Annotated in this window: 52 protein-coding genes (2 of these 52 running past the window's edge); 7 read left to right on the forward strand and 45 right to left on the reverse strand. The window is 54.5% G+C overall.

Going from position 1 to position 57671, the window contains the following annotated elements; all coding sequences use genetic code 11:
- The 10 genes from C173_RS30130 to C173_RS30170 form a co-directional block, all read right to left on the reverse strand.
- Nucleotides 1-165: the 5' end (the start) of a HelD family protein gene (locus C173_RS30130; protein WP_036732334.1), read on the reverse strand. Its footprint begins 2046 nt before the window's first position; only the first 165 of its 2211 coding nucleotides appear in the window; it begins with the start codon at nt 163-165; the stop codon falls past the left edge of the window.
- A 138-nt stretch (nt 166-303) separates the two neighbouring features.
- On the reverse strand, nt 304-1605 hold the full coding sequence (locus C173_RS30135; RefSeq protein ID WP_036732336.1) for an NCS2 family permease: 1302 nt from the start codon (nt 1603-1605) through the stop codon (nt 304-306).
- Nucleotides 1606-1799: 194 nt separating this feature from the next.
- Entirely contained in the window at nt 1800-2558 is a 759-nt protein-coding gene (locus C173_RS30140) for a tRNA threonylcarbamoyladenosine dehydratase (RefSeq protein ID WP_036732338.1), read from the reverse strand.
- 76 nt (nt 2559-2634) lie between these two features.
- Nucleotides 2635-4413, reverse strand: coding sequence for an aspartate--tRNA ligase (gene aspS, locus C173_RS30145; RefSeq protein ID WP_036732340.1), 1779 nt, complete (start codon nt 4411-4413; stop codon nt 2635-2637).
- 50 nt (nt 4414-4463) lie between these two features.
- Nucleotides 4464-5723 carry a histidine--tRNA ligase gene (hisS, locus tag C173_RS30150; protein ID WP_036732342.1) on the reverse strand — a complete coding sequence of 420 codons (1260 nt, stop codon included), beginning with the start codon at nt 5721-5723 and terminating at the stop codon, nt 4464-4466.
- Between the two features lie 1029 nt (nt 5724-6752).
- A complete protein-coding gene (locus C173_RS30155; RefSeq protein ID WP_036732344.1) occupies nt 6753-7214 on the reverse strand; it encodes a hypothetical protein in 462 nt (153 codons plus the stop codon).
- A 59-nt stretch (nt 7215-7273) separates the two neighbouring features.
- Complete coding sequence (locus C173_RS30160; protein WP_036732345.1) at nt 7274-7780, reverse strand: type 1 glutamine amidotransferase domain-containing protein; 507 nt, start codon at nt 7778-7780, stop codon at nt 7274-7276.
- Nucleotides 7781-7939: 159 nt separating this feature from the next.
- Nucleotides 7940-8104: a hypothetical protein gene (locus tag C173_RS34405; protein ID WP_155991691.1), complete on the reverse strand. Its 165-nt coding sequence runs from the start codon at nt 8102-8104 to the stop codon at nt 7940-7942.
- 307 nt (nt 8105-8411) lie between these two features.
- Nucleotides 8412-8855, reverse strand: coding sequence for a D-aminoacyl-tRNA deacylase (gene dtd / locus C173_RS30165; protein ID WP_036732346.1), 444 nt, complete (start codon nt 8853-8855; stop codon nt 8412-8414).
- A 28-nt stretch (nt 8856-8883) separates the two neighbouring features.
- Nucleotides 8884-11067 carry a RelA/SpoT family protein gene (locus tag C173_RS30170; protein WP_036732347.1) on the reverse strand — a complete coding sequence of 728 codons (2184 nt, stop codon included), beginning with the start codon at nt 11065-11067 and terminating at the stop codon, nt 8884-8886.
- Nucleotides 11068-11379: 312 nt separating this feature from the next.
- On the opposite strand from C173_RS30170, the gene uraA reads away from it, so the two are divergent.
- On the forward strand, nt 11380-12690 hold the full coding sequence (gene uraA / locus C173_RS30175) for a uracil permease (RefSeq protein WP_036732348.1): 1311 nt from the start codon (nt 11380-11382) through the stop codon (nt 12688-12690).
- Between the two features lie 112 nt (nt 12691-12802).
- Here uraA and C173_RS30180 read toward each other — a convergent pair whose 3' ends face one another.
- The 6 genes from C173_RS30180 to C173_RS30205 form a co-directional block, all read right to left on the reverse strand.
- On the reverse strand, nt 12803-13321 hold the full coding sequence (locus C173_RS30180; RefSeq protein WP_036732465.1) for an adenine phosphoribosyltransferase: 519 nt from the start codon (nt 13319-13321) through the stop codon (nt 12803-12805).
- 82 nt (nt 13322-13403) lie between these two features.
- Complete coding sequence (gene recJ / locus C173_RS30185; RefSeq protein ID WP_036732350.1) at nt 13404-15806, reverse strand: single-stranded-DNA-specific exonuclease RecJ; 2403 nt, start codon at nt 15804-15806, stop codon at nt 13404-13406.
- Between the two features lie 29 nt (nt 15807-15835).
- The gene (locus tag C173_RS30190; protein WP_036732352.1) at nt 15836-16801 is read right to left on the reverse strand and encodes a cation diffusion facilitator family transporter; all 966 of its coding nucleotides are present in this window, start codon (nt 16799-16801) and stop codon (nt 15836-15838) included.
- A gap of 121 nt (nt 16802-16922) precedes the next feature.
- On the reverse strand, nt 16923-17822 hold the full coding sequence (gene secF, locus C173_RS33990) for a protein translocase subunit SecF (protein ID WP_036732355.1): 900 nt from the start codon (nt 17820-17822) through the stop codon (nt 16923-16925).
- Nucleotides 17812-19065, reverse strand: a complete 1254-nt coding sequence (gene secD / locus C173_RS33995; protein WP_036732357.1) for a protein translocase subunit SecD — start codon at nt 19063-19065, stop codon at nt 17812-17814. The genes secF and secD overlap by 11 nt, the downstream gene beginning before the upstream one ends.
- A 233-nt stretch (nt 19066-19298) precedes the next feature.
- Nucleotides 19299-19550, reverse strand: coding sequence for a post-transcriptional regulator (locus tag C173_RS30205; RefSeq protein ID WP_036690543.1), 252 nt, complete (start codon nt 19548-19550; stop codon nt 19299-19301).
- A 214-nt stretch (nt 19551-19764) separates the two neighbouring features.
- On the opposite strand from C173_RS30205, the gene spoVB reads away from it, so the two are divergent.
- A complete protein-coding gene (spoVB, locus tag C173_RS30210) occupies nt 19765-21366 on the forward strand; it encodes a stage V sporulation protein B (RefSeq protein WP_036732359.1) in 1602 nt (533 codons plus the stop codon).
- Here spoVB and C173_RS30215 read toward each other — a convergent pair.
- A complete protein-coding gene (locus C173_RS30215; protein ID WP_036732361.1) occupies nt 21363-22172 on the reverse strand; it encodes a DUF421 domain-containing protein in 810 nt (269 codons plus the stop codon). The two genes, spoVB and C173_RS30215, sit on opposite strands and share 4 nt — an antisense overlap.
- Nucleotides 22173-22372: 200 nt before the next feature.
- On the opposite strand from C173_RS30215, the gene C173_RS30220 reads away from it, so the two are divergent.
- Entirely contained in the window at nt 22373-22765 is a 393-nt protein-coding gene (locus C173_RS30220; RefSeq protein ID WP_036732363.1) for a TIGR04086 family membrane protein, read from the forward strand.
- 114 nt (nt 22766-22879) lie between these two features.
- Nucleotides 22880-23704 (forward strand): phosphatase PAP2 family protein, encoded by an 825-nt coding sequence (locus C173_RS30225; RefSeq protein WP_051478684.1) that lies wholly within the window; start codon nt 22880-22882, stop codon nt 23702-23704.
- Between the two features lie 89 nt (nt 23705-23793).
- Here C173_RS30225 and yajC read toward each other — a convergent pair whose 3' ends face one another.
- The 9 genes from yajC to C173_RS30270 all read right to left on the reverse strand — a co-directional run bounded on the left by yajC (nt 23794) and on the right by C173_RS30270 (nt 32995).
- Nucleotides 23794-24108 carry a preprotein translocase subunit YajC gene (gene yajC / locus C173_RS30230; RefSeq protein ID WP_036732365.1) on the reverse strand — a complete coding sequence of 105 codons (315 nt, stop codon included), beginning with the start codon at nt 24106-24108 and terminating at the stop codon, nt 23794-23796.
- Between the two features lie 45 nt (nt 24109-24153).
- Nucleotides 24154-25290, reverse strand: coding sequence for a tRNA guanosine(34) transglycosylase Tgt (gene tgt, locus C173_RS30235; protein ID WP_036690552.1), 1137 nt, complete (start codon nt 25288-25290; stop codon nt 24154-24156).
- Nucleotides 25291-25311: 21 nt separating this feature from the next.
- A complete protein-coding gene (gene queA, locus C173_RS30240; RefSeq protein WP_036732367.1) occupies nt 25312-26340 on the reverse strand; it encodes a tRNA preQ1(34) S-adenosylmethionine ribosyltransferase-isomerase QueA in 1029 nt (342 codons plus the stop codon).
- A 17-nt stretch (nt 26341-26357) separates the two neighbouring features.
- Entirely contained in the window at nt 26358-28460 is a 2103-nt protein-coding gene (locus C173_RS30245; RefSeq protein ID WP_051478659.1) for a SpoIID/LytB domain-containing protein, read from the reverse strand.
- Between the two features lie 95 nt (nt 28461-28555).
- Nucleotides 28556-29563, reverse strand: a complete 1008-nt coding sequence (gene ruvB, locus C173_RS30250) for a Holliday junction branch migration DNA helicase RuvB (RefSeq protein ID WP_036732369.1) — start codon at nt 29561-29563, stop codon at nt 28556-28558.
- A gap of 26 nt (nt 29564-29589) precedes the next feature.
- Nucleotides 29590-30213, reverse strand: coding sequence for a Holliday junction branch migration protein RuvA (ruvA, locus tag C173_RS30255; protein WP_036732371.1), 624 nt, complete (start codon nt 30211-30213; stop codon nt 29590-29592).
- Nucleotides 30210-30713, reverse strand: a complete 504-nt coding sequence (gene ruvC / locus C173_RS30260; protein ID WP_036690559.1) for a crossover junction endodeoxyribonuclease RuvC — start codon at nt 30711-30713, stop codon at nt 30210-30212. Before ruvC ends, ruvA begins: the two co-directional genes overlap by 4 nt.
- Before the next feature lie 205 nt (nt 30714-30918).
- Nucleotides 30919-31665, reverse strand: coding sequence for a BofC C-terminal domain-containing protein (locus tag C173_RS30265; protein WP_036732373.1), 747 nt, complete (start codon nt 31663-31665; stop codon nt 30919-30921).
- 88 nt (nt 31666-31753) lie between these two features.
- Nucleotides 31754-32995 carry a serpin family protein gene (locus tag C173_RS30270; protein ID WP_036732376.1) on the reverse strand — a complete coding sequence of 414 codons (1242 nt, stop codon included), beginning with the start codon at nt 32993-32995 and terminating at the stop codon, nt 31754-31756.
- Nucleotides 32996-33189: 194 nt separating this feature from the next.
- Between C173_RS30270 and fabV the strand changes: the two genes are divergently transcribed.
- A complete protein-coding gene (fabV, locus tag C173_RS30275) occupies nt 33190-34380 on the forward strand; it encodes an enoyl-ACP reductase FabV (protein ID WP_036732378.1) in 1191 nt (396 codons plus the stop codon).
- 119 nt (nt 34381-34499) lie between these two features.
- Here fabV and C173_RS30280 read toward each other — a convergent pair whose 3' ends face one another.
- The 3 genes from C173_RS30280 to C173_RS30290 all read right to left on the reverse strand — a co-directional run bounded on the left by C173_RS30280 (nt 34500) and on the right by C173_RS30290 (nt 37093).
- Nucleotides 34500-35210: an ABC transporter permease gene (locus C173_RS30280; protein WP_036732380.1), complete on the reverse strand. Its 711-nt coding sequence runs from the start codon at nt 35208-35210 to the stop codon at nt 34500-34502.
- Nucleotides 35207-36052, reverse strand: coding sequence for an ABC transporter ATP-binding protein (locus C173_RS30285; RefSeq protein WP_036732382.1), 846 nt, complete (start codon nt 36050-36052; stop codon nt 35207-35209). The genes C173_RS30280 and C173_RS30285 overlap by 4 nt, the downstream gene beginning before the upstream one ends.
- Before the next feature lie 105 nt (nt 36053-36157).
- Nucleotides 36158-37093, reverse strand: coding sequence for a LytTR family transcriptional regulator DNA-binding domain-containing protein (locus tag C173_RS30290; RefSeq protein ID WP_051478662.1), 936 nt, complete (start codon nt 37091-37093; stop codon nt 36158-36160).
- 109 nt (nt 37094-37202) lie between these two features.
- Between C173_RS30290 and C173_RS30295 the strand changes: the two genes are divergently transcribed.
- A complete protein-coding gene (locus tag C173_RS30295) occupies nt 37203-37664 on the forward strand; it encodes a hypothetical protein (protein ID WP_051478664.1) in 462 nt (153 codons plus the stop codon).
- Between the two features lie 104 nt (nt 37665-37768).
- Entirely contained in the window at nt 37769-38911 is a 1143-nt protein-coding gene (locus tag C173_RS30300) for a glycoside hydrolase family 88 protein (RefSeq protein ID WP_036732386.1), read from the forward strand.
- Nucleotides 38912-38955: 44 nt separating this feature from the next.
- Here the strand turns inward: C173_RS30300 and C173_RS30305 are convergent, their stop codons facing one another.
- The 16 genes from C173_RS30305 to C173_RS30380 all read right to left on the reverse strand — a co-directional run.
- Complete coding sequence (locus C173_RS30305) at nt 38956-39615, reverse strand: response regulator (protein ID WP_036732388.1); 660 nt, start codon at nt 39613-39615, stop codon at nt 38956-38958.
- On the reverse strand, nt 39593-41974 hold the full coding sequence (locus C173_RS30310; RefSeq protein ID WP_036732390.1) for an ATP-binding protein: 2382 nt from the start codon (nt 41972-41974) through the stop codon (nt 39593-39595). Before C173_RS30310 ends, C173_RS30305 begins: the two co-directional genes overlap by 23 nt.
- A 33-nt stretch (nt 41975-42007) precedes the next feature.
- Nucleotides 42008-42187, reverse strand: a complete 180-nt coding sequence (gene comX, locus C173_RS30315) for a competence pheromone ComX (protein ID WP_036732392.1) — start codon at nt 42185-42187, stop codon at nt 42008-42010.
- 145 nt (nt 42188-42332) lie between these two features.
- Nucleotides 42333-43250: a polyprenyl synthetase family protein gene (locus C173_RS30320; protein ID WP_051478665.1), complete on the reverse strand. Its 918-nt coding sequence runs from the start codon at nt 43248-43250 to the stop codon at nt 42333-42335.
- A gap of 109 nt (nt 43251-43359) precedes the next feature.
- Nucleotides 43360-44142, reverse strand: a complete 783-nt coding sequence (locus tag C173_RS30325; RefSeq protein WP_036732394.1) for a hypothetical protein — start codon at nt 44140-44142, stop codon at nt 43360-43362.
- Between the two features lie 18 nt (nt 44143-44160).
- Nucleotides 44161-44988: a SagB family peptide dehydrogenase gene (locus C173_RS30330; RefSeq protein WP_051478667.1), complete on the reverse strand. Its 828-nt coding sequence runs from the start codon at nt 44986-44988 to the stop codon at nt 44161-44163.
- A complete protein-coding gene (locus C173_RS30335) occupies nt 44972-45886 on the reverse strand; it encodes a thiopeptide-type bacteriocin biosynthesis protein (protein WP_036732396.1) in 915 nt (304 codons plus the stop codon). The genes C173_RS30330 and C173_RS30335 overlap by 17 nt, the downstream gene beginning before the upstream one ends.
- Before the next feature lie 12 nt (nt 45887-45898).
- Nucleotides 45899-47839, reverse strand: a complete 1941-nt coding sequence (locus C173_RS30340) for a TOMM precursor leader peptide-binding protein (RefSeq protein ID WP_036732398.1) — start codon at nt 47837-47839, stop codon at nt 45899-45901.
- Nucleotides 47781-49148, reverse strand: coding sequence for a hypothetical protein (locus tag C173_RS30345; RefSeq protein WP_036732399.1), 1368 nt, complete (start codon nt 49146-49148; stop codon nt 47781-47783). The genes C173_RS30340 and C173_RS30345 overlap by 59 nt, the downstream gene beginning before the upstream one ends.
- Nucleotides 49129-50229, reverse strand: coding sequence for a hypothetical protein (locus C173_RS30350; protein ID WP_036732400.1), 1101 nt, complete (start codon nt 50227-50229; stop codon nt 49129-49131). Before C173_RS30350 ends, C173_RS30345 begins: the two co-directional genes overlap by 20 nt.
- The gene (locus tag C173_RS30355; protein ID WP_235192074.1) at nt 50210-52768 is read right to left on the reverse strand and encodes a lantibiotic dehydratase; all 2559 of its coding nucleotides are present in this window, start codon (nt 52766-52768) and stop codon (nt 50210-50212) included. Before C173_RS30355 ends, C173_RS30350 begins: the two co-directional genes overlap by 20 nt.
- A gap of 40 nt (nt 52769-52808) precedes the next feature.
- Nucleotides 52809-53972, reverse strand: coding sequence for a M20 metallopeptidase family protein (locus tag C173_RS30360; RefSeq protein WP_036732402.1), 1164 nt, complete (start codon nt 53970-53972; stop codon nt 52809-52811).
- The gene (locus C173_RS30365; protein ID WP_036732404.1) at nt 53956-54681 is read right to left on the reverse strand and encodes an ABC transporter permease; all 726 of its coding nucleotides are present in this window, start codon (nt 54679-54681) and stop codon (nt 53956-53958) included. The genes C173_RS30360 and C173_RS30365 overlap by 17 nt, the downstream gene beginning before the upstream one ends.
- Nucleotides 54678-55538 carry an ABC transporter ATP-binding protein gene (locus C173_RS30370; protein ID WP_051478669.1) on the reverse strand — a complete coding sequence of 287 codons (861 nt, stop codon included), beginning with the start codon at nt 55536-55538 and terminating at the stop codon, nt 54678-54680. Before C173_RS30370 ends, C173_RS30365 begins: the two co-directional genes overlap by 4 nt.
- Before the next feature lie 41 nt (nt 55539-55579).
- Nucleotides 55580-57418, reverse strand: a complete 1839-nt coding sequence (locus C173_RS30375) for a YcaO-like family protein (protein ID WP_036732406.1) — start codon at nt 57416-57418, stop codon at nt 55580-55582.
- On the reverse strand, nt 57415-57671 hold the end of the coding sequence (locus C173_RS30380) for a hypothetical protein (protein WP_036732408.1). Its footprint extends 802 nt past the window's final position; 257 of the gene's 1059 nt are visible here — the last part of the coding sequence; the start codon falls outside the window, past its right edge; its stop codon occupies nt 57415-57417. The genes C173_RS30375 and C173_RS30380 overlap by 4 nt, the downstream gene beginning before the upstream one ends.

The following is a 57671-nucleotide window of genomic DNA, read 5'->3' on the forward strand; positions in this document are numbered from 1 at the left end:
TTTGCGCTTCTGTTCCCTTGAATCCTCCAGCACCTGTTCGGTATAATCGTGTCCTGTGTACACCGGTGTTGAAAGCAATCGCTCAAGGGTGGAGTCAATCTCTGTCAGCACGTGGTTCAGCCTGTCTTCTTCCTCTTGATAGGCACTTTGAAAGTTGTCTTCCAATTTCAGTTACCTCCTAAAAGTTGTGTGAGCTGTCCATCATAACACAGCAGAGCGGGGAAAGCCATATTTTTCAAACTGCTGTCCACGCGGAGGACAAGCGGATGAGAGAAGGGGTGCTTCCCCCTTCCGCCTTTGCTGTTAGCCCATCAGCGCATGCAGCACGAAGTTCGCGATGAACAGTCCGGCAATACCATACAAGGCAGGAGGAACCTCCTTGCCTTTGCCGGTAGCCAGCTTCACCAGCGGATAGGTGATGAAGCCAAACGCCATGCCGTCCACGATGCTATAGGTGAAGGGAATCATCACCATGACCAGGAACGCCGGAAACAGCTCCGTCATGTCGCCGAGATCCATCTCGCGCACACTCTGCACCATCAGCCCGCCGATCACGATCAGAATCGGCGCAATCGCGCTGTCCGGCACATAAGCCAGCAGCGGGATGAACAGGAAGGTCGCGCCGAACAGCAGGCCGGTGACGAGTGAAGTTAAGCCGGAGCGTCCCCCTGCCGCAATCCCGGCGGTGGATTCGGCAGCGGCGACCACCGGGCTGCTGCCGAACAGACCTGCCGCGATGTTGGCGAGCGAGAGCGCCCGCAGACTGCTTTTGAAGCGTTCCGGGCGTCCTGCCATCAGTGTCTGGGAAGCGATCAGGCCGATATTCTCAAACACCACAATCAGCAGCAGCAGGAAGACGGCAATCCAGAAGACGAGGCTGACGAATCCGCTCCAGTCCATACTGGCGAACACGCTGCCATAACCGCTGAACACATGTCCCGGCTCGGTATTCTTCGGCGCATGAGCGGCTCCCAGCAGATAGGCAAGCCCTGTGCCCACGAGCATACTGATCAGCAGACCGCCGCGTGTGCCGCGGATGAACAGCACCAGCGCCAGCAACAGCGTCACCACCGAGGTAATGACCGCAGGATCACTGAAATGCCCGATCGCGACGAAGGTGGTGGCGTGGGCAATGACAATCCCGCTTTTTTGCAGGCCGATGAAGGTCAGGAACAGTCCGATGCCAACTGTGATCGCATGCTGCAGATTATGGGGAATCGCATCGCTGAGAATGCGGTAGAGCGAGGTGAAGGCCACAATGGCAAACAGCACCCCGGTCACCACTACCACGGCCAGCGCCTCACGCCAGTCCAGCTTCATGGAATGCACCAGCGTATAGGTGAAAAAGGCATTGATCCCCATGCCCGGGACCACGATAATCGGCGTTTTGCCGCCAAACGCCATGAGCAGGCAGCCTGTGATGGCTGTCAGCAGCGTAGCAACCATCCCGGCCCGCAGCGGCATGCCTGCATCTGCCAGGATCGCCGCGTTAACCATTACAATATATACCGAAGCGAAATACGACAGGATGCCGGCCGCCCATTCCTGCTTCCAGTTGTCGCCCGGCTCCATTCCCACACTATTCCGCCAAATATTCGACTTCATGTAACAACCTCCACTTAAGTTCTTCTCATAGGATGTCAAGTATCTCTCCACAAAACATACCGTAAAAATATCCCCGCAAAGTGAGGGTTCGCTTCGATGTTTACTCAGGTACTTTGCGGGGGGGCCCCAAAACATACCGTAATAAAAGGGCATATAGCCGGAAGCCGGCTACACACCCTTTTACCTGATAGAATTCATTCAAATGTAATGCCGCCCGTTTCGAGCAAATCCCGTACCGTTACACTGACCATAATCAGACCGACTACAGGGGGGACAAAAGAAGTACTGGCCGGAGGCTGCTTCGCCTTGCGCCGATCCGGCGCATTCGCGGGCACAATCTGCTCCGTCACATCTTCGCGCGGCTTCACAGGCTTCTCGGTGGAGAAGACCACCTTCACGCCCTTCTTGATGCCTTCCTTACGCAGTCTGGTGCGGATCACCCGGGCAATCGGGTCCATGGTAGTCTTGGAGATGTCGGCGACCTGGAAGCGGGTCGGGTCCATCTTGTTGGCCGCTCCCATGCTGGAGATCAGCGGGATCTTCCGGGCCAGACATTCCTTGATCAGGTGAATCTTATAGATAATCGTATCCGAAGCGTCAATCACATAGTCCAGCTTGTATTTGAACAGCTCCTCATACGTCTCTTCGGTGTAGAACATATTCAGCGCAATCGCTTCGCAGTCCGGATTAATCAGCTTGATGCGGTCCACCATCAGATCGGTTTTGTTCTGGCCGATGGTCGTGGTCAGCGCATGGAGCTGGCGGTTGATGTTGGTAATATCGACCGAATCCTTATCAATCAGGATAATGCGGCCGATTCCGGTCCGGGCCAACGCTTCCGCTGCCATAGCGCCAACTCCGCCGATCCCCAGCACAGCTACTGTGCTGTTCTTCATGATCGCCAGGCCTTCCGGCCCGATCGCCAGCTCCGTACGCGAGAACTGATTCAGCATGATGTCAGCCTCCTTGGGCAAGGCTTCCGGGACGTCCCTCTGCTCTCCTGGAGCGCCCCGTCAGTCCATAGTTAATTTATTTCTTTTCTTTCTCCGGTTTCGGTGCCAGCTTGATGTGCAGCTGCTCCAGTTGTCCGGCATCCACCGGGGATGGGGCATCCATCAGCAGGTCCGTTGCACTTGCTGTCTTAGGGAAGGCAATGGTCTCACGCAGGTTCGTGCGGCCCGCCAGCAGCATAATCAGACGGTCGAAGCCAAACGCGATGCCGCCATGCGGAGGCGTGCCGTATTCAAAGGCATCCATCAGATAGCCGAATTTCTCATAGGCCAGCTCCTGCGAGAAGCCGAGTGCATTGAACATTTTCTCCTGAACTTCACGCTTGTAGATACGCTGGGAACCGCCGCCCACCTCGTAGCCGTTAAGCACCAGGTCATACGCCTGTGCGCGGATGGCGCCAGGATCGGTATCGAAGAGATGCAGGTCTTCGTCCATCGGACGTGTGAACGGGTGATGCTCAGCCACATAACGCTTCTGGTCCTCATCGTAGCCGAGAAGCGGGAATTCCGTTACCCAGGCGAATTTGAACACACTGTCGTCGATCAGACCAAGCTGGCGGCCGATCTTCAGACGCAAGGCGCCAAGTACATCTGCTACCACCTTCTTGGTATCCGCGGAGAAGAGCAGCAGGTCGCCTTCTTCGGCACCTGTGCGCTCCTTCACGGCAGCGATTTCTTCCTCGGAGAAGAACTTCACAATCGGTCCCTTGAACTCGCCGTCTTTGACCTGAATCCAGGCCAGACCCTTGGCGCCGTAGCGTGCAGCGTATGGTCCAAGATCGTCAATCTCCTTACGTGTCCAGGTGCCACAGCCCTTGGCGTTCAGACATTTCACTTCTCCGCCCTTCTCGATCACGGAAGCGAATACCTTCACGCCGCTCTCAGCAACGATATCATTCATCTCTACCAGCTCCAGGCCAAACCGCAGGTCCGGCTTGTCCGAGCCGTATTTGCCGATCGCTTCGGCATAGGTCAGCCGCTGGAACGGTGCGGATACCTCAACCCCAACCGTCTCCTTCAGCAGACGCTGCATGAGCTTCTCCATCATCGACAGCAGCTCATCCTGCGGCATGAACGAGGTCTCAATATCGAACTGCGTGAATTCCGGCTGGCGGTCAGCACGCAGATCCTCATCGCGGAAGCAGCGGGCCATCTGGTAATAACGCTCGATGCCGCCGACCATCAGCAGCTGCTTGTAGATCTGCGGTGACTGTGGAAGCGCGAAGAATTCCCCTTCATGCACACGGCTTGGCACGAGATAGTCACGTGCGCCTTCCGGCGAGCTTTTGGTCAGGATCGGCGTTTCCACATCGATAAAGCCTTCGTTGTCGAGGAAATCGCGGAAGATCTTCGCTGCCTTGGAACGGAGCAGCAGCGTCTTGTGCATCTCCGGACGGCGCAGATCCAGGTAACGGTATTTCATACGCAGGGATTCGTCTACTTCCACTCCGTCTTCGATGAAGAATGGAGGCGTCTTGGCTGCATTCAGCACTTCGATGTCTGTAATCTGCACTTCGATCTCACCGGTCGGCAGGTTGCGGTTAACGGTCTCCTCATCGCGCTTAACCACCGTACCTGTCACGGACAGCACGTATTCACTGCGGACCTTATCGGCAATCTGCAGCGCTTCTCCGGAATAGTCAGGGTTGAATACAATTTGTACAATCCCTGTCCGGTCGCGCAGATCAATGAACAGCACCCCTCCAAGGTCACGGCGGGTCTGCACCCAACCGTTCAATGTTACTGTCTCACCGATGCTCGCTGTCGTTAATTGTCCACAGTTATGGCTTCTGGTCATCTTTTATCCTACCCCTTCATGATTAAAATTACATATACTCGCCTTTTCGCCTAATTCTGAATCAGCGCCTCTGCCAGTTCGTCCAGCTTCACAGTCCGCTGCTCGCCGGTCTCCATCGACTTCAGTGCGATGACGCCGCTATTCAGCTCGTCTTCACCAAGAATCGCCGTATACCGGGCTGACATACGGTCCGCCGACTTCATCTGCGCCTTCATCTTGCGTCCCAGGTAATCGCGCTCCGCAGAGAATCCAAGACTGCGCAGACGGAACAGCTGCTTCGTGATCTCCAGATCTGCCGCTTCACCTAATGCGACGAAGTACACATCCAGCGGCTTCGCCGCTTCCAGCGCCACACCCTGATTCTCCAGAATCAGCAGAATCCGCTCCAGGCCAATCCCGAACCCGATGCCCGGTTGATCCGGCCCGCCGATCTCCTCGACCAGACCGTTGTACCGGCCGCCGCCGCCCACCGTGTCGATAGAGCCAATGCCTGCCGCTTTATACTCAAACGCTGTATGCGTGTAATAATCAAGGCCGCGCACCAGGCGGGGGTTGATGCTGTACTCCACACCCATCACATCCAGATGCCCCTTCACCTTCGTAAAATGCTCTGTACACTCTTCATCCAGGCTGTCCAGAATAGAAGGTGCACCGCCGAACTTGTCCTGATCAACCTTGCAGTCCAGCACGCGCAGCGGGTTGCGTTCCATCCGCCGCTGGCAGTCGCTGCACAGGCTCTCTCTCATCGGTCTCAGGAAATCCAGCAGCTTCTCGCGGTAAGCCGCACGGCTCGGCGCATTGCCGACCGAGTTCAGCTCTACCCGCACATCCCTCAGCCCCAGATCAATGTAGAACTGGTATCCCAGCGAGATGACTTCAGCATCAATCGCCGGGTCCACTGCGCCGAAGGCTTCGATGCCGAACTGATGGAACTGGCGGTATCTGCCGGCCTGCGGACGCTCATAACGGAACATCGGTCCGATATAATACAGCTTGCTGACATCCGGCTCCCCGTACAGCTTGTTCTGGACATACGCGCGTACCACGCCTGCTGTCCCTTCGGGACGAAGCGCCAGATCGCGGTCGCCCTTATCCTTGAAGGTATACATCTCACCTTCTACAATATCCGTTGTTTCGCCGACTCCGCGCTCGAACAGCCCGGTGTGCTCGAACAGCGGGGTGCGGATCTCCCGGTAATTGAAGCGGCGGCACAGCTCTCTGGCCTTAGCCTCCACAACCTGCCATTTCTCTACTGCACCCGGCAGCACATCCTGTGTACCTGTTGGTTTCTCAAATCTTTCTTTAGCCACAGTCTATCCCTCCTGAAAATAACCCCTTAAAACAGCAAAAAACCCCTCATCCCTGTTCAATTACAAACAGGGACGAGGGATTATCATAACCAATAATTCACCCGTGGTACCACCCACATTCCGGGCTTAGCAACTTGCTCTGCGTAAGCTCCGCTCTAAGCGGTTAACGCCCGCCTACGCGCAATCGGCTACTGACTGTAGGCAATCCTGCTGCCTGCGTTCGCCGTGCGTTCTCGGGGAGGTCATTCGTCCGTTCATCAACAGAATCCTTACAGCCTTGCGGATCAGCGTGCGGTCCTCCTTACCTGGACGACAGCCATGATCTGCGGGATTCCTCTCTGGGGTTGTGGGTTACGGATTACTTGGTCCCGTCATCAAAACAATATAAACTTACCTATACTGTTAGATTCTACTGAACCACTGCGCTAAAGTCAAGGATTGAATAAAATAAGCTGCCACGAGCCAGCGTTCCTTCAGCCAAGTGGAATGAAATACCGCTATTGGGGCAAAAACTCCTCATTCTCAGCTTAAGCGGACTCAGATTCCGCTATGCACCTACATATGCCTCGTTATCCGCTCAAATCAGCCTAATAACGGAATGTCAGTCCGCGTCTGCCGCAAAAAAACAGTTTGTGGACAAATAGGCGCTTCTCAGTCCGCTTCATTACTTCACTCTAATGACACTCCATGTTGCTTGAAATCTCCCCAAAAATAAAAAAGTGACCTGCAGCCGATTGCTGCAGGTCCATCATCATATATTATAAAAAAGGGGGTCATGCTTCTATTATAAACACGCTATATTAAGGAATCATGAATGTAGTGTTACAGTTGCATTACAGAAAAGAAAGCGTTTCACCAAGCCGTCCAAATTCCCGCTGTCATGCTAATCCATAGGTTACACCATCCCCCAGCTCCTGTCTATATCTATGACGCTGTCCTCGCCTTTTATTCTCCATATAAAACAGCTCCAGCCTCTCCATAACGGAGGGCTGGAGCTGAAATGTATACCGGCGGGAACCGCGGTCCCTTTTAATCAAAAATCTCCACATAGGCCTGCTTGCCGCGCAGAACCTCTACAACCTCGTTGTAATGATTCTCGGCTACCTTGAGATCCATCACATAATGCAAGTGCTCCAGGTCACTGCTTGTCAGCTCTTCCCCTCTATGCACTTCGCCCTCCGTGCGTACTTCATCGGCGCGTACTTCATCCGTACGTTTCAGATCATCCTCTGCCGCAACTGCCGGAACAATGGCCGCCCCGGACCCCATACCTGTTGCACCTCCGGCAGCGTAAACACCTCCGGCACCTGTTGAAGCGGTATTGGTGGAGCCCAGCGGTATCAGAATGTTGCGCCGGTTATTTACTCCATTATCCAAAGGGTCCGTTAAAGCCGATACCTCAATCCCCTCTACACCGTAAGGAATCAAAGAAGTCTTAGCACCTTCCGCTGCATCTTCTGTACTGAAATAGGCTTGGATTCTTCTAGTCATTGTAAATCCCTCCCATAAAGTTGTATTATGCCAAACGGGTTATGCATGTATTTCTTGTATTACAACACCTTTAGCAGCTCACGCACAAAAGCGGGCTCATCCTTGGGTGTGCGTGAAGTAATGTAATTGCCGTCTACGACGACCTCTTCATCCTTGAACTCCGCACCGGCATTGATCAGATCATCCTTCAGCGGCGGATAGGAGGTAAGTGTGCGGCCTTGCAGCAATTCAGCGCTGATCAGAATCTGCGGGCCGTGGCAGATCGCGGCAATCGGCTTGCCTGCACGGTCAGCATCCTTCACGAATTGCAGAATATCCGGGTCAAGACGAAGATTCTCCGGCGAAGATCCGCCTGGAATGACTATCGCATCATACTCTGCCGCTGTGACCTCGCTGATCGCTTTATCGGCGGCATAGGATACGCTTCCTTTTTTGCCGAGCAGGGTCTCATTTTTCTTCAGACCGATGATTTCTGCCTGATGTCCTGCCTGCAGAACTTCTTCGTAAGGAACCTTCATTTCAGAATCTTCAAAGTCATTGGCGAGTAGAAAAGCTACTTTACTCATGAGATCCATATCTCCTCTCTAGGGCTGCTGTCGTCTCGTCAATCTATTACCCTCATTCCCCCGCTTTATAACGAAGCCTGGCAGGTTCGATGCAAATTCTTATTTCACAACTACAATCTCTATGCGTCGAAAAAAGCAGTCCGCTGCCCTTCGCTTCTTCTAGGTCCGGGGCAGAAGACCGCGGCGCATTCCACGCATTCCCTGCATCTCCTGCATCTCCCGCAGCCCGCCGGCTTCCTTCGCTTCCGCTGAAGCTTCAGCCGCAGACCCCGCCTTATGACCTTGTATCGTGTTCCACATCCATGCTTTCGGTGCTTGTCTCATCGCTTCGGACTCCCCGCAACTTGTGAATAGTCATTCATCCCTAGTCTATCCACCTGCGAGGATGGCTATCCGGCAGGGATTAAATAGAACATATTGACCTTCGTAGCATCAGCACAGTGTGTCCGCTTTTCCGCTTACATCCCTCCCGATCGCCTCTGCTCCAGCACACAGTATGCGCTTTCCCGCTTAGATTATGCCCGATTACCTCCACAGCAAAAAGACCCCACCTTGTGGAGTCCCGTGATGTATCTTATCAAGTGGAAACGGCTTTGCCGTCCTTTAAAGCGGCGTCTGCCCGGCTCTAATACTAACCCTTGCTGTCCAGCAGCAGCGTAACCGGTCCCCAGTTGGTCAGGGCGACATCCATCATCGCTCCGAACACGCCGGTCTCAACCTGTAGCCCTCCGGCACGCAGCATCTGGTTGAAGTAGTCGTAGAGCCGCTCTGCCTCAGCCGGAGCCGCTGCCGCCATGAAGTTGGGGCGTCTGCCCTTGCGGCAGTCCCCGTACAGCGTGAACTGGGAGACGGACAGAATGGCCCCGCCGGCCTCCGTCACACTATGGTTCATTTTACCGGCCGCATCCTCAAAAATCCGCAGTCCGGCAACCTTGTCAGCCAAATACTTGGCATCCTTCTCTGTATCCTCATGGGTTACGCCGACCAGCAGCATCAGGCCCTCTCCAATCGCTCCGGTCACTGCACCGTCCACCGTCACACTGGAGTTCTTGCAGCGCTGCACAACGACTCTCATCTATCCTTCAGCTCCTTGCCTTAGTACCTTATTGCATGATGCGGTTAACGGTATATACATCCTTGACCCGCTTCACTTTGTCGACCACAGACTGCAGGTGATCAGTATTGCGGATCAAAATTGTCATATGGATCATCGCCATCTTGTTCTTGTCGGAGCGCCCCGTGACCGCTGAAATATTGGTCTTGCTCTCCGATACCGCCTGCAGCACCTCATTCAGCAGCCCGTTGCGGTCGTGGCCGGTAATCTCAATATCGACGCTGTAATTAGCCTCCATACTGCCTTCCCACTCCACTTCAATCACGCGGGCTGCTTCCTCCCCGTCCATCTCGTTCGGAATGTTCGGACAATCCTCACGGTGCACCGATACGCCCCGTCCACGGGTCACATATCCGATGATATCGTCGCCCGGCACAGGATTACAACATCGTGCGAAGCGTACCAGCAGATTGTCGATCCCCTTGACACGGACCCCGTTGGTCGGCTGGTTGCGCTTCTCTCCGCTGGATTTGATCGCCTTCATCTCGGAGGTAAGCTCCAGATGGCCTGCGGCCTCCTCCTGGTCTTTACGCAGCTTCTCAGTCAGCTTGGAAGCGATCTGCGCTGCGGTAATCCCGCCGAAGCCGACCGCTGACAGCATATCCTCCACATCATTGAAGGCGAACTTCTTCGCAGCCTCGGACAATTTGTCCTCCGTCAGCCAGTCAGAGACCTCCACGTTCAGGCGCTTCAGCTCGCGTTCGATGGCCTCCCGGCCCTTCTCCACGTTCTCCTCGCGCTTCTCCTTCTTGAACCACTGCTTGATCTTGCTCCGCGCATGTGAGGACTGAGCAATCTTCAGCCAATCGCGGCTCGGGCCGTAAGAATTCTTCGAGGTCAGAATCTCCACGATATCCCCGGTCTTCAGCTTATGGTCAAGCGGAACAATACGCCCGTTCACCTTGGAGCCGATTGTCCGGTTCCCGACCTCGGTATGAATGCGGAACGCGAAATCGAGCGGCACCGAGCCGGCAGGCAGCTCCACTACCTCACCCTTAGGCGTGAATACGAAGACCAAATCAGAGAAAAAGTCCATCTTCAGCGATTCTACAAATTCTTCGGCATCCTTGGCTTCGTGCTGAAGCTCCAGAATCTCGCGGAAGAACGGCATCCGGTTCTCGGGATTGACGTTGTTGTTGCTGCTGCCTTCCTTATACGCCCAGTGGGCGGCGATCCCGAATTCGGCCGTGCGGTGCATCTCCCAGGTGCGGATCTGAACCTCCGTCGGCTCTCCTCCCGGACCTACTACGGTTGTATGCAAAGACTGATACATGTTCGCCTTGGGCATAGCAATATAGTCCTTGAAACGGCCAGGCATCGGCTTCCAAAGCGTATGAATAATGCCCAAAGTGGCATAACAATCCTTAATATTGTCGACGATAATGCGGATAGCCAGCAGATCATAGATCTCGTTAAACTGCTTGTTCTTCGTGTTCATCTTGTTATAGACACTGTAGATATGCTTCGGGCGTCCCGAGAGATCGCCTTCGATGCCCATTTCATCGAGCTTGGCGCGGATGCGGCCGATGACACTGTCAATGAACTGCTCGCGTTCTGCCCGCTTCTTGTGTACAAGATTCGCAATCCGGTAGTACTGCTGCGGGTTCAGGTAACGGAGTGCAATATCCTCCATCTCCCACTTGATCGCAGAGATCCCCAGCCGGTCCGCAATGGGACAAAAGATCTCCAGCGTCTCATAAGAAATCCGGCGCTGACTCTCTTCAGACTGGTATTTGAGCGTACGCATATTATGCAGACGGTCCGCCAGCTTAATCACGATCACCCGGATATCCTGGGCCATAGCGATGAACATCTTGCGGTAGTTCTCGTTCTGCTGCTCTTCCTTGGAGCGGAAGCGGATGCGTTCCAGCTTGGTCAGGCCGTCCACCAGCATGGCGCAGGTATCGCCAAATTTCGTGCGGATCTGCTCCAGGGACACCGTCGTATCTTCCACAACATCATGCAGCAGCGCAGCAATAATGGATATGACATCCATTTGCATATTGACGACAATATCTGCGACCGCCAGCGGATGCAGAATGTATGGCTCCCCCGACTTCCGTACCTGCCCGTGATGAGCCTGATCGGCGAATTCATAAGCTTCACGGATGCGGAGAAGATCTTTTTCTTTTATATAGGCGCCAGCCTTTTCGGTTAGTTGCTCTATGCCCATTCTCGTCGTATCCGTTTCCCTTCTATAATAAAATGAACCTGCAAGCATGCAGAATTTGCAGGTTCCATACGTTCCCGGCTGCATTGCGCTCAGGTTAAAGTTGTCTATAATTATGACGCTTACGAGGGATTCCGTCAACACTTGCCATAGCGTGGTATTCCTGTCAGGGAAAGGGTCAAGAAAAGACAATTTTGTGGCACGGATAAAAATGTTGTTGTAAAAACCCGCTGTTCTATTTAATCTAGTAAAGGCGGTTTTTTAAAAGATAAGAATTGTCAAATCAAATTAGATCAGAAAGAGAAGTGAACTCCATTGCAACGCGAAATTCAAGTTAACGAAAGACTCCCTTGGGGCCCGGGCTTCCTCCTGAGTCTTCAGCATCTGTTCGCCATGTTCGGCAGCACCGTGCTTGTTCCCAACCTGTTCGGGGTAGATCCCGGCATGATCCTGCTGATGAACGGTATCGGCACCTTGCTCTACTCTCTGATCTGCCGCGGCAAAATCCCCGCCTATTTGGGTTCAAGCTTTGCCTTCATCTCTCCGGTGCTGCTTGTGCTGAAAGAGCATGCCGGCGATCATGAGCGCGGATATTCGCTTGCACTGGGCGCTTTTATCGTGACTGGTGTTATCTTCATTCTTGTGGCCTTAATTGTACGTTATGCCGGTACCGGCTGGATTGATATTGTATTCCCTCCGGCAGTTATGGGAGCGATTGTGGCCACGATTGGACTGGAGCTTGTGCCTGTAGCCGCACGCATGGCCGGACTGATTGCTCCAGATGGTGTGGCCACCGCCGACTGGACGCCTGACGGCAAAGCGATTACCCTGTCGCTCGTCACGCTTGGTGTTACCGTGCTCGGCTCCGTGCTGTTCCGCGGCTTCCCCAAAATCATTCATATCCTCATCGGTATTGTTACCGGTTATGTACTCGCTTATATCTTGGGTGAAGTGAATACTGGTGCCATCTCTCAAGCAAGCTTCCTCTCGCATCCCACAATCATTACCCCATCCTTCAACTGGCAGGTCATTCTGACTATTATTCCTGTATCGCTTGTGGTCATTGTGGAGCATATCGGCCATTTGCTGGTCACCAGCAATATCGTCGGCAAGGATCTGACCAAGGACCCGGGACTGGACCGCTCACTGATGGGTAACGGGATTTCAACAGTACTCTCCGGATTCCTGGGGTCTACGCCTAATACAACCTATGGTGAGAATATCGGCGTTATGGCTCTGACCAAGGTGTACTCGGTATATGTTATCGCGGGGGCTGCTGTAATCGCCATCGTGCTGTCGTTCTCCGGAACGTTCTCCTCGGTCATTGCCAACATTCCGCTGCCGGTTATGGGCGGTGTATCCCTGCTGCTGTTCGGTGTCATTGCGGCGTCGGGTCTGCGTATCTTCGTTGAACAGAAAGTCGATTTCTCCAAAGCCACCAACATGATTCTGGCTACGCTCGTCCTGGTGGTCGGCATCAGCGGCATTTCGCTGAAGCTTGGCGGTGTAGAGCTGAAAGGCATGGCACTGGCGACTATCGTCGGTATGGTGCTCGCCCTGCTCTTCAAGCTGATCGAGGTTCTGGGCCTGTCCAATGAACAGGAAGCTGACAAATCGGCACATTAAATAACCCACATCTGTTATTATCCACCCAGCACATCAACAAAAAGCGGACTGCTGTCTTCATTCGACAGCAGTCCGCTTTATATTTCCCGGGAAAAGTTGCCGGGCACGACGATTAATCCTCGTAAGTCAACAAGGTAACCACTTCAATATCCGACAGCTTGTCCCGTCCGGCCAGAGCCGTCAGCTCGATCAGGAATGCAGCGCCGACCACTTGTCCGCCAAGCTGTTCCACCAGGTTTACTGACGTAGCAATCGTCCCTCCGGTAGCCAGCAGATCATCCGCAATCAGCACCTTCTGGCCGGGCTTGATCGCATCGGTATGCACAGCGAGGGTATCCTTGCCGTATTCCAGATCATAGCCCACTTCGATTGTCTCATAAGGAAGCTTGCCGCTTTTGCGGATCGGCACGAAGCCTACACCCAGCGCGTAAGCCAGCGGTGCGCCCACTACAAAGCCACGCGCCTCTGGTCCGGCAATGACATCGATCTCCAGGTGGGCCACGAGAGCTTTAAGCTCATCGATGGCTGCACGGTACGCAGCGCCGTCCTTCAGCAGTGTAGTAATATCTTTGAAGCTGATTCCAGCCTGGGGGAAATCCGGAATTACGCGAATATTGTTTTTGAAATCCAACATCATCATCTCCTAAAAGTAAGCGGGGATCACCCCCGCTGAAGTTACTCAAACCAAATGACCGTGACAGCATGTGTAGCTGTTATGAGGCCCCTAAACGCCGTAACAGCATGAATTCCTGCAATTCACTGCGGCTGCCTTCCATGAAATACTGCTCCATCTCCGCCGTCTTGCCCAGTCTGACGAAATGCTCTGATGTGCTCAGACTCTTGGCGGCAGGCTGCGGGACAAAGGTGATCTTGCCGCCGCTGCGCTCAATGAAGTCAAGCTCATCGAACACATCCAGCATTCTGCTCACCATACGCACACCAAGCGCCGACTGGCGGCTGAGCCGCAGCAGCACTTCTTGCTCAGGAGTTGGAGATGCAGCGATTGCGGCAATCCATTGATATAACGATTTGAAATGATCACGGGTGGGAACCTGCAGCCGGTCACGCCCGTCACGGATTGAATGCAGCAGGGCAATGTTCTCCGCCCCCGGAAAAGCAGTGAACAGTGCTTCCAGCTGCTCCGGAGACTCCGGCATATCAAGCACACAGAGCAGTGACAGTCCCTCTTCGTCACGCGTGCCCTCCGGCTGATGTACAGCCGAGATCCCGGCAGACTCATCGTATACCCAGAGGGACATGTCCTTCAGATCACGCAGCGGCGTTGTCCGGCTGTTCTGGAAGACCGCTGCACTCCGGCCGGGACTGCTGCCGCTATAGGTGCGGAGCAGCTCCTGAATATGCGCCGCTTGCTTGACGGCATCGGCCGCGCCGCGCAGATCGAACAGCTGCGCCTTCGGCACCGCAAGATCCTGCAGCATTAGCTGAGGCTTGCGCGAGCCGTTCCATTCATTGACGGACAGCTCTGCCAGAACATCCACGACTGTACCATCCGGAAGCAGATCAGCCAGCGGCCCCTTGCCGAAGGCTACAGCTTCAATCGTCAGCTTGTCCTGCTGGAGCACAAGCTTCAGGTGCTTGCCCTCCTGACCCATCTTCCGTGTCTCCTTCACAACTGCTCCGCGCAGAATGAATCTCGGCAGCGGATTGGCCATGCCGAACGGCGCAAGCCGCTCCAGCTCAAGCGCAGCCTGGAGGGTCAGATCGGCAATGGATACCTCCCCGTCCGCAGCCGTAACAGCTACGAAGTCCTCCGGTGTCAGAACAGACGCAGCATAGCTATTCAGCGCCGCATCGAAGGCTTCCAGCTTGCCCTGCGGCAGACTCATCCCGGCAGCGGCCGGATGTCCTCCGAAGTGGTCCATCAATTCGGCGCATGAGGATAAGGCTGCATAGATATCCAGACCCGGGATGGAACGGGCAGAGCCCTTGCACATCCCGGTCTCCGGATGAATGTCCAGAATAATAACCGGACGGTAATACCGCTCGAGCAGCTTGGAGGCCACAATGCCGACTACGCCGACATTCCAGCCCTGGTCCGCCAGCACTATAATATCCGGCAGTCCGCTCCGGCTAATTCTCTCCTCCAGCTTGGCTGTGGCTTCGGTGACAATTCGCTCGACAACCAGTTGGCGTTCCTTGTTCAGCAGATCCAGCTCTCCGGCAAATTGCTCAGCTTCTGCCGCATCTTCCGTGGTCAGCAGTGTAACCGCCCGGCCAGCATGATCCAGTCTTCCGCTGGCATTAATACGCGGCGCCATCCCGAAGGCGATATTCACCGCACTGACGGTATTCATCGCAATACCGCCCACCGAGAGCAGCGCACGGATGCCCGGGAACGACGAATTCCGCATGCTGCTGAGGCCTCTGCGCACCAGACTGCGGTTCTCGCCCAGCAGCGGCATCAGATCAGCAACGGTTCCTATAGCGGCAATCTCACACCATTCCTCTGGCACTTCACTGCCAAGGAGCGCCTCAGCCAGCTTGTAAGCCACCCCCACTCCAGCCAGACCCTTGAAGGGATACGGGCAGTCCGGCAGCTTCGGGTTAATCAGGGCATACGCCTCGGGCAGCAGCTCCGGCGGCTCATGATGATCCGTGACAATAACATCAATGCCCAGCTCCGAGGCATAGGCAATCTGATGATAGGCACTGATACCAGTATCAACCGTAATGACGAGAGATACACCCTGCTGGACCGCCCAGTCCAGCGCATGATTATGCAGTCCATAGCCTTCATTGGAGCGATGGGGAATATAAATATCAAAAGAGGCCCCAAGATGACGCAGAAGGTAGATCATCAGCGCAGTGCTGGAAACCCCGTCCGCATCATAATCACCATACACCAGAATATGTTCTTCCTCTTGCAGTGCCTTCTGTATCCGCGGCACCGCTTCAGCCATTCCTTTGAGCAGGAATGGATCATGTCTATCTTCCGCTCCTGAATCCATGAATACCCGTGCCTTGTCGGCGGTATCCATCCCTCTTTGCACCAGCAGTGAAGAAAGGAGCGGAGAAATAGAAAGGCTCCGGGCCAGTTCCGAAATACGCTCGGAATTGGCTGCCGGAGATTGCCAGCTTGTTTTAGAATGAAGCAATACAGTTCACCTTTCTCTCACCTTGCAGACTACTGAAGCAGCGTGGGAATATCGTTGTCCACAAGCTCGTGATTGCTTTTATAAGGATAACCCGGATCATACGGCACAACATCCATATGAACCTCCCCTACATGAACGAACCGGTGCTGCAGCAGCTTGCGGGCACATTCTGAAATATCCTGGGCCTCCATCACGCTGATCCGCGGATTCACACTAATCTTCACATGCAGATTCACATAACTGCCTTCCTCCAGTGCCCGGAGCTGCTCCACCCGGATGACTCCATGCACCCGCTGAACCGTCTCAATGAAGCTGGCTGCTTCCTCGGAAGGAAGCTCCTGAATCTTCTTGCTGTATACAGAGGAAGCAATTAACGAATAGCCTTTGCGGAGAATCAGACATCCGGTCAGCAGAGCTGCAATGGGGTCCATGTAGAGCAGAGGATGCCAGTTCAAGTATCCTCCAGTTATGGCCAGGGCAATTCCGATAAATACAGTTATAGATGTATACAGGCTGAACCGGTGGCTATCGGCATAAGCAGCATGACTGCCGTCACCCTTTTTTTTGAAATAACGGTACTGGTATTGAAATACAGCCTCTTTGAACACAATGCACAGCAGGACAGCAACAAGCGCTGACTCCTCCGGTGCCGACAGATGTCCCCTTGTCAAATCACGGATAGCCGAGAAAGCAACCTGCAGCCCGCCCATAATAATCAGCACAGAGAACAGAATAGCCGCCATCGGCTCCTTGCTTCCTTGCGCAGCCCGGCCGTGTTTCGCTGAGCCTTTTGCCTTGTGACTCTGCTTCAGGTTCCACGGAATTACCTCCGCCAGTCTGGCAGCGGCATCTGCTCCGGAATAGATTGCATCCCCCAACAATGCCTTACTGCCTGACAGATAACCGATACTTCCCTTGGCTAGAGCGAGTAGAACATCACTAAGGATTCCGGTCCAGGCAACAGTTTGTTTCCGGGGTAATGGTTTGTCATTCATAACGAGGCCCTCCTTACCACTAGCAGGTAAACTCATGATGATGAAATCAAGCAAGACGCCCTGACCCGAAGATTCCGAAAAGCCGCGTCGCTACAGACGCGGCTTACAGAATAACCGGGTGTTAGGCTTTGGCCGGGGTCTTCGCCGCCGGCTTCTGACGCTTCTTCAGAAGCAGCCAGAGCGGACTTGCGATGAAGATCGATGAATAGGCTCCGAAGAGCAGGCCAATAACCATGGCCAGCGAGAACATGCGGATCGACTCCCCGCCCATAATCAGCAGGAAGAATGCGGCAATAAATACGGTGAAGGCTGTATACAGCGAGCGCATAAGGGTCTGCGCCACACTTTTGTTAACCAGCTCCTTAAGATCCTCATACGACTTCTGTTTGCCGAAGCGCAGATTCTCGCGGATCCGGTCAAAGATAACGATAGTATCGTTAATCGAGTAACCGATAATGGTCAGCACCGCGACAATGAAGGTTATGTCCACCTCCAGACGGAAGATGGAGAAAATCGCTACAACCATAAAGGCATCATGGAGCAACGCTACAATAGATGCCAGCGCAAAACGCCATTCAAAACGGATACTAACATAAATAATAATCCCGATACTGGCGAGCAGCACCGAATAGATCGCATTGCGGGCCAGCTCCTTAGCCATCTCAGTATCTACGGTGTTAATTTCAAAAGACGCCTTGTCATCAATCTTGTTGATTGACTTCTTGAGGGTCTCACTTTGTGCATCACTCAGCTCTTGATCATAGCGGATGTTGACCCGCTTGTCGCCGATGGTAACGGTTGGTTCATGCTCGATGCCCGCATCCTTCAGAGCCGGCTGCAGCTCAGCCAGCGTGACACTCTTAGAGAGCGCTACGTCCACATTGGACCCGGCCTTGAAGTCAACGCTGTAGTTCAGGCCGAAGGTTGCCAGAAAGACGAGCCCCGCCACAGTAAGGGCAATCGAGAAGATATAGAAGAATTTACTTAAATGTACGAAATCAAGCTCTTTCTTAAAGCGCACTGATGTCACTCTCCTTTACCCCAAATTGCTTCGGCTTTTTGAGTGCGCCGGCTTTAACCAGCACAGTCAGCAGCCAGTGGGCAAAATAAAGGTTTGTTACAATACTAAGTACAATTTCCACGATCAGAATCAGTGCGAAGCCTTTAACCGCACCCGTACCGAAGGCGAACATGACAGCCGCTACGATAATAGTAGTTACATTCGCATCCATAACTGTACGGAAGGAGGTCTTGTTCCCTGCTTTGACGGAAGACATAATGCCCTTCCCGCTGCGCATTTCTTCCCTGATCCGTTCATTGGTAATGATATTGGCATCGACGGCCATCCCTATACCGAGGATGAACGCGGCGATTCCGGGAAGGGTCAGTGTAAAGTCTGCCAGGACAAATACCAGAATCAGCAGCCAGGTGTGCAGGATCAGCGCAAAGCTGGCCAGTACGCCCGGAAGACGGTACATAATCAGCATGAAGATCAAAATAATCACAGAACCGACAATCCCGGCTCTGACGGTCTCATCCAAGGATTGCTTACCCAGTGTAGCCCCTACGCTCTGGGAATATTTCTCTGTCAGCTTCAGCGGCAAAGCACCGAGGTTGATTGTATCGGCAATCTCACGGGCTTCATCCAGTGTATATCCCCCGGAGATCGAAGCCTTACCATCGGTCAGGACAGCTCGTACCGTTGGGGGAGCAGATAACAGGTTCTCATCCAGATAGATGGCGAGTTCCTTACCCAGCAGGCGCTCGGTAATCTCTGCGAATTTCTTCTTGTCTTTGATGGAGATGCTGATTTCGGGCCGGTTCAGTTGATCGCGTTGAACCTCTGCCGCACCTTCAACAAAGTCACTGCCTACAAGCTCAATCTTGCTGTACACCCCGGGAGCATCCCCTTCATTGGCACTGCGGAAGGTCAGAACTGCGGGTTCTTTCATTTTCTTGCGGACCTCTGCTTCGTCGGTTACACCTGCGATCTTCAGACGGATGCGGTCCGTACCTTCGGTGGTCACCTCAGGCTCACTGGTTCCGAGTGCATTCGCCCGCTTCTCGAGGCTCTCTGCAGTCTTCTGCAGCGAAGCGCGGGTCAGAGTTCCTCCCGTATCCATTGGCTCGGCGTGGTACAGAATTTCGAATCCGCCCTTGAGGTCAAGACCCAGACGGACTCTGTCCAGCAGCCCGGGAGTAGTAAATACCATGACGCCCGTTAGAACGACCACGGTAATGATAAAGCTCAACATTCTCTTCATGCTCTAGCTAGTTCCCCTTTCATTACTTCAATATTCCTATTATAGCTACGTGCGAAATGACCGTCAATTCAGAAGGAATGACGGTGTCTTGATTCACACAAAGAAACGGCAGGTTCTGCTGCAAAGCGTGGATACCTCCGTTTGATAGGACAAGTCTGAACACTCTTTACTTACTTTACTGCTTCCTGTACCCGTTTGCAAAAGAAAATCGTTCCTTTTGGCAAATCCCCCCGTTAATTCAATCCCCGGTAGGCCGCCAAGGTCAGATAAGTCATATAACTGCCTGACTTGAGTGAATAAATGTCATTGACCAGCCTGTGCAGGGGAGGTCTTCCCTCTTTGGCATAATTGCGGCTGATGCAATCCCAAATATCCTTACCGGTCACATATTCATAGCCGAGGAGCCGGAATTCCTCCGCTTTGCTGATGCACATGGCTTCGATATCTTCACTAAGCTCGTCATATCTCCATTGTTCCGATTCCACGTGCAGGCACCTCCAAAGATTCCTCAATTACGTATGCTCAGTGGTACGTATTCGACCCTGCGCTCACACTTTCCTGCTTAAGACCAAAAAACTTGTCTACAGAATGCTTGTCATGCAGCGCACCTGTACCGGCATATCCTTATACAAGCCTGGCTTGGTTATGGCGGTAATTCACCTGCAGTTTCATCTCATATGTAGGAAGAAGGAGTGCCCTGTGAGGAAACAGACCTTTATACAAGGAACGATCATCCTGCTGCTCGCCGGTATCATTAACCGGATGCTTGGCTTCATTCCCCGGATTGCCCTGCCCCGGATCATCGGCGCTGAGGGGGTGGGTCTGTATCAGCTCGGATACCCGTTTTTCATTGTGCTCATTACGGTAATTACAGGGGGAATCCCGCTGGCGATTGCCAAGCTGGTTGCCGAAGCCGAAGGAGAGAACCGCCCGGAGCAGTCGCGCAAAATCCTGCAAACCGGCCTCGCTCTCAGCCTGTCGCTCGGCATTGTGTTCACCTTCGTCGCCCTATTCAGCGCCTCCTGGGTATCCAGCGTTCTTCTGACGGACCAGCGTGTCTATTATACCTTCGTCAGCATGACCCCCATGATCGCCATCGTCGCCGTTTCATCCATCTACCGGGGATACTTTCAAGGCAGGCAGAACATGATTCCCTCGGCCTTCTCCTCCGTGCTGGAATCGGTCATCCGGATCTTCTTCATGCTGTGGTTCTCCTGGATGCTGCTGCCGAAGGGCATCGCCTTTGCGGCTGCGGGTGCCATGCTTGGCGTGACTGTGGGGGAGATCGCCGGAATGCTGGCCCTGCTGGGGCAATATTATTTTAACGACAAAAAAGACAGGTCTGAACTCCCGCCTAACGTGGAACCTATGGTTCAGGATACGCAAGGCAGTGCCGGACGCGAACCCGCGCAGACGACTACACCTGTCTTTAAGCGTCTCATCGGCATTTCAATACCGGTAACTGCTGGACGACTGATCGGCTCATTCTCTTACCTTCTGGAATCGATTATTACCGTGCGCAGCCTAGCGCTTGCCGGAATCGCAGCCGCCGCCGCAACCGCACAATATGGTTCCTTGCAGGGAATGGTGATTCCGCTGCTGCTGCTGCCGGGTGTGCTCAGCTCCTCGCTGGCCGTCTCCCTTGTCCCTTCCTTATCCGAGGCCGCAGCCCGCAACGATTTGCCCACGATTCACAAAAGAATGCACCAGGCCCTGCGGCTCGCCATGGTGACCGGTGCCCCGTTTGCTGCTGTTATGTATATTCTTGCCGTACCGCTCTGTACACTAATGTACGGCAATGCTGCGGATACGGCCCCCATGCTTAGGATGATGGCCCCGTTCGCTGTGTTTCTCTACGTCCAGGCCCCGCTGCAGGCTGCCCTTCAGGCCATGGACCGCCCAGGCAAGGCACTGATCAATACGCTGATAGGAGCCGTTGTCAAAATCCTGCTGATTCTCCTGCTGGCCTCCCGGCCTGAGTACGGCATTCTGGGCGCCATCATCGCCATTATGGTCAACAGCTTACTTGTCACGCTTCTGCACGGCTACAGTGTCATCAAGCTCACCGCCATGTCCTTACGTTGGTCGGACCCGCTCAAAATCCTGGCCGCTACGGTCATCATGGCCGCCGGGATGTCGTATGTGTATACGTCCGTTCCGATCTCCCCGTCGCATTGGATACAATTCTTAGCCGCTGCCTTCTGCGGCATGGCCATCTATCTGAGCATCTGCCTGTTATCCGGGCTGATCTCCAGGCGTGACCTGGAACGGGTGCCCTTTTTCAGACGCTGGCGCAGTTAGGTTGGCTTCCCCTTATCCGGGCTGATCGGGGCAATATAGAGTTCTCCCTTATGATCCACGGAGCACAGGAAAACATCCCGGAAATCAGAGACACCCTTCTGCCGGATCTGGGTTCTAAGCCAGAACCGGTTCTTGCCGATCATCTCAAGATTGCCGTCCTGCACCTTCCCGTCCATAATCAGCGGAATTGGCAAGCCTTCATAACGGATCTTATGCTTCGGCAGCTTCACCGAAGCAGAGTCACCGCCGGATGATTCAGCATCGCCGGAGTCCTTCTGGCTATCGCCGTTCTTCTCCTTCCGCTCTGCGCCGGAGCTGCTGTTGCCCGACTGATTGGATGAGGTGACGTTGGCATTCTTCTCAATCACCGTTAACTGCCCGCTTGTCTCCAGGATAGCGAACTCCACATCTGCCGGACTGACAATATTCTGCCCGCGGAGCTGCAGCAGCAGATCATCAATATTATACCGCTGCCTGCGCATTTCGCCCCGGTGAATCTTCCCGTCCGAGATCAGAATGCTGGGCCTGCCATCCACCATTAAGCGCAGCTTCCGGCTCTTCAAGCTGAGCTGTGCGACCAGCACTTGAATCAGCACCAGAGTCGCCATAGGAACAACACCATCATAGATGGGGCGCTCGATATCCTCAATTACAAAGACAGCAATCTCGGCAATCATGATGGAAATGGTCAGGTCAAATACAGACAGCTTGCCGATTTCACGTTTGCCCATGATGCGCATGCTCAGGAAAATGAAGATATACATCAGCACGGTCAGAAAGATATGGGTCGTAATATGCTGGAACATATTCTCTTCGCTCCCCTTCCGCTACTCCCCCATACTGGCGGATTAATGTACCCCTATTCTGACCTGACCGTAAAGGGAACATTCGGAAAGCTGCTGATTAATTACTGGTAAAAGTCATACCGCCTATTCTTGTACTATTGGGGCAAGCCTCCCCATACAATAATTAGTATCCGGTTAACAAACTTTTAGGGGGTTTTACCATGTCTCTGATCAGGCGTCTATTCTCATGGAAAATATCTAGTCCGGTATTATCGGGTTTAATCCGCTCGTTCCTGTGGATGATGCTGGGTGCGTTCATCCTCTCCCTCCTGCTCTGGGGCAGCGGACTTCAGGAACAGGATCTCACCATGTACACCTACATTGTGCACGGCGTCGCTGCCGCATTCGGAGGCTTGACCGCAGGCAGCAGGGCCGTCCGCAGAGGCTGGTACCAAGGAGCACTCACAGGCATGTTATACGGACTGGCTGTACTGCTGATCGGATTTTTGGCGCTTGACAGTTCACCGGGAGGAATGGACTTCCTGTGGGTTCTGGCGGCTGCAGGCATTAGCGCACTTGGAGGAATATTTGGAGTTAATTTACAAAAATCCTAATTAATATAATTTTCAAAAATTGAAACCTTCCCTTGAAAATATGGTACACTACCTATGTCTGACTTCATATGAGCGATTATCAAGGAGGCTTCGAATGCTTTGCTGTATCAGTCCATGAATCTTGTAGTTGTATATACCGTTGCCATTGTTGTGATCTTAATCTGGATCGGCGCACGGCGCAATCCGCTGATGGCCTTAGTTGAAATCGGGAGAGAGCTGCTGAGATCCTATAAATTCACACTCATTATTATAGGCATGTTCAGCATTCTTGCCCTGAATAAATATGAGCTGCAGATCGAAGAAAAGATGCGGCTGACCGCAGATTACACAGGTTTTATCTTCGGCCTGGAGGGGCATTTCGTCCGGATGGTTCAAGAGCTGTTCTACGCTCCCTGGCTGACACCGGTGATTGTCTTCTTCTATATCTTCATGCTGCAGGCCGTGCTGGCAGCCTCACTGGGGATCTATCTGCTGGACAAAAACCGTGTGATCCTCTATGCGACCTGCTACACCATTATTTTAACCTATGCTATCGCTATTCCGTTCTATCTGTACTTTCCGGTCAATGAGGTGTGGTCCTATGCGCCTGCCGGGGTTCGGTTCATCATGCTGGATGTTTTCCCGAAGTTTGAACAGGAATACCGGCCGCTATCCGGCCTCAATAACTGCTTCCCGAGCCTACATACCGCTATCTCCGTATCCATGGCTCTGCTCGCTTACCGCTCAGGCAACCGCCGCTGGATGGTGATCAGTACAATCTCAGCCGTTATTATCGTGTTTGGAATCTTCTATCTCGGCATTCACTGGCTGACCGACATGATTGGCGGCACCCTGCTGGCTGTACTGTCCACGGCTATCGCCGTACCGCTTGCCAGGCTTACCCTGCGCAGCGGGGAACAGGGCTTGAGAGTGCGGGGCCGGGTCACCAATACACGTTAAGGCCCTCAATTCCGTATATGACGTATAAAAAAATCGGCGTTCTCTCGTAAGAGAAACGCCGATTTTTATGTAATTTAGCAGAGAGACTATTACATCTTGTCTTCTACTTCCACAACTGCGTGACTGATCGAGCCCCGGTCAAACGTCAATCGGGTTACATCATTAACCCGCAGAATAACGATGTCATCCGAAATCTCCATGATCGTTCCGTGCAGACCGCCGATGGTAACTACCTTATCGCCCTTCTTCAGCGCTTTGAGCATTCCGTTGCGTGCCTTGGTCTTCTTCTGCTGCGGACGAATCAGCAGGAAGTAGAACACAACAAACATCAGTACAAACGGACCTACCAGACCCAGTATGCTGCCTCCGCCGCCTGTACCTGCCGCCATATAAAACTGTGACATATCATTTCCCCCCTTTCAAGAATAAACATGAACACTCCGTACTCTCTAGAAGCCTTTTAGATTATCATATAATCCGTATTGTGCAAAAAACTCATCGCGAAAATCAAGCAGCCGATCTTCCATGATGGCTTCACGCACTTTACGCATCAATTCCAGCAGGAAGTGTAAGTTATGGTACGTTGTCAGCCGCAAGCCGAAGGTTTCGTCGGCCTTAATCAGATGACGCAGATAAGCACGGGAATAGTTCCGGCAGGTGTAACAGGTACACTCCGGGTCCAGCGGCCCGAAATCACGGGCATACTGCGCATTGCGCACTACGAGTCTTCCCTGACTGGTCATCGTTGTTCCATTACGGGCAATACGCGTAGGCAGAACGCAGTCGAACATGTCTATTCCGCGGATTGAACCTTCCAGCAGCGCATCCGGTGAACCTACGCCCATCAAATAGCGCGGTTTCCCTTGCGGCAGCAGCGGAACCGTGTAATCCAGCACCTCATACATAAGCTGCTTGGACTCTCCGACGCTGAGTCCCCCAATAGCATACCCCGGGAAATCCATGGAAGTCAAATCAGCCGCGCTCTGGCGGCGGAGATCCTCATGCATGCCTCCCTGTACGATAGCGAACAGTCCCTGATCATTCGGACGGGCATGGCTTTTGAGGCAGCGTTCGGCCCAGCGGGTGGTACGTTCAAGCGATTTTTTCACATACTCATATTCAGCCGGATAAGGCGGGCATTCATCGAAGGCCATCATAATATCGGAACCGAGCGCATTCTGGATCTCCATAGCGACTTCGGGAGACAGAAACTTCTTGTCCCCGTTCAGATGGGAGCGGAAATGAACCCCTTCTTCGGTGATCTTACGCATGTCGCTCAGGGAGAATACCTGGAAGCCGCCGCTGTCGGTCAAGATCGGGCGGTCCCAGTTCATGAACTTATGCAAGCCGCCCGCTTCGCCGATGATCTCATGACCCGGACGAAGGAACAGATGGTACGTATTACTCAGAATAATCTGTGCTTCCATCTGCTTAAGCTCTTCAGGACTCATCGTCTTGACAGTAGCCTGGGTGCCTACAGGCATGAAGGTTGGTGTCTCAATAATTCCGTGCGGGGTGTGGACTCTTCCGAGCCGTGCCCCGGATTGCTTACAGGTCTTAATGTGTTCGTAAGTGATTGCTGCCATTGGTTTAACCCTTCCTCTTGCTTAATAAATGAACATTGCATCGCCAAAGCTGAAGAACCGGTACTGCTGCTTAATCGCTTCTTCATATGCGGCGAGAATCAGCTCCCGGCCAGCCAAAGCGCTTACCAGCATGACCAAGGTTGACTTGGGCAGATGGAAATTGGTGATCAGTGCATTAACGACAGTGAATTCATAACCCGGATAGATAAAAATATCCGTCCAGCCACTGCATGCCTCAATCGGCCCGCCCTGGTATTGTCTGCCAACGGTCTCCAGGGTCCGGCATGAGGTTGTGCCTACAGCTATTATTCTTCCGCCCCTTGCTCTGGCTTCATTAAGCACATCCGCCGTTGCCTGGGACAGCTCGAAATACTCGGCATGCATGACATGCTCTTCCACAGTCTCGACAGACATCGGACGGAAGGTCCCGAGACCAACATGAAGTGTGACATAGACGATATTCACACCGATGGCTGCAATCTGCTCCAGCAGCTCGGTGGTGAAATGCAGTCCGGCTGTCGGCGCTGCCGCCGAGCCTTCATGCCGGGCATACACGGTCTGATACCGCTCACGGTCATCCAGGGTTTCCTTGATATAAGGAGGAAGCGGCATGGAGCCGAGCCTGTCCAGAATCTCCTGGAAAATCCCCTGATAGATGAAGCGGAGTGTCCGCCCGCCCATATCTGCTTCATCTTCAATCACGGCACGAAGCTCTTCACTGAAGACAATGACCGCGCCGGTCTTCAGCTTCTTGCCGGGCTTCACCAGCGCCTCCCAGCGGTCCCCTTCGAGATTCTTAAGCAGCAGGACCTCCGCCTTGGCTCCGGTATCTTCCTTGACTCCGAACAGTCTGGCGGGAATAACCCGTGTATCATTAAGTACTAGCGTATCGCCCGGGCGGAACTGCCCCAGTATATCCGTGAAATGACCGTGGTCCAGTTGCCCGCTCTCCTTGTCTACCAGCAGCAGTCTGGATGAACTGCGGTCGGCAAGCGGAGTCTGGGCAATCAGCTCCTCCGGCAGATTGAAATCATAAAGTTCAACATTCATAATAGGATCTTCATTCCTTAATTCTTAATTATAGTAACGTTATTAAAATAGTGTTGCAATATTTGCTTATAATCATACCCTTTGTCGGCCATTCCCTTCACGCCCCATTGAGACATGCCGAGTCCGTGCCCGTAACCCCAGCCGATGAAATAGAAGCCCGGACTGCCGGTCACGACTCTTGCGGTCTGATCCGCGCCCATCACGACCGTACCGCTGCCGCTGGACGTCACTTGGCCCGAGGCAGACAGCACTCCGGCTGAGCTGGTGCTGCCGATAGCAGCTGTAGAGCCGTCAGCGCCTAATACAGTATAACTTCCGGCAGGTACAATATCAAACAAGGTGCTAGGCAATCCTCCGAAGGAGGAACGGAACAGATCCGGGTACTTCACCTGCAGGATCTGGCCGTTCGCCTTGACCTCCACTGCTCTTCCTGATGGCCCGCGCCGGGTAACCTCCAGAGTGGTTATAGAAGAGGGCAGAGTGCCGCTGGTCTTGCCGGCCAGGCTCTTCAGCAGTTCGGCTGAAGAATACGGACCTTTGATCCAGCTGTAGCTGCCGGATTCATAGACCTGATTCAGCACTACGGCGTTCTGTCCGGGATTCAGCTTGCCTGCCGGAGCAGCACTGCTGTCAACGACAGGCAGCGGCCGGATATTCACATCCTTGGCAGTGGCTGTGGCAATGGGGAGCCCTGCGGCTGTCTTGCTGCCTGTTAATTTGATGTTATCTTCCCGGGCATAGCCGGAGACGCCGCTGTCCAGCAGTACATAGTACCACTTCTTAGCAGAGCCCACCGCAGCCACATCCTCTGCGCTGGCCACACTGGCATAGTTGCCGCCGCTGTTCCATACTTCCGACGGGTCAGCCGTAACGCCGCCGCTGTTCGAGGAGAATACCGCCTCTACGACCTTGCCGCCGCTCTGCAGCACTTCACCTGCAGTGGCATCGACCGCCTTGATGATTGTGGGTGCTTCTGCACCGATTCCGTTATAGACCTGACTGAGCGTTGTATCCACCACATTGGCAACATCGAAGCGGTTCCCTTGGGACAGCGCGTAGCTGCGCGCCGCTACAGCCTGAGCCTTCAGCGCTTCTTCCGGCCAGCCGGAGGATACCTCTCCCCCCACAACCGCATACAAATATTGCTCCAGCGGAACCACGTTAATGACAGACAATGAACCATTCAGATTTCCAAGCTCCATATCGCCCCGATAGATCCGCTTGGATCGCTCGGTTAGCATAATTCCCTTCTCATTGCCGGATAGGATGAACTTTGCGTCACTTCCGGATAACAGATAATGGAATGCCTGGACTTCGCTGTTGAAATCGAGCCCTGCGTCCATACGGATCATTACTCCGGGTGCACCCGGAGCCACAGGCGTTAGAGCAAGCTGAGGAAGCAGCACAGCTGCCGAAGCAGAGACCGCCGCAAGCTCGCTGTCACTTGACGCCTCGCCTACCCATACCTCGGTACGCGCACTGCCGCCCTCACCGGATATGAATACCGGCCAGGCATCTAAGCCGGCAGTGGTCAGGCTGCCCACTACCGCCTGGGCTTCCTCGAGTGTAGCGTAGGTGCCCGCAGACAGATGCTTGGTTCCGGCCACCGCAGGGGTCTGCCCCTCAGGAATTGCCAGACCGGCCTTGAGGACTGCGTTCAGCCCGTTATTGGCTGCACTCTCACTGGCGTAACCTCCGGTATATAGCTGATATACCTTGGCACCGCCTCTGGCAGCCATGAAGATCTGCGGCTTATTGGAAGAAGACTGGAGCTTCTTCGCCGCATCCGCAGCGGTCTGCCAGCTTGGCGTCTCCAGCACCTTCACCCGGTACCCGTCGAGACTGACACGGACCTTGTTCTGGGCCGGAACCGACAATAACGGGCTGCCGCCGGCTGCCGGAAGCAGGCTGAAGCTCTGCTCGGACTGCAGGGTTACCAGCGGTACGGTAGATTTATATTTGCTGCCAATATCGGCATACAGTGCAACCCGGATCGACCCGCCGGAATCGGCGCGGGCGTGATCTGCCGGAATGAGCAGACTGCCTGCTGCAAGCAATGCAGCCAGCGCCCCCCGGCCCAGCAGCCCGATTCCTGTTGTTGTCCACTTCGCAAGTTTCATTGTAGGCCTCCTAAAAAGTATTAATGATACATCCACTTCGGTTTGTAGCCCAAACAATACGTAAGATGTTGTACTATGGGCAGGATTCTCAATAATCAGTTCTGCTGCGGGGGAAGCGGAAGGCCAAGATGATGATACGCTGCAGGCGTAACAATACGCCCGCGAGGCGTGCGCTGCAGGAAACCGATCTGCAGCAGATAAGGCTCGTATACATCCTCAATGGTCTGGCTCTCTTCGCCTATCGTAGCGGCGATGGTATCCAGTCCGACAGGCCCGCCCCGGAAGGAGCTGATCATGGATTGCAGCATCTTATGGTCGATGCTGTCCAGTCCCCGGGGGTCCACCTGGAGCATCTTCAGCGATTCAGCAGCAATCTCCGGGGTGATGATTCCGTCGCCCCGGACCTGGGCATAATCGCGTACCCGCTTCAGAAGACGGTTGGCAATCCGCGGTGTACCCCGGGCCCGCAAGGCAATCTCTTCCGCTGCATCGCCCAGAATCTCGATGCCCAGCAGTTCAGCGTTGCGCGCCACGATGAAGCTCAGTTCATCGATGGTGTAATACTCCAGCCGGCTGACCACTCCGAAGCGGTCACGCAGCGGAGCAGACAGCAGTCCCGCACGTGTCGTCGCCCCAATAAGCGTGAAGGGCGGCAGGTCCAGCCGGACTGACCGTGCGCTTGGCCCCTTGCCGATCATGATATCCAGCGCGAAATCCTCCATTGCCGGATACATGACCTCCTCCACCGTCCGGTGCAGACGGTGAATCTCGTCAATGAACAGCACATCGCCTTCCTGAAGGTTCGTCAGCAGCGCCGCTAGATCTCCGGGCCGTTCAATGGCCGGGCCGGAGGTGGTCCGCAGATTCACTCCCAGCTCGTTGGCAATAATATTGGCCAGCGTCGTCTTGCCGAGACCCGGAGGCCCGTACAGCAGGACATGATCCAGTGCTTCACTGCGCATCTTGGCCGCTTCTATATATATTTTCAGGTTCTCTTTCACCTGGTTCTGGCCGATATATTCACCCAGATAACGGGGACGCAGACTTAATTCCACCGCCTGCTCGTCCATCATCAGATTAGCCGATATAATCCGGTCATCCATTCTTCCTCACTCCGTTCTTCAGGGACCTATTTGGCGGTATACAGCAGCCCCAGCGCCTTCTTCATCAGCACATCCACCGGTCCGGTATCCGTGCCTTCCTGCTTCATCTTCAAGTGCACCCGGTCCAGCTCAGTATCGGTGTAACCGAGCGCCTTCAGCGCATCTCTGGCTTCTTCCCACGGGAGCGCCTCCGCCTTGCTCTGCGCTTCAGCCGCTACTGCGAACAATCCCGTCTGCAGGGCCGCCCCGCCGAATCCGTCCAGCTTGTCCTTCAGATCCAGAATCATCCGCTGCGCCGTCTTCTTGCCAATCCCCGGCAGCTTCGTCAGGAAGGTGATATTCTCCTGATAGATGGCCGCGATCAGCTGATCCGGCGTTCCGCCGGTCAGAATGCCCAGCGCAACGCGCGGGCCGATGCCGGATACCTCAATCAGCTTGCGGAACAGGCGCTGCTCCTCGCGTGAAGGGAATCCGAACAGAAGCGTAGCATCCTCGCGGGTCTGATAATGAATGAACACAGTCACCGGACCCTCAGTCTTGGCAAAAGCGTACGGATTCGGGCAGAATACCCGGTACCCCACGCCCTGCACATCCAGCACAACGTATTCCGGCTCCAAATGTGCAACCGGTCCTCTAAGAAAATCTATCATTTTCGCAATACCTCATTTAATTTGGAATTAAGACTCACGGAATGGGCATGGCATACCGCCACCGCCAGCGCATCCGCCACATCATCGGGCTTCGGCACAGCCGTCAGCTTCAGCAGCAGCTTAACCATCTCCTGCACCTGCTTCTTCTCTGCCTTGCCGTAACCGACTACAGCCTGCTTCACCATCATCGGGGTGTATTCTGCCACCGGAAGCCCGCGCTGCACGGCTGCCAGAATCAGCACCCCGCGTGCCTGCGCCACCGGTAAGGCTGTAGTCACATTGCGGCTGAAGAACAGCTTCTCTACCGCTACTGCGTCCGGCTTATATTTATCAATCAGCTGCACCATGCCTTCATAGACATGCAGCAGACGCTCTTCTTCCGGGGTATGTGCCTCTGTCTGGATGCAGCCGTATTGGACCGGTGTTAATTTGTTGCCGACCTTATCGACAAAGCCAAAACCGACAATCGCCAGCCCCGGATCAATCCCCAAAATACGCAAAGTCCTTCTCTCTCCTCTATGCCCGGGCGGATACTCCGGCCCTAAAGCGAACATATGTATTCCTTCCACCCATTATAGCAAAAAAAATTCCCCGGGAGACAAAAAGTTTGTCCCCGGGGAAATGAAACATGCATAACACAACAAAGACCCGCAGGCCACCTTCGCGCCCGCGAGTCCTCATGCTGCTAACTCTATAGTCTCTCCCTCACTCCGCATGCATCACCTGTTCAGAGGAATCACGAGCATAGTCACTGAAGGTGGAGAGTACGCTGTTGTACTCCTCCAGATCCTGCACCCGGATGCCCTGATGAAGCTGCTCCCAGATGCCCTTGGGCAGAGAGGATTTGATGGAGCCCATGTCCATCTGGAAAAAGGTCTTCATGACCCGCTCCGCCTCGGGCGGGCCTTGGAACAAGGTCAGATTGCCCTGCTCGTCCACCCCGAAGTAGGCTTCTTTTTTGGTTAGCGGCGACAGATCATTGACCCGCTGCTCCAGCCACAGGTCCCCTTCCCGGCTGAGCCAGCCGCTCCAGCCTGCATGCCGGACAATCAGCTCGCTAAGCTGAGCCGGAGTCTGCTTGCCGGGCAGGGTCTGCACCTCTTCACCGGCTACATAGAGGGTCTTAAGATGCACCGTTCTGCTGACGGCTTCCTTGCCCACAGCCTTCAGCAGCTCTTGACTGTTCATCACGGCGGCATCCTCTTCAGCATCATCGTCTGTATGGTTATATACGGCGGTTACAGCCGGTAAGCTGCTTCCGGGTTCCAGATTCTGCACTGCGCTTCCGCTCAGGAATGACGAAGATTTAAGCAGCGTACTGATCTCTTCCGGAACCTGCATGCCGCGCCAGGCGAGCAACGTCAGCACGAGGCATGCCGCACCTACCCAGGGAGCTTTTTTCCAGCGTCTCCACCGCCGCCACAGTTGTTTTTTCAGGCGAAAAGCATTCACGTTAATCCCTTCATTCTGGTTTTTTCCTATTGTGACCTGTGAAGGGATCATTTATGCGTAAATGCTTGAAATTCATCCCAGCATGGATTCAATCCGTGAGCTGGGGATTCTCAATGGCCCCAAGGAACAGCACGACTCCGCTCTGCGTGTCCCGGATCATGAACAGGAAGGGCCGATTGACGTTCATTTCAAAGGGCGGGTCTACAGGGGGCGCCGATCCGGCACGCATAGCAATTACAGTGGAAGCCGCCGCCTCCGTTCCCCGCTCGTTCACATCGATATAGGTTTTGTGGATGACCTGTTCAAAATAGATCGGGCTGTCCAGATCCGACATAAGAGAGAAATCACCATGGCTCGGATCAAAAGCAAGCTTCACCCCCAGCGCCTGCAGCGCCTTGGAGAGCTCTGTACCATAGCTGGCCGTGAACCTTGGCAGCAGCAGCATCCCCCGGGAACTGGAGAAACCCTTATCCAGCAGCAGGGTCCCCTGCTCCAGTTGACCCACAAGCTCCGCGAGCGACGATTGCTCACCCGGAAGGGCCACTACCATCTCCATCTGTCCCTCTCCGTAGGGAAGCTTAACCGCCTGCCAACCCTCATGAGCTGCATACTCGAACATACCGCTCCGCTTCATCATCATCACCTGCACTGCCGGTCCGTCCGGAGGATAAAAGTCCGCCTGCTTCGTAGCCTGTTCCTCGAACACATCTCTCCAGGCACCTTGGAAATACAGCGCATTGACAAGGACAGCAACAGCCTGAGGTCCGGGCGGCTCCGTGAGCATCTCCTGAATCTTGTCCCCCGTATGGTCTGCCACCCATCCGTTAATCTCCTTCACAGACTTCTGTGCCGCCAGGTCCGTAGTCTTAATCTGCGCATCATAGAAATCCTTACCGGTCTTGAGATAGTTCCTGCGCAGCGGCAGGCCCTTCATACCCCAGACTGAATTCGCGATCTTCAGCTCCACGCCTGCTCCCCCATCATTCAAGAGCTTCATTAATGACTGCTGGCCGGTATTCAGCTGCTGCCGTTCGTCCGGGGTATAGCCGAGCAGCTTCCCCAGCTCCTCTGCCGTCTCTCCGGCACTGCCGTTATAGGCCAGGGCCAGAGCGGCAGCGGCACTGTACGGGGATATCGTCAGGTTCCCGCTCCCCTGCTTCCATAACTGGCTGAACAGCTTCACGCCCAGCCCGTTGCTGCTGTCAGCCAGACCTGAATCGAGCTTAGCTGCCGCAGCCTGTCTCTCCGCGTAATTCATGCCCGAACCTCCTTCACTGCAGCCGCCCAAGAGCAGCACGGCCAGTATAAGTGTCGATAATCTTTTGCCCATGCTAAGCCCTCCCTAAATTTCTCCGTAGCCTCTCTACCAAATGACGCTGCAGATTGGGAAAAGTTGCAAATTCTTAGCGGCAGGCTTACAAAATTGCTATTCATTATATTGAAGGCTTATCTTTCTATGCCATCATTTGCTATACTCTATATTAACGAAAAAAGTTAAAAACTAAAACAAAGGGGATATCCTTGATGATTATTCAGCCAAAAACACGCGGCTTTATCTGTACAACAGCTCACCCGGAGGGATGTGCCGGACAAATACAGGAACAAATCGATTATGTACGGTCCCAAAAGAAGCTTACCGGCCCGGTGAACGTGCTGGTCATCGGCGCTTCCACAGGCTATGGACTGGCTTCGCGGATTGCCGCTGCCTTTGGCGCAGGCGCGAACACCATCGGCGTCTTCTTTGACAAGGCTGCTGAAGGCACCCGCACCGCTTCCGCAGGCTGGTACAATTCTGCTGCCTTTGAACGTGAAGCGGCCAAGCAGGGGCTGAAATCCTTCAGCATCGTCGGCGATGCCTTCTCGAATGAAATCAAGACCAAAACAATCGAGCTGATCAAGGCCGAATTCGGCACCGTTGATCTGGTTGTGTACAGCGTAGCCTCCCCGCGCCGCACCCATCCGGTAACCGGAGAAGTGTTCTCCTCGGTGATTAAGCCGGTAGGCCAAGCCTATTCGAACAAGACGATGAACTTCCACACCGGAGAGGTCTCCACCGTTACCATTGAACCGGCTACAGAGGATGAAGTCCGCCAGACCATCGCCGTGATGGGCGGGGAAGACTGGGGCATGTGGATCAGCCAGATGCAGGAGGCCGGTGTGCTTGCTGAGGGAGCAACTACCGTAGCGTACTCTTATATCGGACCCAAGATTACGCATCCTATCTACAAGGACGGAACTATCGGCCAGGCGAAGAACCATCTGGAGCAGACCGCCATTGCCTTGAACGAGCAGCTATCCGCCACCGGCGGCCGGGCCTTCGTATCCGTGAATAAGGCACTGGTTACCCAATCCAGCTCTGCGATCCCGGTGGTGCCGCTGTATATCTCCGCCCTGTACAGAGTCATGAAGGAGAAAGAGCTGCACGAGAACTGCATCCAGCAGATGTACCGTCTGTTCGCAGACCATTTGTATAACGGCGGTGAAGCGGCTGCGGACGGCAGCCACCTGATCCGTATTGACGACTGGGAGATGCGCGAGGATGTGCAGATCGAGGTCATGAGACGCTGGAATGAGCTGGAGACGGATAATGTGCCTGAGCTGGCGGATCTGGCAGGCTATCAGGACGACTTCTTCCATCTGTTCGGCTTCCGTACCGAAGGCGTAGACTATGAAGCTGAGACAGACCCTGCCGTAGAGATTCCTAATATGGTATAAAAGCTTGACGTTTGCTGTACGCAGCGCAAGAAAGCCGCCCCCTCCCGGGAGCGGCTTCCTTTGCGTTCTATCCAGCCTGTGGCGCGGCCTGCGCCACGAATTGTCACAGCCGCGCCAGCCTATTCGTCCCGGAGCCGCTTCTGGTACAGCACCACAGACACAAGCGTCAGCACGGCTGTCCACGCCGCAATAATCAGAAGAGGCGGCCACACCTCTCCCGCCGAATAACCGGCTGGGCTCAGGTTCAGCAAGTGCACCAGCTGGCTGCTTGGCATGTAATCCAGCACCCCGAACACCGGATAATCCTTCGCCAGTACGGCACCCCAAGGTGCGCCCATGAAGATGAAGGCTACCGGGATGATCGATAAGGACGCATCCAGTAAGGTTTTGGAATAGAGACCGCAGATCGTCCCGGCTGCCGTGTAGAGAACAATGGAAAGAACGATCGCAGCTACGAATACCCCTATATTTGCAGGCTCATAGCCAAACAATAGTGTAGAAATGGCGAGAACCACCGTCGACATGACAAAGACCAGACTGCTTTTACCCATCAGCACATCCATTGTTGTAGCCGGTGTCAGCATGAGTGTACGCAGCGTGTTGCGCTCCTTCTCTTCCGCAATCAGGCAAGCTTGGGCGAAGCAGGTCAGTAGAACAAACGAGCTGTTGAACAGAAATCCGGCAGCTCCCGGCAAGGATGCACCTGCGCTTTTGAACAGCACCGCAAACAGAATCGGAAACAGCAGCATAATGGACAGCGCATAATTGCGCGAGAATTCCTTATAATCCTTCACAAAGATCGCGCTGGCCCGCTTATAGGAGATGTTCATAGCAGCTCACTTCCCGTCATTTTGATAAAAATATCACCCAGGCTAGGTTCCTTCGTCTCTACCCGTTCAATGAGTCCCCGCTTCATCCAATCCGCGATCCGGTCCGCCGTGTCCCCATCCACCGGAAGCTCATAAGCCTCTCCGCTGGTCAGCTCCACCCGGATCAGGTTCTCGCGGTGCTGCCGCTTCAGCTCCCTTGGTGAGCCGATGGTCTGGATGCGTCCCTGATAGAGAATTGCTACACGGTTACAGAGCAGCTCCGCCTCCGCCATATCATGCGTGGTGATGAAGATGGTGGTCCCCTTCTCATTCAGATAACGTAAGCCTTTATAGATATGCGCTGAATTCACAGGGTCCAGTGCCGAGGTCGGCTCATCCAGGAACAACAGCTCCGGCTCATGGATAATGGCGCAGGCCAGCATCACCCGCTGACGCATCCCTTTGGACAGCGTATTTGTTTTCTTCTTGCGATCACTGCTTAAATTAACGAATTGCAGCACCTGCTCCACCGCAGAGCGGGGAAGATCGTACAGCTTCCGGTACAGCTCCAGATTCTCCTCGATGGACAACCGCTCGTACAGGCCGCTGTTATCGGTCAGAATGCCAAAACGCATCTTCTGGGCCGACTGCTGCATCTCCTCCGCCGGCTGATCGAATACTTTGGCCACTCCGCCTGTCGGCTTCAGCTGTGCAGTCAGAATCTTAATCAAGGTGGTTTTGCCTGCACCACTCGGACCGAGGAACCCAAAAATCTCCCCTTTTGGAATACTGAAGGACACCTCTGTCAGCGCATCTCTCGCCCCGAAGGTCTTGCGGACCTGTTCTACCTGAATAACCGCCATCTCACCACATCCTTATGTTGTTGATGACTTAACGTTATCCAGAATTCAGCCTTTCAGCCACCAAAACCGGGTGAATTGTACCCATTCCGGCCTGAACGGTACCTCTTACAGCTTAAGCAGCGCCTTAAGTTCCTGCAATTTGGAGCGGGATAACGGAACCACGGCCTCCTTGCCGGTGTTCAGCCGCAGACTGTAGCTGTTCTTCGTCCAGGTAATGATCTCACGTACCTTTTGCAGATTGACGATGTAGGAACGGTGGCACCGGAAGAAGCCGAAATTCAGCAGCCGCGCTTCAAGCTGGGTCAAGGTCAGGGCACAGTCATAATGCTCGCCGCCGACATGTACCAGGATTGAGCCTTCTACACTTTCAATAAAATCAATCTCGGGCGGATCAAATAAAATCACCTTATCCTCCCGTTTGGTCGAGACCTTCTGCAAGGTGATGTTGGCCTCATCCTGCTTCACTGCCTCCTGCTTCTCCTCTTCCGAATCGCGGATATCCAGCTGATGAAGCCCGGACCCGCTCAGCCGGTAAATGACATCACACGAGATCAGCGCATCCTCCAGATTCGAGGTCAGAATGAGTATCCTTTTCTGCTGCGACAGGTCATCCAGTATCCGCTTCAGCTGGCGGCGGTCCTGCTCCTCCAGATAGAAATACGGCTCCTCCAATACGAGCGTGGACTGATGGGCGAAAAAGGCCCGCAGCAGGGTCACATACACCCTTTTCGAAGAGCTGAGCTGCATCAATCTGACCTTACGTTCCTCCTTCAGCGCAAAATAATCAGTTAACACAGCCGCCCGCTCCTCCCGTCCCGACATTCGGATCAGAAACGAGATTAGCTCCTCTACCGTCAACCGCATATATTCGTTCTGCCCGGCCCACGACAAATAATTGCCGGATTCCCGGGACAATTGCTCCATTAATAACTGCTTGCGCCTCAAATCTGTGATAATACCAACCGAAGGGCTCGCAGACAGATCAAGCTCAAGCTTCGGCATAATTAATTCTCCGTCTTCATATATAGGTTGAAATTGCATATCTTCCTCCCGCTCCAGACTCTCTAGGATATATAATGCAATTATAGAGTTATGCTATGTATTTGTCAGGTACGGCCACTATCAATGCTCAGGAAGGCGGATTTCTGCGATGGGACTGCATGCTCAAGGTTTTATCATCTCTTTACTCGTATTACTGCCGAATCTAATATTCATATTCTTCCCGCCCCGGAGTGTTCCCGGCTCCCTGGACTCCGTCCCGCTGGTCTTCACGCTCCTGGAGCGGGCAGGTCAGATCACCTGCTTCATGATGCCCATTCTTTTCGGCCGAATGATTGCTGCTGAGCCCCTGGGAGTATCCGCCATACTGATGGCACTCTGCATGCTGGTGTACTATGGCTGCTGGGTGCGCTATTACCGGAGCGGGAGAGCTTTTGCGGTGCTGTTCAAGCCCTGGCTGGGTATCCCCGTTCCGATGGCCGTCTTCCCGGCCCTCTACTTCCTGCTGCTTGGCGTATGGCTCCAGTCCTGGTTATTCGTTGTTCCGGCCTGTCTGTTCGCCACCGGTCATTTAGTCAACAGCTGGAGCGTCTACGGGCAGGTCCGTTCATAGCAGATCCGCAATATAACTATAGTTCTGTGCAACAAACCTACAGCTTGATCGGCTTATAATATGGTTAAGCACACTATAGCGATATGATGGAGGTTATGGCGGGTATGATGAACTGGGAGCAGACGATTGAGCAGACGCTTACGACTACGCGGCTTAATGTGAAGCGATTTGGAGAGGGTTATCCGATTGTAAGTATGGGGGACGGCAAATACCATCTGACCGACCACACCAACTGGACGGAGGGCTTCTGGTCCGGCATTCTGTGGCTAAGCTATGAATACAGCCAGGACCCGGAGATTCATGCCGCCGCCATCCAGGCGACAGATTCCTTCAGCGGGCGCATGCTGGACGGGCAGGCGCTGGATCACCACGATATCGGCTTCCTGTACTCGCTCTCGGCCAAGGCCCGCTGGATTGCAGACAAGGATGAAGCCTCGCGTCTGCTCGCTCTTCAGGCAGCGGACCAGCTGATGAAGCGCTGGCGCCCCGGTCCGCAGCTGTTACAGGCTTGGGGACCCGAGGGCGATGAAGACAACGGCGGGCGGATCATCATCGACTGCCTGATGAATCTTCCGCTCCTCTGCTGGGCCAGCGAACAGACCGGCGACCCGGTCTATGCCAGGGCTGCCCGTATTCACGCCGAGACAAGCCGCCGCTTCCTGGTGAGGGGCGACGACTCTTCTTACCATACCTTTTATTTCGACCAGCAGACGGGGGATGCCCTTCGCGGGGGGACGGCGCAGGGGTATCAGGACGGCTCCACCTGGACACGGGGCCAGGCCTGGGGCGTCTACGGCTTCGCTCTCGCTTACCGCAGCTTCCAAGATCCGCATTATCTTGAAACCTCCAAAAGAATGGCCCGCTACTTCGTGGAGCATCTCCCCGCCGATCATGTGGCCTATTGGGATTTCGATGCCCCGCAGCAGGAAGGCACCCCGCGCGACAGCTCCGCTTCCGCCATCACCGTATGCGGTCTCTTGGAGCTGCTGGAGCATCTGCCGGAGAATGATCCGGACCGGGACTATTTCAGGGACGCCGTGAACAAATCCATGGACTCGCTGATCAATCACTACTTCACCGCAGGCCACCCATTAGAAGAGGGATTTCTGCGGCACGGCTCCTATTCCGTCAGAGGCAACGCCTCCCCGGATGACTTCATGATCTGGGGCGATTATTTCTTCCTGGAGGCGCTGCTGCGTCTTGCGCGGGGTGTACCGGGGTATTGGTATGAGCGGGGGGACAGTTGAAACGAAGCAGCATCCGCTGATTCATATTGCCAGAAGCCCGGGGTCTATAAAAAATTCCGGTCTCCGATTAGTCCCAGTTGCTTGGCCTTCACTGTAGCCTCGGAACGGGAATGGACGCCGAGCTTCTCGAACACCCGGGTCAGATTATACTCTACGGTACGCTGGCTCATCAGCAGCTTACTGGCAATGTCCTTATTGCTGCGGCCTTCCGCCACCTCCTGCAGAATCTCCTGCTCCCGCTCGTTAATAGAGATGTCTTCCATCTGCTGCTCATCATGGGAGGCAGACACCCGCATGTCACTGCGGCGAAGCTGCCTGAGCAGGCTGACAGGAATGACGGATTCTCCCCGGAGCGCACAGCGGATGGCGGTAAGCAGCTGTTCTCTGCTCGCTGTTTTACTGACGATGCCAGAGACCCCGGCTTCCACCAGAATGTTGAAGTTCGAGCTGATTTCGTAGCCCGTATAGATCAGAATCCGAAATTCCGGGTTGATGCCGATCAGTCTCTTGGTCAGCTCAAGTCCGCTCAGCACAGGGATATTCAGATCAAACAGCATCAGGTCGTATTCCCCCGATGCAGCCATTTCCAGCGCCTCCGGTGAACTGTACGACACGGTTACGTCCATTTCGGGGTCCTGCTCGATCATAGTTTTGGTCCCTTCGCAGACCGATGGATGATCGTCAACCAGTAATATACGAATCATCATCATAACCTCCCTCTTCAATGCCGGCTGCCAGCGGAAGCACAAGCCGTACTTCAAATCCCTGATCCGGCGCCGATACAAATTTGATCTCGCCGTCCAGACTCCGCACACGCTCCTGAATACCGGATATCCCCATATGGCCGAATGAATCCTTAAGCTCCTTGAGATCCAGCCCTCTCCCGTTATCCTTATAATAGAAGTATAATCTCCCGCTATGGGATTCCAGCGACAATATGATATGTGAGGCCTTGGCATGTTTGTCAGCATTTCTGAGCAGCTCCTGAACGATGCGGTACACCGCCAGAATCTGGACATCATCCATTTCTATGGTATCAGGTTCCGTCTGAAGCTCCACCGTGTAGTCGGAACGGATCTGCTCCTGCTGAATCAACTGCTTCAAGGCTTCCACAATGCCCATCTCCATTAACAGCGGCGGCCTAAGCTCATTACAGGTCTGCCGGATCTGGTGTATGACATCCAGCAGCCCCTCCTTAATCTGATCGAGCTGCACGAGAAGGCCCGGCTCCATCGGATAATCCAGCATCAGCGACTCCAGCTTGCGGTACCAGATCAATTGGTCCTGAAGCGCTGCATCATGCAGGTCGGAGGCCAGCCGGCGGCGTTCGTTCTCGGACAAGGTGAAGATCAGACGCAGCACCCATGGCGGCGCCAGCGCATTACGGTTCTTGATTTCACCCTCCAGATTCTCAATCAGTCCCGCTACGAGATACAGATTCTCATAGATTATACTGCTGTAATGCGCTATGGTTTTCAGCCAGTTTTTTTCAGCATAGTTAAAGCTCGTGTAATTGGTTTTGTCATCGATCCAGAGAATATGCCGGGCGGGGCCATAATTTCCAATCACCAGGCAGATCCCCCGGTACATCCGGGTCATTTCACCAACAGCAAGACCATTTACCGCCTGCTCCAGGTCCCGCTCAATCTGGGGATCGGCTCTCCCGTCACTGGTAACACTAACCTGACTCTGCTCATCCCCGCGCGTAATCTCCAAAAAAGAAACATTGCGGACCGGCAGCACCAGTAGGGTCTCCCGCTCCAGAATCTGCTCCAGATCCGAGCGCTTCATCACCTTCGAGATCCGTTTGGCGAAACGGTCAATGCTCCCCTGGAAATCCTGCAAATCCTTCATGAAATACGGGCGCAGCCGGTAATCCATCAGTTCCTTGAAGAACAGGAACAGCGTAATCATCAGATAGATAGCCAGAAAAATTTGAACCCAGACAATCCAGCCGTACGGATTCTGGTGAATCAGCAGCCCCATCACCCCAAGGATCAGCAGCGCGGGAACCAGCGAAAGCGCCGTATAATAAAATAGCCGGTTAAGCAGAAAATCAATATCAAACAGTCTATGGGTAACAAAAAGATAGAAGTATACGACAGGAATCGCATATACAAAGATCGCGGTCATTTCTGCAGAAATAAACGTCACGCCAAACAGCCCCGGCAGAGCGTTAAACAGCAGGAACGGTGAAAAAGCTACGGTATGCGCCGTCAAGGCAAACTTGAACAAGGTATGCAGCTCACCCGTCCGGTGCTTGCGGAAGCCAGAGATCAGCTTATAGACAATCAGGAAATTGGCGGCTACAAAAAAGATCAGCAGCGTCTGGGTTTCGAGCGGATGAATCCGCCGCGTCAGCGCCACATCCAGAAACATCAGCACACTCACCAGAGCTGCACAGGCATACATCACTTTCAGAACGGCTCTGGACAGGAACGGCTCCTTGAACCGCATAAGATAGACCTGCATAAAGTGGACGAAAAAAACGGGAACGACAGCGAAGCTGGTACCCAGGCATACTCTCCCTACCTTATCCGCCATCCCCGAGGGCGTTGAGCTGAAGTAGCTTAACCCGATACTGAGAAAGAACAGGATAAGCTGCAGCGCAGCCCGGTCATTCCGCTTTTTGCGGTATACGTATACGGAGAACCCGAAGAGCAGCAGCAAAGAAATGCCGGGGATCAGCAGGCGGAAGATCAGCTCATGCGCAGACAAGCCCGGCTCCACTTCCATGCTGGTGGTCACCGAATTTCCCTCCGGTCCCGTATGCTCAATAACGAGTGAATCCACATTCTCAATACTGTTATATTTGCGGATCGTCTCCAGAAGCAGCGGATCCTCCCCATTAGCCTGAAGAACCGTATCTCCGGGGTGAATTTTTTGCTCGCTCCAGCTGCCTGCTGCAACGCTGGTTACCGTAACCCTGCCTTGCGGCGTTAACTTCACATCGATGCCTATCACAGGACGGGATAGAATCACATAGGCCAAATACATGGCCAGAAGGATAAACAGGGACAGGCCCGCTATAATTTTGGGATGATGGCTAGATAGTTTAGGCAATGAGACAAGCCTCCAGGAATATATTGTAAGCTCTTAACACCAGTACATCTCTCTAAGAAGAGTCTGGCCATGATCTTTATCGCGGCTGTTCATCACATCCATCAGCGCCCGCTCTTCCAGCGCAGACATTCCGGCAAGCTGGAACTGTCCGCTCTGTAGCTGCATCAGGGACCCCGGCTCTTGTACCAACTTGCGAATGATTTCTTGTAACATAATCTGCTCCCCCTTATTATTGGCTCGTTTCTTCTTCCTGCAACCAATATATCAGGTTCTCTCCCTGAGCAAAACGACATTGTGGCCCGTAATTACCGCCAATCTGTTACGGTATTCCGCATGCGGTATTACGGGGTTCCGTGAGCTACATTGCGGCCTCAATAATGAGATCCCGCCATTTGGAGTCCAGCTCCATACGGTTAATGACATCCAGGAACCGGTAATAATGCGAACGCATCCGCACCGAGGTATACAGTTGGGTGCCCGTACGTTCCACAGCCTCGCCGAATTCGGCGAACCGGTGCAGCACATCCTCCGGCTCCAGGCCGCCGGCAAAGTATTCTGCAATCCACCTATCGTTCTCCCCGATCTCCGCAAGCAGGAACAGCAGAGGCAACGTCCGCTTGCGGCGGATGAAATCATTTTTGCCTTCCCAGTTCAACAGATCCCGGTAGTCATTCTTAATCTGGGCAGCAATTCCGATCTCTTCGGCATATTCGGCTACGCGCTGATCCGCACTTCCTGTAGCCAGAATTACACCGGTCATACAGGCACACACAAGGAGCGCCGCTGACTTCTGCCGCACCATGATGAGGTAATCCTCTTCGGTCTCCATTTCATTCAACAGGTCAAGCGTCTGTCCGTTAATCGCTGCGAGTAGCTGATTATTGAATAATGCTGCAATGCTCCTGGCGTGTTCGTCAGGCATGTCGCTATCCATCAGCACTTCCTGGGAGAGGCTGAGGAAGCCGAGGGCTAGATTAAGAGCGATCTCCTTTGGCATCTGGCACCACGGCATATCCGCATGATCCTCATCCTGTATATCATCGATGATATCAAGCGCCAGAATCATCATTTCCACGGCGGCAGCCGCTTTATAGATCCCGGAATCCTCCCCGCCGAACATCCGGTAGTGCAGAAGGGTCATTTTGCCAAACAGCAATGATTCTGAACACTTCATATTGATGGCCGCCTGGGCAGCTTCGTGCAGCAGCTTCACCCGGAAATACCGGTCGATCTGAGTCTGAAATTCGGACATGACATTTCCCATAAAATACTCCATGAACCGTCCCCCGCATCTGCGTCTATCATCTTCTGCTTCTCATGGTTCATTTTAATAGATACCGTCCGAGAATTCCATTGTTTTCCTGTAAAAGAAACCCTCTCATTCTCTATTTTTGACATTGGCAGTGAGCGGAACGCGGGGAAATGAGGCTGGTATAATGCTTTGCACTGGCATCTAATATCATTTTACGCTCATGTACATTAGAGAGGAGCGTAATGTAGGAGCTGTAATGATCGACGAGCGCGCGCAGGAATTCGTCCTCCAGCACAGCAGACCGTTCCCCTGCCAGGGGGCCTGTCCACCGGATATGATAGGTCTCAAGCCTGTCGATCAGGCAGTCGAAGCAAAAGGAGGGATGCAGCGCATACACCGGCCCGATCTCCGTAATCTCCCCTTCGGCCACCCGGCAGAGAAATATAGTATCCCTGCGTGTCAAGTCAACCTCCTCTCGCAATCTCCGCAGCTGCGAGGGATCACTGTACATGACGAGATGATGCTGCGGGGCATTCTCATCCTTGATTAACGGTGCCGCAGCATAAGCAAAGGGGACAGCTGCTCCGGCATAACGGATGACCCGAATCTCGGAGCGCAGATACCCGCGGGTCAGTACGAGTGATAATGCATACGGGTCAACGTCGGCATCCACACCCGCGAACATCTCTTTGAAGCGCTCAAGCACCGCCAGATGGACAGGGTCCACCAGGATGCCATTCTCATACAGCCGCCCCGCTCCCTTGGAATCGGCAGAGAGCTGACGGTCTTCAAGCACCCGCTTCAGCCGCACCGGATCACGGTGGGAGATCGTGTAGAGCGGGCTGGTCCGGCGGTAGCAGTTCATGACCTGAAGCGTATCTTCTGCTGCCTGCAGCTCAAAAAAAGCATTCAACATGTCCTTCTCCTCCTTCGTTTAGCCTAGCACTATGCCATACACACAGTGCTGGTATTTATGCTCCCTTAGCAGCAGAAGCTCCTCTACCTTGTCCGCAAAATACCCGCAGATCGGCAGCGTATTCTTGTCCATTGCGGTGCTGATCAGCTGTACATTCTGGGCAATATGGCCGGCTTCGAGCAAGGCAAGCTTATAGGCCAGACGGCCGTATTTCTTGAAGCTGTATGTTAAATCCGCCATGAAGAACAGCAGAATGGACGCGCCCTCCAGCGCCAGACTTCTCGCATCCGTCTTGTACAGGGTCATGGGGAACAGATGCTCCAGTTCTTCCGGCGGCAGTGCGCTGCGGAAACGGTACAGCTCTTGCTGCAGCGGCGCATAATAATACACACCGTCCTCAAGCCCTTCCACTCCACGGATATACATGTACAGCTTGATAGAATACATCGCACCGCCCGAAGGGTAGGTCCGCATGGAGATCTGCTTGCCTGCATGATGACTTCCCATATGCCGGTCCTCACCGCGCGGTCCGGCGGACCAGCTCAGCATGGCAGCCAGCTCGTCCAGCGACCAGGACGCCCCCATCTGGCCCAGCAGTGTAGATCTGCGCTTCAGCAGCAGCTTGTCGAGCCGTACCTCATATTTCTCCGGCAGGGACGGGCCGCGCTCCAGACTGACCATGTCCAGGTATTCCTCCAGCGGGACTTCATTGCCGGGGAACTCGTAGTTGTCCAGCGGCCGCTGGTTGAATCGCCAGGCCACAGAGCGTGGCTCCTCCCCGGCTATTTCCTCGAACAGCAGATCATAATCATAGAACTCGGATATCTGATTATGGGATGGTAACATTTGAACCCACCTCCTGATTGATTGTGAGACTCCAGAGCGTCCGGTACAGCGCATATTCATATTCAGGACTAATTCCGCAGCGGTTGTTCAGCATATGCAGGTGCGAATACAGGATGGATCTTATCCGCTGTTCATTCTGCTCCGCTGCTGCAATGGCAGCATAGCCGTCCAGCAGAGCATTCCGCAGGCAACGGTAATTACCCTGGCTCCATAGCAGACTATCCACTGAATCCCGCCAGTCGGGGTGCGCCGTACACCAGCGGGCAAGCTTGGATGTAAGCTCCATGTCGCCGAGCTGATACAGCCGCTGCCAGCTCTCCGCACTCTTGCGGTAGAAGGAATGGACCTCCCCCAGGCGGGGAATTCGGGTAAAGAAACTCTCCGCAAGCTCTTCCAGCACCCGCATTCCCGTAAGCAGGCGCCGGGTGAAGGTGCTGCCTGCCGTCAGCTCCAAGATACCGGCGGCCAGCCTGCTGGACTCCATGAACAGAGATTCCGTCAGCGGCATCAGTGAAGCACCGCCGTATCGCTCAACTTCCGGTTCATACAGCTTACTGATGATCTCGCCTTCCTCATACCAGTCCAGATTCTGCAGCTCAAGCGGCTCCCCGTCGAATTTATGGCCCTGGAAATATTCTTCCTTGCTCAGCTTGCGGATCGAGGGATAGCGCTGAATATATGCTCTCACCTTGTCAAACAGCTCTTCTTCGCCAAGCTCTCCATCCATCAGATACCGCACCCGGATATGCGGGCCGTCTTCCCAATATCTCAGAAAGAACCATTTCGAGATTCTTCCCCTGGCCGCGAGCCGCTCAAGCTGTTCGGCCAGCAGCAGAATCAGTCCGTCATAGCCCGGCTGGAACTGATAATACACCCTGTAGCTTTTCCACGTTTGCATAAATACCCCTCCTTATGGAAAAGGATGCGGGTCGGGGTTGACCGTAAAATCCTTGTCCAGCCCCCGCCGCTCTCTTTCCCGGATTAGCCTTTCCTTAATCACGCGTCTATGCTGCTCTCCGAACGTCATGGGCATCATGCCGGGAACCAGCACCTTGGCCGCACGGTAACCGAAGTCCGCCACTTCATCCGGAGTCACGTCGGCTATATACAGCTCCCCGTAACGGTCAATGACAGCAGCGGCCAGCTCCTCCAGATCACCGGCCAGATCATCATGAGTGAACCGGCCTCCAGGATCATAGGCATCGGGGTACAGCTCCTCCAGGGATGCCTTCTGCCGCCCATCTCCCCGCAGTACAAAGTCCAGCGCCTGGACACAGTTGCTCTCGCTGGCATAATACAGAACATGGTCTTCGAATTCAGTAACCGCCCCGGGATTGTTCACAAGCTGCTGCGCCCGTGTGTATGCACTGCCGCCTTCCTTCAGCTCCGCCGCATAGATAGGCAGCGAGGTGATAACCTCCATCGCTGCGGATTCCACCGCCTTGCCGGGAATGACATGGGCGGCGGCGGCATTATAGGCCTTCATGACAGCCCCCTCGCGCGTATCGTACGCCAGCGCCCATACACTGGGCACCTTAAGCTCCATTGAAATATCGAAGAAGCGGATCTGAATACCTTCCAGCTCCAGGAAATATATAAGCTGCTTCAGCGCCTCCAGCGGACTGCCGGAAATATCGATCTCCCGCAGGGGAAGCCGGTTATACCAGGCGCAGAGGAAGTTATCTCGTTCAATGACCTCGAATAGACCATGCAAGGCCGCCTCCTCCCAGGTGCTGCCCAGTGCCAGGCCGTTAGAGCTGTCATAGACGAACCGGTTGGTTCCTATTCTGAAATGTCCGTCCGCGAAGTACACCAGCTGCTCCGGCACCAGTACTTCCCTGTGCTCCCTCATTGAGAACACCGGTGTCCAGTACACAGGCAGACTCTCCTTGTAATGTTGCAGTCTGTAGGCCGGATGCGCCATGGTCTCAGCATCGTGAAGACCGAACACAGCAGGGTTCACCGCCTGCCCTGAGAGCTGCTCATAGGAGAATCTCTCTGCCGCAGGCGCGGTCCGGTCACACATTCCGCAATACCGCTCCAGGGCTTCAAGCACCGCCAGCTTCATGGCCTCCGGCCTCCGGTAGGCCCGGCCGAATCCGGTCTCAACATAAGCTGGTCCTATCCGCAGCTCCATTCCGCCGGCTTCAATATAGGAGGAGCGCAGTTCACGGTAGCGGTGGGTGATCGTTCCGCCATCGGGATCATACCACTTGCGCAGGATAGCCTCTGTATCCAGCTCTGAGCGCAGCCGGTAGGTGCGTCTGCCCTGCTTCACCGTATCTGCCGTCTGCCGATGACGCGGGGCAGCCACGGATGGAGCTGCCGCCGAGCATACGGGACAGCCTTTATGCTTCCGCAACAGATAACCTTCCGCGCGCAGAGCATCCCAGTGGATATGCTCAACATGGCCTATGTAGCGGTGAAGACGGTCCGCCGCAAGGAGGGCGCCGCGGATACAATCGGCAGCGAATCCGGCTGCCTGCGGTTGAGCCACGTACTCTGTCTTCTCGCCATACAGCAGCGGCAACAGTCCCTCCCTTCCGGTATCCTTATATTTCTGCTGCAGGCAGGCCATGCAGCCCCCGGTGTCTGCCTCATGATACAGAGGACCCACAAGCAGCGTGTCCAGCAGAAGATGGAAGAAGAAGACGCCGCCCGGACCGGGAACCTCCCGGTAGAAGGGACTAAGGTCCTCCTCCAGCAAATGATCCAGGATGACGAACAGCACGGAGCTGTCTGCTACAACCCGCTCATCCGTCAAGCGGTAAGGGATCTTCTGCTTCTCCAGCTCAAGAACAACTTCCCGCAGAAACAGACTGTCCGTCCGGTATAACATGGCTTCCTTCATCGCCTCTCTCCTCCTTTCGCTGCACATGCAAGATGGTTATTCCCGTATTCTCCAGAACCGGAATCAACAGCTCCATGCTGCTATACTTGTCCCGGAATGCTTCTGTCAGCTCCTGCTCCGGCGGCTCCACCGGTGCAGCGCTCTTCCGCTCATCTGCGGCATATGGGCTGGAAACGCGGATACCATTCTGCTGCACCTGAGCGTAGAACCGGATTAACACTGCCTGAATGGCCTCCTGCTGAGAGGAAGCGCAGCAGCCGTCTGTCCAGGCGCTTCCTGCCCTCCCGGCAGCAGCACGATATGCGCCGACTCCGGGAATCCGCTCTACATAGATCTCAAGCTGCTCCGCTTGTGGGACGAAACGGCGGATCATAGCCTGAATCCGCGTATTCCCCGCGAGCTCCGCGAAGGCAAGCTTCCGGCCTTCCAGCACTGCCGGGCCTCCCGCAGCTTCCCATGCCGTGAAGAGCTGCTCGGTCTGCCGTTCTAATCTGTGCTGCCGCCCTGCCGTAACCAGCCATTCTCCGGGCGGGCCGGAATGAACCTGATTCAGCAGCCGCTCCAGATTGCGGCAGGAGGCGCGGACGATCTGCTCTGCATTCCCCTCGCCGCTATAGTAGCTTCCGTCAGAAGCGGTGGCTATTTTATAGGGAATCTGCAAAAGATCATTTCCATGATACACAAAGCTGTGCACAAGCTGATTCTCCAGACGCTCCAGGGCATCCAGGCATGAAGTCCAGTCCACAGCCTCCGCCGGCTCCGCAGGATCACTCCGCGTTTCTCTGACTGCTGTCCGCAGAACATCGGTGAGCAGCCGCTTGGGCTCAACCACAGTTTTGGCCCCGCCGAGGTCAATCTGAATGACGCGTTTGGCTGCCTGTGCTTCCTCGTCCTGAAGGCCGTCGCAGGCCGCAGCTATACTTTCTGCATAGCTAAGCAGAAGGGGCTGAGCCATTGCACTTTTCCACTGCGGATTGCCTTCCTCCACGGCAGCAGTGATCTCCAGTTCGTCACCTGGCGTCAGATTGCGCAGCAGCAGCGCTTTGTCGGGAGTGATCACCCGCAGCTGCCATTCCCCGCGAGGCGTAAGAGTACCGTCCGAATTCCCGCCAGAAGACGCAGAGCGCTGCTCACCGGGAAGCAGCCGCGCCGCCAGCGCCTCGTCAACCGGCATCCAGTTTGCGGAGCGGTCACCGAACACGGCCTCCTTAAGCTTACGGGCGGTTTGCGGGTTCGCTTTTAGCTGGTGCAGCCCTTGCTTGCCATATAGATACAGCCGCTCCTCCCGTCTAATGAACCAGTGTGTCATGTTCACTCTCTCCCGCCATCTTCATCTCCAGATAACTGTAAGCATCCTTCCAATCCATCCCGTAGCCTGATTCCACACTCTCGGAGGCCACGCCGGTGATGCGCTGCTTGCGCAGAGGTGAGATTTCCAGCATCGGCATTAAGGAATACAGGACAGCGGCTACGAACCGGTAGACGACGAACCCTTTATCGTGATAATGCTTCAGGAAATCGGGGTTGGAGAAAAAGGTCTGATGAAACGTACTGACCTGATCATGGCGTTCGAAGAAATCATCGCCGTAATACAGCTTGTCATGCACCAGCTCTCCCCGTTCATACGCCTGCTCCAGCATCGTCCACAATGAACTGATGAAGATCCGCAGCCGCCCAAAAATAAACTCCCGCTCAAACCGGCCCTCGGTAAAGCTCTGCACTCCGCTTGCTATAAATTTCTTTTCGGTATCCGTCCGGCCATGCAGAGCTTCGTGTATTCTGGACTCCATCCTTTCATCTTTTCTGAATTCGGCCAGCTGGGTTTTGAAATATTCAAAATTGGAGCGGAGCGACAGATATCCTATCTTTAGCCCCCCTGGACTGTTGCTGCCGGTAATAAAAAACATCTTGGCCGCCTCCACGTTCTGCCTGTCTTCAGGCAGCTCCACCCAGGACTCATAAATATCCGCAATCAGCCGGCTCTTGAGCAGCTCAATGCTGTAATTCACCTTGGCGCTGCACAGCGGATTGCCGTGGGTCAGCATGCTTCCCTCCTCTACCGTCACCTCACCGTCACGGCGAAGCGGCAGGAACGTCCCGGAATACTCCTCCATTAGGGCAAGCTTATTCACCATACGCTCGTATTTCACGTATTCATCCTCAGATCGTTCTCTGGAATACCGCTCCGCATGACGGCGGATCATATCCTCAAGCTGCGGATTGGCATTAGAGGCGTCCAGCGTAACTTTAAGATGGAACCCATAGACCCAGCTTTTCTGCAGAATGAGATTCTCCAGCTTCGAGGTCTGGACGAACGACAGGATGGACCGGACCAGTAAGGCAGTCGCTTTGCTGTCGTATAAATAACAATTAATAGTTCGCAGCTGCATATTCCTCTTCCCCTCCGCATGTAATTTCGTAGGTATACTCCAGCACATGATCAAGCTCCGTGTCCGCGACCGGATACTCCTCTTCGATTAAGAGATGTTCTCCCTTGGCCGCAAGCTGCAGGAATACCTGGAAGAGCAGCGGCGAGGATAAATTAATGAATTGCGGCTTGCGTTCTGTCGCCTCTGAAGCCGGTTCTGTGCTTGTGCTGAACGGCCTGGCGAAGAACCGGGTAGGAATACCGTTACTATCACAATAATCAATGGTGCGCTTCCAGGCTGTGAAGCGTTCCTTCTCACTGAGCGCTCCCGATAAGGCTGAAGTGCTGAGCAGCCACTTCTCCCGGGAAACCATCAGTTCATGTTCGCCCAGCCAAATCCGGGGAACATGGATGACCGTCTCATCCGTTCCTCCTGCCGGCTTCAGCCTCTCACGCAGAACCAGCTCCCCAAGGTCAAAATAACTGGTCCCATGCGAGGACAGGATATCGAAGGTCGTCAGAATTGCCGGGGCGGCTACCAGCACCAGTGTACCCAGAAATTGCGGACGCACGGTGTTACCTGTCGTAGGATCAAAGAACTCAGGGCTTTCCGTGGAGGGATTGTACCGGAAACCCAAATCCAGCCATGAGAGGGACTGCCCGCTCTCGGTCATAGACTGAATGGGCAAGGCGATCTCTTTTTGCACCGTTCTCTTGCGGATATTGGCATTGAAGCCGAAGGTATTGCGGATATCTGCCACCTGATTCCCATCGAAGCATTCCCGCAGATAAGCGGCGTATTCGCTGCCGGAGTCCTCCAGATACTTCAGAAACCGGGCGAAATAAATCGAGAACCCCTTATACATATGGTTCAGTACCATACGTTCCCCGCTCTCCTGTACAAAAAACGAGTGTGAGAGCAGGCGGTCCCCGAGCACCTCCTGAATCTCACGCTGCCAGGCTGCTGTCTGTGTATCAGAGAGGACAATCTCATCCTGCGCGGCGGCTTCGTTCAGGAATCCCGTCAAGCGGCTGGCGATATTGTGCAGACGCTGAGTCTTCTTATGGCTGAATGCTTTATCCCAGTTGAACAGTCCGGAGGTCTCCTTCAATAACTCCGGGTCCGAGAAGAACACCTGGGCCATATCCCGGAGTACCCTTGAAGCCTCCTGCGAGTTCGCGGGAATGTAACTTGTACCGTAATGGCTCTTGAAGAACTCACCTGCGGCGAACTGCATCTTAACGACCGTGTCGAAGCACATCATCAGCCATTGGTAACGGGATAACTGGGCCAGCCGCCCTTGCCGGCCTGCATAGTCCTGGGTCTGCACCGTCTCATCAATGCCGTCAATATACAGCAGGCTGCGGCGGGGCATCGGCTCCAGGCCGAACAATGCAGCCAGCGCTTCGGCACACTCATACAGGCGATCCGTAGCTTCCATATCCAGCGAGTCACTGAATTGTCCGGTCAAGGCGTTCAATTCGTGCAGCAGCGGAATACACGGGTGATCTACACCGTAGCGTTCCAGCTTCCGCAGCAGCTCTTCAGGCAGATTGCCTGCTTGCTCGTTCAGATAGTCAGTCCGCTCCAGCACCCCATTGCTGATCAGCTGGCGCAGGGTATTGTCTGCCTGTTCGCCGGAGACACCAAGAGTGTTGAAGAGCTCCCGCATGGCCGGATAGGAGAGCACCTCCACCTCCTTAAGTCTCCCGAACAGCTTATGCAGTGCTTCACTGGCGCGCAGTGTAACAAGCCCCTGTCTCGATTTATACAATTGGCGTTCACCTTTGGTGTTCTGCAGCACAGTAATATAATATTTCCCCTCGAGCTCCACGCAAGTGGCATTCAGGCGGTATTTGAGCCGCGTAATCCACTCCGGCTCAAGAAACAGCTTGTCGTAGATTTGCAGGATCAGCGAATCATTCAGTCGGGGATAGAGCCGCTTGGCGCCTGTCTTCCTCACACCGCTGAAGTTTCCGATCCCGGAGTAGGTGAGATTAGCGAAGGGACTGGTCTTCATGCTGGCCCGGGTCAGAAATTTAACCAGGGTATAATCGAGCTTGCGCAGATTCCGGTCATGCTCCTCAGCCGGAGTCCGCAAGTATTTAGCCAGCTTGGCTGTTATCGCACTGTTCACAAACGTCAGGGCATCCCGCAGCTCCCGGTCCTCCAGATAAATTCCCTGCAGCCAGCGGCGGTCCGCTGCGGCAAGCGCCTCGAATTCCTTCTGTACCTCTTCCATCCGTTCCCGTTGCTGCTGCCGCAAGGCGAATACCTGCCGGGTCTCGCCGCGCAGCTCTTCGGTGAACAGGGCTTCCACTTGGCTGTACCGCTTCTCGGCGCTGGCTCGCTCATTGAAGAAGTCACGCTTGAACCGGATCGCCTCCATCCGCTCGTCATCCCGCTCCAGGCTGCCGATCTGCCGCTGCATTTCTTCCGTGATATCAGCCAGCCGCAGCGCTGGTTCGCCCGCGCTTTGCCGCACCGCTGTATACCGCCCGCTAAGATTCCCCATATACTGGGCTACATATCTAAGCGGGAAATTGGTTTGTCTGTACACATAAAGGGGTGCTACCCGCATCTTTCCCACTCCTGTCTATTTATTCGGGGACCCTCCGGGACCGGCCGGCCTGCCCGAACATTTGAATAATGGCCTGATAACTGTTGAGTCCAAACAGCAATGCATTCTCGTCAATGTCAAAAGCTCCGGTGTGAACGTTGTTATTCTCCCGCACATAAGCCCCGATGAAATAATAGCAGGTCTTGACGCCGGGCAGTTCCCTGGCATAGAAGGCGAAGTCATCGCTGGAGAACAGGAACGGCGCCTCCAGCACCTGCTCCCTGCCAAACCTGGTACCCAGCAGCCGGGCCGTAAGCCTGGTCAGCGCCGGATCATTCAAGCAGCAGGGATACTCGGAAATAATCCGGCTGTCCAGAATCCCCCGCACCTGAGAGGATGCGGTTAGGGCATCCATTAGCTGCCGATACCCGTCCCGGAGTGCGTCCGCTTCCGCAGAGCGGATTGTAAGATACAGCTTCAGCCGGTCCGGAATCACATTATAGTAGCCATTCGTTTCCACATGCGTGATCTTGCAGAACTGCCCGGCTGTTTTATAGGCCTCCTGGAAATGCTGCACCTCGGCGATCACCCGGAGAACATCCGGCTGGTCAGAAGCATGGCCGGAGGCCAGCTCCAGCAGCAGCTCCGCGTTCAGGCAGCCTGCCAGGGCAAGGCCGGGCCGCAGGGAGAAATACCCGGCATACAGATCCGGTGTGACATGAAGCGAATACAGGTATTCCAGCTTCTGCGCCCGGAGCAGGGGAATGAGCTCCCGCGCTCCCGCCATCACTTCCTCGGCCGCCTGAAAGATAAAGCGGCAGTTCACAGCCGGTGCGCTCCGGTCCACCCAACGGATGAGCTGCAGCAGAATGGACATATGGGCATCATGTCCGCACGCATGGCTTAGCCCGGGATGCACGCTTCGATAAGGAGCATCCGCTTTGGTATCCTCAACCGGCAGGGCATCCAGCTCTGCCCGGAAGCCGATGACCGGTAATCCGGCGCCGCCCTGATAGGAAGCGATGATCCCTTTTTCCGACGAATGCTCGATTCTGATCCGGGTGGTATACCTAACAATGTAATCCTCAATGTATGCCCTCGTCTTCTTCTCCTGCCCGGCAAGCTCAGGGATGCGGTGCAGTTCCCTGCGGGTCCTCCGCAGCTCCTCCAGCTCACCGGAGCCTTGCTTAAGCGACGATTGCATTCTTTTTGTAGCGGTAGACTACGAGAGTTACGATCAGCAGCAGCCCGATGTTCAGCGTCATCATCAGAATACTTTGAAGGGCATCGCCTCCGGTATAAAGGGTCTTAACCGCTTTGCTCAGATAATAGCCCGGGAAGAAGCGCTGGATATGGGTCATGAAGCCCGGAACCGAGAATCCCAGATCATTCGTGATGTTCATGGACATGAAGCCCAGGTACAGCGGGAAGGAGATCGATTGCAGCGACACAATGTCCAGCAGGAAGCCGAGAATCAGGCCGAGGAAAATATAATATAGACTGGAGTACAGCGCCAGCAGCTCCATCTTCAGCAGCACCGTGTCCATTCTCAGGTGGAAGACAGCGGCGCCAAACGTGATGATTACCGCCGCGATCACCACATTCAGGATCAGTTGAACCAGAGCGGTGACGAAGATGAACTTGCCTGGCGAGTAAGGGGTGACGGTGTAGATGCTGCCGATATAAGACTTCTCTTTGGCCACCCGGGTGCTCAGCGTATTCAGTCCGCTGCCCGCTGTTCCGAACAGGGTACAGAATACCGCAAGATAAGTAATAAACTCCCCTTGGCCGTGATCAGGCTTCACGAAGGCATTCAGAGCAAGGAAGAACCCAAGCGGCATCACGAGTGTGAAAAATACAAACCTCTTGTTACGCAGCACCTTGAGAATTTCATAGCGGATAATTGTAATCATGCCTGCATCACTCCTTCTTCATAGTGGTCATAGATTTCACGGTAGCAATCCTTCACTTCCTTAAGCCGTTCTTCATAAGGAATCTGCTGCTCCTTCAAGACATCCACAAGCCAGGATTGCTCCGCCGGATGAAAGACATACAGCCTTCCATCCTCCACCAGACCGCCGAACCGGCGCTGTAGCTCCTCTGCTTCCTCTGCTTGCGCGGGATGGACAACGAGGATTTTTTGAGCATTCAGATCCTCCTTGCTTACAACCGCAGCGACCTTCCCTTCTTTGAGAAAAATAAACCGGCGGCAAAAGTCGTTCAGCTCATCCAGATGATGTGAGGTTACGAATATGGATTTGCCCTGCCCCTGCAGCTCCTTGATCTTGCTCCAGAACATTCTGCAGGCGGTAACATCCATGCCGACCGTCGGTTCGTCCAGGAACAGCAATTTCGGATTGGCTACCAGAGAGAGTGCGAAAGACAGTCTGCGCTTCTGCCCGCCGGACAGGCTCTGGACCATACTGCGCGTCTCTTGCACCAGATCCCCGGCCTTAAGCAGCTCATTCGTATCCACCTTGGATTTGCTATAGCTCTTATGCAGTTCAATCAGCTCCTTGACCCGCAGTCCATCGGGGAAAAGATCCTTTTGCAGCATCATTCCGACATCCTTGTGGTTATCGAAATGCCGCTCTATGACCCCGGCATCGATACTGGTAAGCCCTAGAATAGAGCGGATCATCGTCGTCTTGCCCGCCCCGTTCGGTCCGATTAAGGCGATACTCTCGCCTTCCGCCACATCAAAGCTCACTCCGGCCAGCACCTGCTTATCCTTGAACCGCTTCTCTACAGCTTCTAATTTCAGCAGCATTTGCAAGTTATTCTCCTTCTTTCTGTTATCGTTTATAGTGTTCAGGGAAAGGGATGGGGCGCCTGGTTGACCTCCGCCGAATCCATCCCCCAGTACTGTGCAGCCTGCCGGATGCGCCGTCCGCAGAGCATCCGGCCTGGTTCACCGAACCACATCGGCTGCATCTGAGGTACAAGCACTTTGACCGCCTCCAGTCCAAGCGCCTTGTAGCCCTCTGGTGTCTGACGGACGATGAACGCCTCGCCGTAATGGTCCGTCATCCGGTTCAGCAGCGCTGAGGTTTCTTCCGCCAGATCAATCACCGTATGCTGAAGCTCCCCGTAGAACCGGGCAAACCGCTCGCGGATGCTGTATTGACCGCCGCCATTCAGGAAGCTGAAGTGATGCCGTTCTTCCTGAAGGAAATAGAGAATGGGATGATCCTCGACCCGCCGTACCCCTTCATGGCGGATGCGCCGGGCTTTCTCACGGATCTCTGCGGCATGAGTGCCGTAGTATTCCAGCGCCAGCAGCATTTCTTCCAGCGCCGAGAGGATGGCCTTCTCCGGATGGGGGTGGGCACCCGCCGTACTGTAGGCAGCGAACTGGTTCTCAGTCTGTCCCAGACAGAGGGCCCAAATGACAGGAATCTCTGTCTCCATCGTGATGTCGAACAGCTGCACGGTATACCCGAGCGCCGTAAGCCGTCCGGTCATATAACGGATCTGTGCATTCTCTACCGAATCCGGCAAGATCTCGGGCGGTGAACGCCGCAGGTACCAGTGGTTCAGGAAGGCATCCCGCTCAATCAGCTCCAGACAGGCATAATAGATACCGTCCAGCAGGGTTATGCCCAGGGCATTTCCGTTGGAATTGCCTTTGTAAATCCTCGGCCCGGCTGAATACCCGTCATCCGGCTTATAATAGGCCAGGCATTCCGGGACATACACTGTGCCTTGCCGCTTCCAGTCAAAGGCAGGTATCCAATTCAAGGGCAGCTCCTCCTGGTAAGCTGCTATCTGTCCGCTTCCCTTCACCGCATCGGTGAACAGCAGCGGATCGATGACTGTCTCCCGTTGCTGCAGGCTCCGGGTGCCGGATCTGACACTCAGCCCTTCCCGGCCGCGCGGGTGCATTCCCGCATAACGTTCCAGCGCCTCACACCTCGACTTTAGCTCGCTGGCTCTATAATCCGTTGAGCTGCCTATGCCAAGCTCATATTTCTCCTCCCTATAGATTCTGAAGAAGCTGGTCAGCGAAAAGAAGGAACGGGTATTTCTATCCCTGTAGATCATAAAATTGGAATCTGCATTGCCTGGCGCGAATACGGCATCGCATACCGCAGTAGGCTGAGCCCGGTATGAATCGCCATACCGGAACATCGGTTGCCGTTCAAACGCCTGGCGGATTAGGGCGGTGTCGTCCTCCGGTTCAGCTGCGTCACAGTGCTTACAACGGTGTGCAGGCCAGAAGGAGTACCTGCGGACATTGCCGCCGGGTTCCAGCCGGTAATAGTCGAGCACGCCGGGCACCCCGGTCTGCCGGAGCAGCAGAGCCAGACATTCCTGTACCAGCTCTCCATCCACGCTGTAGCTTCCAATGAGCTCACTCCGGCCTTCATCCCCGGGCAGCCGCTCATTCGCCCTAAGGTTCTCGTTCCTCCGTTGCCCGAAGCAGGACGGACAGCCTATCCCGCCCGGATTGAATATAGGCCCGGCAAGCACTTCATGAACATCCACCTGCAGTAGCGCAAATCTCTCCTCGCGGGGCCAGACCCGCTCCCTGCCCGTCTGGTGAGCGTAGGCTATGAAGCATAGCAGCCGTTCCCCGCCGAGCTCAAGAACCACCTGTTCCTCCAGGCGGTGCACCGCCTGATCCAATGTCGTTACTGCTGTCTTCATCGCCGTTCACCTCCTAAGAGAGAGAAGCCGTATCTGCGGGACAGACCGTCCTCATACCGGCAAAGCGCACCATAGCCCGCTTCAGGAAAAGGGGACGGGTAAGGACCGGCGGGATCACTATCTCCTCTACGAATCTGGTTCCATACCCGGAATACCGCGTCTTCCAGGTCTTCACCGATTGCGTTATACCGCTTCCCCTCGTATTCAGCCTCTATGAGATACACAATCATGAGGGCTTGTAACTTCTTATATC

Source organism: Paenibacillus sp. FSL R7-277, assembly GCF_000517965.1.
Taxonomy (GTDB): domain Bacteria; phylum Bacillota; class Bacilli; order Paenibacillales; family Paenibacillaceae; genus Paenibacillus_AQ; species Paenibacillus_AQ silagei.

Excerpts from the sequence above, each read along its gene's own strand:
- C173_RS30365 (WP_036732404.1), bottom strand. The coding sequence starts at position 54,681 with ATGATTACAATTATCCGCTATGAAATTCTCAAGGTGCTGCGTAACAAG.
- C173_RS30295 (WP_051478664.1), top strand. The coding sequence starts at position 37,203 with ATGGGACTGCATGCTCAAGGTTTTATCATCTCTTTACTCGTATTACTG.
- aspS (WP_036732340.1), bottom strand. The coding sequence starts at position 4,413 with ATGACCAGAAGCCATAACTGTGGACAATTAACGACAGCGAGCATCGGT.
- C173_RS30215 (WP_036732361.1), bottom strand. The coding sequence starts at position 22,172 with ATGTTCCAGCATATTACGACCCATATCTTTCTGACCGTGCTGATGTAT.
- C173_RS30325 (WP_036732394.1), bottom strand. The coding sequence starts at position 44,142 with ATGTTGAATGCTTTTTTTGAGCTGCAGGCAGCAGAAGATACGCTTCAG.
- tgt (WP_036690552.1), bottom strand. The coding sequence starts at position 25,290 with ATGGCAGCAATCACTTACGAACACATTAAGACCTGTAAGCAATCCGGG.
- secD (WP_036732357.1), bottom strand. The coding sequence starts at position 19,065 with ATGAAGAGAATGTTGAGCTTTATCATTACCGTGGTCGTTCTAACGGGC.
- dtd (WP_036732346.1), bottom strand. The coding sequence starts at position 8,855 with ATGAGAGTCGTTGTGCAGCGCTGCAAGAACTCCAGTGTGACGGTGGAC.
- yajC (WP_036732365.1), bottom strand. The coding sequence starts at position 24,108 with ATGTCACAGTTTTATATGGCGGCAGGTACAGGCGGCGGAGGCAGCATA.
- C173_RS30305 (WP_036732388.1), bottom strand. The coding sequence starts at position 39,615 with ATGATTCGTATATTACTGGTTGACGATCATCCATCGGTCTGCGAAGGG.
- C173_RS30290 (WP_051478662.1), bottom strand. The coding sequence starts at position 37,093 with ATGCAATTTCAACCTATATATGAAGACGGAGAATTAATTATGCCGAAG.
- C173_RS30270 (WP_036732376.1), bottom strand. The coding sequence starts at position 32,995 with ATGGGCAAAAGATTATCGACACTTATACTGGCCGTGCTGCTCTTGGGC.
- C173_RS30370 (WP_051478669.1), bottom strand. The coding sequence starts at position 55,538 with ATGCTGCTGAAATTAGAAGCTGTAGAGAAGCGGTTCAAGGATAAGCAG.
- C173_RS30285 (WP_036732382.1), bottom strand. The coding sequence starts at position 36,052 with ATGGCGGTTATTCAGGTAGAACAGGTCCGCAAGACCTTCGGGGCGAGA.
- C173_RS30345 (WP_036732399.1), bottom strand. The coding sequence starts at position 49,148 with ATGACACACTGGTTCATTAGACGGGAGGAGCGGCTGTATCTATATGGC.
- C173_RS30170 (WP_036732347.1), bottom strand. The coding sequence starts at position 11,067 with ATGGGCATAGAGCAACTAACCGAAAAGGCTGGCGCCTATATAAAAGAA.
- C173_RS30335 (WP_036732396.1), bottom strand. The coding sequence starts at position 45,886 with ATGCAAACGTGGAAAAGCTACAGGGTGTATTATCAGTTCCAGCCGGGC.
- C173_RS30190 (WP_036732352.1), bottom strand. The coding sequence starts at position 16,801 with ATGAATGACAAACCATTACCCCGGAAACAAACTGTTGCCTGGACCGGA.
- ruvB (WP_036732369.1), bottom strand. The coding sequence starts at position 29,563 with ATGGATGACCGGATTATATCGGCTAATCTGATGATGGACGAGCAGGCG.
- C173_RS30330 (WP_051478667.1), bottom strand. The coding sequence starts at position 44,988 with ATGTTACCATCCCATAATCAGATATCCGAGTTCTATGATTATGATCTG.
- C173_RS30280 (WP_036732380.1), bottom strand. The coding sequence starts at position 35,210 with ATGAACATCTCCTATAAGCGGGCCAGCGCGATCTTTGTGAAGGATTAT.
- C173_RS30225 (WP_051478684.1), top strand. The coding sequence starts at position 22,880 with ATGAATCTTGTAGTTGTATATACCGTTGCCATTGTTGTGATCTTAATC.
- C173_RS30360 (WP_036732402.1), bottom strand. The coding sequence starts at position 53,972 with ATGCAATCGTCGCTTAAGCAAGGCTCCGGTGAGCTGGAGGAGCTGCGG.
- C173_RS30245 (WP_051478659.1), bottom strand. The coding sequence starts at position 28,460 with ATGAAACTTGCGAAGTGGACAACAACAGGAATCGGGCTGCTGGGCCGG.
- C173_RS30140 (WP_036732338.1), bottom strand. The coding sequence starts at position 2,558 with ATGCTGAATCAGTTCTCGCGTACGGAGCTGGCGATCGGGCCGGAAGGC.
- ruvA (WP_036732371.1), bottom strand. The coding sequence starts at position 30,213 with ATGATAGATTTTCTTAGAGGACCGGTTGCACATTTGGAGCCGGAATAC.
- queA (WP_036732367.1), bottom strand. The coding sequence starts at position 26,340 with ATGAATGTTGAACTTTATGATTTCAATCTGCCGGAGGAGCTGATTGCC.
- C173_RS30135 (WP_036732336.1), bottom strand. The coding sequence starts at position 1,605 with ATGAAGTCGAATATTTGGCGGAATAGTGTGGGAATGGAGCCGGGCGAC.
- C173_RS30300 (WP_036732386.1), top strand. The coding sequence starts at position 37,769 with ATGATGAACTGGGAGCAGACGATTGAGCAGACGCTTACGACTACGCGG.
- C173_RS30350 (WP_036732400.1), bottom strand. The coding sequence starts at position 50,229 with ATGCAGCTGCGAACTATTAATTGTTATTTATACGACAGCAAAGCGACT.
- C173_RS30160 (WP_036732345.1), bottom strand. The coding sequence starts at position 7,780 with ATGAGTAAAGTAGCTTTTCTACTCGCCAATGACTTTGAAGATTCTGAA.
- C173_RS30375 (WP_036732406.1), bottom strand. The coding sequence starts at position 57,418 with ATGAAGACAGCAGTAACGACATTGGATCAGGCGGTGCACCGCCTGGAG.
- fabV (WP_036732378.1), top strand. The coding sequence starts at position 33,190 with ATGATTATTCAGCCAAAAACACGCGGCTTTATCTGTACAACAGCTCAC.
- C173_RS30320 (WP_051478665.1), bottom strand. The coding sequence starts at position 43,250 with ATGGAGTATTTTATGGGAAATGTCATGTCCGAATTTCAGACTCAGATC.
- C173_RS30155 (WP_036732344.1), bottom strand. The coding sequence starts at position 7,214 with ATGACTAGAAGAATCCAAGCCTATTTCAGTACAGAAGATGCAGCGGAA.
- C173_RS34405 (WP_155991691.1), bottom strand. The coding sequence starts at position 8,104 with ATGAGACAAGCACCGAAAGCATGGATGTGGAACACGATACAAGGTCAT.
- C173_RS30220 (WP_036732363.1), top strand. The coding sequence starts at position 22,373 with ATGTCTCTGATCAGGCGTCTATTCTCATGGAAAATATCTAGTCCGGTA.
- comX (WP_036732392.1), bottom strand. The coding sequence starts at position 42,187 with ATGTTACAAGAAATCATTCGCAAGTTGGTACAAGAGCCGGGGTCCCTG.
- C173_RS30340 (WP_036732398.1), bottom strand. The coding sequence starts at position 47,839 with ATGAAGGAAGCCATGTTATACCGGACGGACAGTCTGTTTCTGCGGGAA.